Genomic DNA, 57,671 nt, shown 5'->3' with positions numbered 1-57,671 from the left:
GCGTACTTGGGCTGGCAAGCTATCAGGTTATCTGGGACATCATCGACGGCGCACCACAGGGCAGCACTTTTATTGTCGATGCGTGGTTTGGTTTTCAGCCCCAGGAAGTCTTGCAGGATTATCTGCAACGGGCGGGCGTCACGCAGGTCGTGGAAATCTGGTGCCAGATTGATGCTGAACTGGCTGCCAGACGTTTTGCCTCACGACTGGGCGAACGTTTACCGGGACATGTCGGGGCAGAATATATTCCCGAATTAAAAATTCTCGCAGGAAATGCACGGCCAATAACATCAGGACCAGTTTATTCTGTTGATCAGAATGTTATTGGACAAAACAAGCCTGTAAATATTGTTGATATTCATCAGTGGATAATCAATTCATTCGACACACAAATTCAATGAAAGCTGACCAGAGGAAATATTCGTTTACCGAAAAAGTAAGTTAATTCTGATATCAGGACGTTGTTAAACCTCTGCTATCATTCATTCTTTCAGGTCGCCTGAAATTATTATCTTTCATTGATGGCTAACAGGACTGGATAGATCACAGTTTTTATTTTAATTAAATATCATACTGAGAAAATACCCTACTCTTATGAAGAGGCATTATGTTAAGCGACTGGATTAATGAAAATAACACGCAAATCATCAGTAAAATAGAAGACTGGAAAAGTGCAGTGGCATTCGCCGTGCAACCGTTAATTGATTCGGGCGCAGCGGAAAACCGTTATCTTCAGGCTATATATGATATGCACCGGGAAATCGGGCCTTATTATGTTTTGGGCGAAGGTATTGCGATGCCACACGCCCGGCCAGAAGAGGGGGTTAACCATACGGCACTGTCCCTGGTGATTGTTTCAGAAGGCGTTGAGTTTGGCAGTGAAGATAACGATCCGGTTTACGTCATCTTCGCGCTGGCCGCTGTGGACAGCCATTCGCACATAGAAATGATTGCCAGCCTTTCCCATCTGTTCTGTGATGACGAGGCGGCAGAGCGGTTAAAACGCAGTAAAAACAGACAGGAAGCATTAGATATCATCCGGCAGTTTTAAACGTGAAGTGAAAAGAGATAAACATAACCCTTTATGAACACCTACAAAGAACGTAAGGAAAAATGATGAAAAAGCTATCAATCCTGGCGGTATGCGGTGCGGGTCTGGGCAGCAGTTTTGCCTGTGAAATGAGTATCGAAGCAGCGTTAAAAGATTTGGGTGTGGAAGCCGATTTATCACATTGTGATATTTCCAGTGCCACGTCATCGAGAGCCGACATTATTATGACCGGCGAAAACTTCAGATCGCAATTCCAGCATTACACAATCAACGCCAACATTATTTATCTGAAGCGTCTGGTTGATAAAAATGAAATAAAGACCAAGCTGACTCCTATCCTTCAGGAAATGGGACATCTGGCCATTTAATAAATTATTATTTAAAGTAAAAACACTTATAAATCGACAGAACAATTACCGTGAACTCTACAGGGGACGCTTATGTCTTTCCTTCACTTTATTGTCAATGATGTATTAGGCCAGGCATCAATATTAATATCACTGATCGCCATGATTGGCCTGATCGCATTAAAGAAAAGCACCGGGCAAGTTATTACCGGTACATTAAAAACGCTTCTGGGTTTTTTGGTTCTGCTTTCGGGTGCCAGCATAATTGTTAATACCCTGACCTTTCTGGGTGAAATATTCCAGAAAGGATTTCATATGCGCGGGATTGTTACCGACGTCGGTTCTATTGCCGGTATCGCACAGCAAACTCTCGGGCGTGAAACGGCATTAATTATGGTACTGGCGTTTATCGTCAATATCCTGATTGCCCGCCTGACCCGTTTCAAATATATCTTCCTCACCGGACAGGCGTCGCTGTGGATGGCCACGGTCTGTTCCGTCATCGGCTACATGGGCGGTCTGCGCGGTACCGAGCTTATCCTGACCGGCGGGATTATTGCCGGTGTAATGGCCGTCGGGATGCCGGTGCTGGCTCAGCCGATTGTGCGCAAAATTACCGGCTCCGATGACATTGCCCTCGGCCATTTCTGCACTATCGGCTATATCGTGCAGGCCGGTGTGGCGAAACTTACCGGCGATGTCAGTAAAAGCACCGAAGACTTCGAGCTGCCGCAATCCTTCTCTTTCCTGCAAGACACCTATCTGTCGATGATGGTGGTGATGATCCCGATTTACCTGATCCCGGCAATTGCAGCAGGCCCGGAAGTCATCGCGCCTTATGCCAACAGCGTTAACTATCTGGTCTATTCGTTCCTGCAATCCATTCAGTTTGTGGTCGGCGTTTACGTGCTGCTGTCAGGTGTCCGCCTGCTGCTGGCTGAAATCGTCCCGGCTTTCCGCGGTATCGCCCTGCGTATTGTGCCGAACGCCATTCCTGCGCTCGACTGTCCGGTGCTTTTCCCCTATGCCCCGAACGCGGTCATTATCGGCTTTATCTCGACCACCATCGGTTCGGTGATCGGCATGTTCTTGTTCCCGAGCCTCGGACTGGCGATGATCCTACCGGGCATGCTGACCAACTTCTTCGCGGGCGGCACGGCGGGCATCTTCGGTAACGCCGTCGGCGGGCGTCGCGGCGCGATTATCGGCGGGATTTTCCACGGCCTGTTTATCACTCTGCTGCCGGCGTTGCTGCTGCCACTGTTGGGTAAGTTTGGCTTCTCGAACGTAACATTCAGTGACTCTGATGTCATCAGCGTCGGGCTGGTATTTGGTCATATCCTTAACTTCTTCCATTAAGTGAGCCGGAGGTCATGATTATGGACACTCGTATTGAGCAAATTTTAGCGCAGCAACTGCCCCCTCAGGAGTCGGCGAAAGCGCTTAACGAGCTGGGAAAACAGTATCAGGCGCAGCAGGATCTGGATGCCGCAATTGCCTGCTGGGAGGAAAGCATGGCCTGTTACGGCAAACCGGGATTTGCACAGGCGCAACTGATGAAAGCGTATAACGCGCGACGTCGCCAGTGTTCTGAAGCCGGGGACGGCAAAGGGCTGGAGCGGTATTCAGAAAAAATTGATGCGCTGATGCAACAAAGCAAAGATGCTATCCGTTACGGATTTTAAGCCACGGTAAATCCGGATAATCTGTTCAGTTAACCCCTTAAGAAGCCGCCGCGGATAACGCCGCGGCGTCTTTATTTTTTCCTATGGGTTAACCCCCTTCACCAGCACCGGTTGTTCGCGATAATCCGCCGGGAAATGTTGTTTCAAATCTTTAATTTTCGGCAAGTCATTCACCACGATGTACGGATAATCCGGGTTATCGTTTAAGAAGTTCTGGTGATAAGCCTCAGCCGGATAAAAGTGTGCACTGCTTTCCACTTTCGTCACCAGCGGTTCGCTGTAACTGTGGCTGGCGTTGAGCTGGGCAATGTACGCTTTTGCTACTTCCGCCTGCGCCTGATTAAGCGGGAAAACCGCCGAACGATACTGACTGCCGGTGTCCGGCCCCTGACGGTTTAGCTCCGTCGGGTTATGTCCCACTGAGAAGAAAATATGCAGCAGTTCACCGTAACTCACCTGCGTCGGGTCAAACGTGACTTTGACGGATTCTGCGTGGCCGGTATCGCCGTTGCTCACCTGCTCATAGCTGGCCGTTTGCGCCTCGCCGCCTGCATATCCCGACACCGCACTGGTGACGCCTTTCACATGCTGGAATACGCCCTGAATACCCCAGAAACAGCCACCGGCAAACAAAGCCGTTTCGCTGTGCGACGTTCCCGCAGGCTCATCTTTTATCGGTGCGGGGATGACCACCGCCGGTTCTGCTCCACCGCCCCACGACCAGGCATTATTTTGAAAGGCAAAAGCCGAAGCCAGCACCAGTCCGGCTATCAGGCTGTAATTACGCAAGCTGCGCACTTTTTTAGATGCATTTTTCATTGTGAATGTCCTGACTGATTAAGCTTTGGGGGTGAACGTCATCGCCAGCCCGTTCATGCAATAACGCAGGCCGGTCGGCTGCGGGCCGTCATCAAACACATGTCCCAAATGCCCGCCGCAGCGGCGACAATGCACTTCATCACGCACCATGCCAAACGAGGTATCCCGGCTGGTCAGCGCGGCATTGGGTAACGGCTTCCAGAAACTCGGCCAGCCTGTATGGCTGTCGAATTTTGTGGCCGATGAAAAGAGAGGAAGAGTGCAGCCCGCGCAGGCAAATTCACCCACACGATGCTCATTATTTAACGGGCTGGAATAAGGATGTTCGGTGCCCGCCTCGCGCAGAATATGGTACTGATCATCGTTGAGCTTCTGATGCCACTGCTCATCGGTCAGGGTAAATTCAAATTTTTCGGCTTTGGCCTGCGCATCCGCTTTGCGTGGGAAAAACGTCGGGAGCAGCCCTATCACCGCGACCGCGGAAACCGCACTGCTGCCCAGTAGGAAATTGCGTCTGTTAATCATTATTGTCACCGATCCGGTTACTGTCGATGGCATCAGACTACAAGGGGATGGATTACGGAATCCTCGCGGAGAGTTAACAGTTTTGTGATAAATCGATTTGCAGTTGCACTGCGGGCTGGGAGGGCGGTCAGATCGCGGTAGTGGAGGGCTCCGCGCAGCGGTGGAATATTGCAGCTATCACTGTGTTACAAGAAACATACCCAGTGAGCGCATCTGGCAGTAAAAAAGCGAAGGCGAGCAGAGGGGAAAAGCCTTTCCCCTCTGCTCGGTTCGGCTCGGCGCCAAAGGCCAGGTGATCACAGTTATTAAGAAACCGAAACTGTCACCTTTCTGTTCTAAATAGCCGCCCCGTTGCAGCGGCCATCTGCAACCCGATTACAATATCGCCCGCGCAGACGGATCTGCCGATTCCCGCACAAACACCGGGATTTCACTCATCGGCGCGGCGACCGTAACCGCCCTTCCACCTTCATACCGTTCCCCGTTGAGCGCCACCCACCTTTCCCCCGCCGGTAGCCAAACTTTGCGTTCACGCAGACCCGCGTACAGCACCGGCGCGACAAGAATGTCGGCGCCGAGCATGTATTGATCTTCCACCTGCCAGCTTTCGGCCTGATCCGGATACTGGTAGAACATGGTGCGCATTGCCGGATCGCCGTTCTCGTGGGCTTGCTGCATCACGCGGCTGATGTAAGGACGCAGTTTTTCACGCAGGAACAGGCCGCTTTTCATCAGCTCGTAATTCTCTTCGCCGTAGCTCCACACTTCATTCGGCGCGCCGCTGTTGCACTGCGCAATACCGTCGCGCCACGGTTCTGACGGCTGTATTTGCGGCTCGCGGTAACCGTGCAGACGCATCACCGGACAGAATACGCCCCACTGGAACCAGCGGATCAGCAGTTCCTGAAACGCAGGGTCATTGACGTTACCGCCCTGGAACCCGCCGATATCCGTCGTCCACCACGGAATGCCTGCCAGCCCCATGTTCAGGCCTGCGGCAATCTGATTACGCAGCGCGTGGAAGGAAGAATGGATGTCGCCAGACCACGCCAGTACGCCATATCGCTGACTCCCTGCCCAGGCACAGCGCACCAGATTGACGATTTCATGCTCGCCTTCCTGTTGCAGGCCGTCGTAAAACCCTTGTGCAAATTTCTGCGGGTAGATATTGCCGACTTCCAGCACAGGCCCGAGATGATAGCGATAATTATCAAAATCATAGGCGCGGTATTCTGGCTCGGCTTCGTCGAGCCAGAAAGTGCGGATCCCCAGATCGTAATAATTTTGCTTCACCTTTTCCCAGACAAACTGACGTGCGCCGGGATGGGTGGCATCGAAGAACGTACAGTTGCCGAGGAAATCCAGATTCACCGACACACCGCGATCGGTGTTGACCAGATAACCTTTGGATTTCATCTCTTTGTAGTTGTCCGTGCGGCTGTCTACCGTCGGCCAGACCGACACCATTGTTTCGATGCCAAGTGATTTAAGCTCCGCGACCATCGCTTTCGGATCCGGCCAGTCCACCGGATCAAAGCACCAGGTGCCCTGATTCGGCCAGTGGAAGAAGTCGATGACAATCACCGAAATCGGCAGGTGGCGGCGCTTGTATTCCCGTGCGACTTCCAGCACTTCCTGCTGCGTGCGGTAACGCAGTTTGCACTGCCAGAAACCGGTGGCGTACTCCGGCATTTGCGGTGCGGTGCCGGTCGCGCGACCGTACTGATGCATGATGTCAGCGGGCGTATCACCTACGGTTATCCAGTAATCCATCTGCTCGGTGACCTGCGCTTCCCAGCGGGTGATATTCTTGCCGAACGTCGCTTCGCCAATCGCCGGATTGTTCCACAGCATGCCGTAGCCAAGGCTCGAGAGCATAAAGGGTACGCTGGCCTGGGAGTTGCGCTGCGCCAGTTCCAGCGTGCAGCCTTTCAGATCCAGACAGCTTTGCTGATATTGCCCCATGCCGTAGATTTTCTCGTCGGGGCGTGATTCAAAACGCACGGTCAGCTGATGCTTGCCGCCCGGAATGGCCTTGAATTCGCGGGCATCCATCTTCAGCGCGCTGATGTATTTGTCCTGACTCTTCTCCGTCGCGCCGATACCGACCGTCGAACGCTGACGCCAGAACTCCTCGAGGATCAGCTCACCTCGCTGGTTATAAAACGCCAGCTGCCCTTTGATATTCACCGTCGCCGTAATGTTGCCGTTGCGGATACTCAGCGTTTCGGTGCCGCGGCTGATGTCGGTTTGCGGCTGACTGTCCGCTGGCAGCAGCGCCCACAGATGATCATTGAGCTCAGGCCGGCAGGTGGCGCGAACGCGCAGGCTGTTTTCACCCCAGGATTCAATCACCAGCGTTTGCTGATCGAAATGCCAGAGGATACGGTTTTTTTCGGCGATTAATTCGCTCATGCGGACTCCTGTGTATGCAAGGTGGCCTGAGGGACAGGCTCGTGTTCCCGTGAAATTTTGGACTGGTTAATCTGTTTCATGGTGGCGTCATTAAGTTTGTACCAGCGCATCGACAGCGCGCTGAACATCGAGAGCACGCCCGGCACCAGTGAGAACAGCGCGATAATGGACAGCATCGCGGCGGTATTTTGCTGCGCGGCGTGCGGCACATAACCGCTCATGCCGAGTGTCCAGCCGACCACCGCCCCGCTCACCGCCATCCCCATTTTGAGGATCGCCAGCAAGGTCGAGAACACGGTGCCGTCCATGCGTTTGCCCTGTTTGTATTCGCCGTAATCCACCACGTCGGACATCATCACCCACATCAGCGTAGTCGTGACCTGATAGAACGTGGACACCAGCAACGTCATGCCGACCAGCAGGGAAATCCACGCCGGAACGAAGAAGATCGCCATGCTCAGCGCACCGGTCAGAATGGCGCACAGCGTGAATGCCGCCAGTTTGCTGCGTTTGCGGGTAAGCGGTTTGACCAGCAAACTGCCGAGGCTTTTGCCAATAATGTGTGCCGCCAGCAGCCACATAAAGTAGCTGGCGTTACCGAGATAATAGGTGACGTAATACATCATCGCGCCGAGACGCACGACACCAAACGAGATGTTGAAGAAGATCAGCGCCGCGACCACGCGCCATTGATCGTTACGCACTAAATCGCGCAGATCGGAGAGGAAATTCTCGTGCGTTGGCGGTGCGCTGATACGTTCTTTCGTATTGAGAAAACACAGCAGGAACATCACCACGGCAATCGACGCCATTACAGCCATCGCGCCGAAATAGCCGTCGAGTTTATTGCCGCCGCCCATCATTTCTGCCAGCGGCATCATCAGGAACGTGGACATCGCGCCGCCAAGCGTGGCGAGGAAAAAGCGGTAGGATTGCAGCGAAATACGCTGGGTGTTATCCGGCGTGATGATAGCCCCCATAGAGCAGTAAGGAATATTGATCGCGGTATACATCAGCATCATCACGCAATAGGTGACGCTGGCGTAGACCATTTTGCCACCCAGCGAGAGCGATTCCGGCACCGCGTAAACCAGTAAACAACTGGCACCAAATGGCAGCGCGAGCCAGAGAATATAGGGGCGGAACTTGCCAAAACGGGTCTGCGTGCGGTCGGCAATCAGCCCCATTGCAGGGTCAACAATCGCATCCGCCACACGAGCGACCAGAAACATTGTCCCGACGAACACCGCCGGTAATCCCACGACATCGGTGTAATAAAACGTCAAAAATATAATCACGTTATCCAGGCCAATATGGCTCGCCATATCCCCCAGACCGTAGCTGATTTTTTCTTTTACGGATAACTTCGCCGTCATTTTTCGTCCTGCCTTTTGTAGGGTTAAACACAAAAAAGTCAGTCCGTCCGTGGCCCGAGGACTTGTTATAGAATGGTTAAAAGGCAGTCACAATTGCGAGATGTTATAAATTTCTTATGTTTTTTGATTAATGTGATACCGGTAACATGGATAAGAACAAAAAAAAATGAGGCGGTCCGGAGACCCCCTCATTTTTGTTTTCGTACCCGGCGCTATTCGTGATGAACAGCGCCACTGCCCGTCAGGCGTGGGTCACTGGCTTCTGCTCAGTTTTGGTCTGCGCATTTTCCAGCATTCTGCGCACCGGAATGATCAGCACGAACAGCACTGCGGCGCAGATAAGCAACGCGATAGAACAACGTGCGAAGAGATCAGGCAGCATGTCCAGCTGATCGGCTTTCACGTGACCGCCGATAAGACCCGCCGCCAGATTACCCAGCGCACTGGCGCAGAACCACAGCCCCATCATCTGACCGCGCATTCTTTCCGGCGCCAGCAGCGTCATGGTCGCAAGCCCTATCGGGCTCAGACACAGCTCACCGAGCGTCAGCATCAGAATACTGCCCACCAGCCAGAATGGCGAAACGCCTGCGCCACCGCTGCTCAGCACGTTTTGCGCTGCCATCATCATCAGGCCAAAGCCTGCCGCAGCGCACAAAATACCGATGATGAACTTGGTGATGCTGCTCGGACGAATGTTCTTACGTGCCATCATCGGCCATGCCCAGCTGAATACCGGGGCCAGCAGAATGATAAACAGCGCATTGATGGACTGGAACCAGACCGCCGGGATTTCGAAATCGCCGATCATACGGTTGGTGTAGTCATTCGCAAACAAGTTGAACGAGGTAGGTTTCTGCTCAAACGCAGACCAGAAGAACGCAGCGGAAACCAGCAGGATAAAGCAAACCAGCAGTCTGGCGCGCTCTTTGCGGTTAAGCCCGGCGAACAGGAACAGATAGATAAAGTACAGCGCCACGGAAGCCGCAATCACGTAAACCAGCACGCTGGCGACAGCGACCGGATTAATGACGATCACGCCCTGCGCAATCAGTGTCACGACGACCGCCACACCCACTGCCAGTACCAGCAGCCAAGCGCCGACGCCGTTTTTCTTCGCGACAGGATTATTCCAGGTTGAATCCAGACCGACTTCGCTGTCATAACGTTTCATCGCCGGAACGGCATACACGCGGAAGATAATCAGCGCCACCAGCATCCCGATACCCCCGATGCCAAAGCCCCAGTGCCAGCCGTGCGTTTTTATCAGCCAGCCGGAAATCAGCGGCGCGATAAAGGAACCCATATTGATGCCCATATAAAACAGTGAGAAACCACCGTCACGGCGCGCATCGCCTTTCTTATACAGCGTCCCCACCATGACCGAAATACAGGTCTTGAACAGGCCGGAACCCAGCACGATAAACATCAGGCCGATGAAAAACAGGTTGTCGCCCATGAAAGCCGACAAAGCAATCGACAGGTGACCCAGCGCAATCAGGATCGAGCCGTACCAGACTGCCCGCTGTTGACCCAGCCAGTTATCGGCCAGCCATCCACCCGGCAACGCCGCCAGATACATACAACCGGCAAAGATACCGACGATGGCCGATGCGTTTTCACGCGCCAGCCCCATGCCGCCGTCATACACCGTCGCCGCCATGAACAGGATCAGTAAGGGACGAATACCGTAAAACGAGAACCGCTCCCACATTTCTGTAAAGAACAGAGAACCCAGCGGATAAGGATGACCGAAGAACGTCCGGCTCTCGTTTTTGTGATCAGAGGAATGCATAAACTCTCCAAAAGGTGTGTCGTAGTGTTTGTAAAAACTCAATGCCTGGCGGTTATGATTTCGCCGCTCTTTAACATTCAGAAATTATTACTTGCCATTGGAAACTAGTTTTGTCTGGCGAGAACTGCAGAACTTTTAGAGGAAAAGTCGACAACTGTCTACCTTTACAGAGTTTATGATGGCAAAAATGCGGGATTGTTTTGGATAAAAAAGGCGAGGTTTTCGAGCAAAGAGAGGTATTAACTGATTGATTTCAGGAATTATCTTAGAGATTACAGAAGCCAATTTTTAGCGAGAAATTTATGTTCAGCTGAATTTGCGGAAAAACGGCTTCTGAAACATTTTACTCCCCCTTTTAAGAGGGAGGAGAAAACAACATTACTCCGCAAGCAGTGGCGGGATCGACGGCACCATCGGCGCATTATCAATATCCGCCTGCGTCATACGGAACGCCTCGGGATAATGTTCGCTGCTGGTGCGTCGCAAAGGTTCGGTGGAACGCCAGGTGTATAAACAATGCTGACACTGATGCACGGTCCAGACGCCTTTTACCGGCGACACGGCCATCAGTTCAATATGCTCATCGGCACAACGTGGACAAATCATAATCACTCCTTAATAGAGTCGGTAAATGCTCAGGCTTTGCGCTCAGCCAGCATGGAATTGAGTCTGGCGACCCAGTCTTTGGTTTCCGGTAAATCGCGTACCGGCTGGCTGTAATGACCGCGGTTATCCGGTGCGACCGGCGTGGTGGCGTCAATGATCAGTTTGTCAGTGATCCCCGCCGGCGATGACCCCGGATCCAGTTCCAGCACGGACATATTCGGCAGCTGAACCAGGTCGCCCGCCGGATTCACCTTGGCGGAGAGCGCCCACATCACCTGCGGCAGGTTAAACGGATCCACATCCTCATCGACCATAATCACCATTTTCACGTAGCCCAGACCGTGCGGTGTGGTCATTGCGCGAAGCCCCACGGCACGGGCAAAACCGCCGTACCGTTTTTTGGTGGAGATAATTGCCAGCAGACCGTGGGTGTACATGGCGTTGACCGCCTGTACTTCCGGGAATTCGGCTTTGAGTTGCTGATACAGCGGCACGCAGGTGGCAGGTCCCATCAGGTAGTCGATTTCAGTCCACGGCATGCCGAGATACAGCGATTCAAAAATGGGATGATTGCGGTAAGACACTTTATTGATATGCACCACGGTCATGTTGCGGCCACCGGAATAGTGCCCGGTGAATTCGCCGAACGGCCCTTCGATTTCGCGTTTACGCCCTTCAATCACTCCTTCGAGGATCACTTCTGAACCCCAGGGCACGTCGAAACCGGTCAGCGGTGCGGTGGCAATCGGATACGGCGCCTGACGCAGTGCGCCCGCCATTTCATATTCAGACTGGTCATATTTCAGCGGCGTCGCGCCCATCAGCGTGATAATCGGGTCATTACCCAGCGTGATGACTATCGGTAAATCTTCGCCGCGTTCTTCCGCTTTATGTAAGTGCAGCGCAATGTCATGCATCGGCACCGGTTGCAGCCCGAGCTTACGTTTGCCCTTCACTTCCATACGATAAATGCCGACATTCTGTTTATCGAAACTGTCGGGATCCGTCGGGTCGCGGGATACCACGCAGGCTTTATCGAGATAGAAACCGCCGTCGCCGTCGTTAAGGCGAAACAGCGGCAGAATGTCGAACAGATTAATGTCTTCGCCGTCGACGGTATTTTCTGCCCATGCCGGATTTTCACGGCGCTCAGGTTTTATTGGAAACGTATCCCAGCGGCGGATATATTCGGCAATCTGTTCATTGGTCGACGTGGAAGGCGGTAATCCCATCGCAATGGCGTGATTGGGCCAGGACCCGAGGGTATTTAAGGCGATACGCGCGTCGGTGAATCCTTCCACATTGTCAAAATACAGGGCGGGTGCGCCCTCGCCGATCCGGCCTGTGGCGTTCGCGGCTGCGGCCAGATCCGGCTCCGCTTTCACCTGTTCGGTGATTTTCAGCAGCTGTCCGTTCTCATCCAGTGCGTGCATAAAGCTGCGCAGATCATCAAAAGCCATCTCGATTCTCCTTTACGTAGTGCGGGGTAGATTTAACACGTTTTAGAAACTAATTAGTGACGCCGTCACTCCTTGCCGATAACCCTGCCCATCGCTTAGCACGATGATATTCAAGGCCAAACTGGTCGAGTACGCGGGTGACAATGTGGTCTGTCACGTCCTGAATAGTCTCAGGATGGTTGTAGTAAGCCGGCATCGGCGGCACGATGGCGGCCCCCATGCGGGACAGTGCCAGCAGGTTTTCAAGGTGAACGGTGCTGAGCGGGGTTTCACGCGGAACCAGCACCAGCTTGCGGTTTTCTTTGAGCACCACATCCGCCGCCCGCCCGACCAGACCTTCGGCGTATCCGGCGCGGATCCCCGCCAGCGTTTTCATGCTGCACGGGATGATGATCATGCCGTCCGTTTTGAATGAACCCGAAGAAATCGTGGCCCCCTGATCGGCGCAATTGTGCGTGAAATCGGCCATCTCACAGACCTCTCGCGCGGTGTACGGCGTTTCAAGCTCAATCGTGGTTTTCGCCCATTTCGACATCACCAGGTGCGTTTCCACGCCTTCCATCTCCCGCAGTGCCTGCAACAGCGTCACTGCCAGCGGAGCGCCCGTCGCGCCCGTCATTGCGATAATCAGTTTCATTCCGGCCTCACACAGATGATGATTTTTGAGTATATTGTTCGTATACGAATGATTTTTACCTTATACTCCTTTTCAAATCACCGCAATGGTCTGTCGCATTCATTCCTCAGAGGTTGCTAAAATAGCCGCAGACCAATAAGAACAGCGGAAACTGATGATGAGCACACAATTGAGACAGGAAGCCTTTCATATAATGCGTAAGGTATTCCAGCAGCACACTGCACGCTGGCAGCAATGCATCCCGGAACTGACCAAACCGCAATACGCCGTGATGCGCTCGGTTGCTGAAAATCCGGGAATTGAGCAGGTGCAGCTGACCGGTGTGGCGATCAGCAGTAAGGCCACACTGGCAGAAATGCTTTCACGGCTGGAATCTCGCGGGTTGTTAGTCCGTCAGGCTGATCCGGCGGATAAGCGTCGTCGTTTTATTACGCTGACCGCAGAGGGCAATGCCGTTCTGGCGAATACTCAGCCGGTCAGTCAGCAGGTGGATACCGAGTTTTTAGCAAGATTATCTCCTGACGATCAGCAGCATCTGGTGCGTTTGCTCAGGCAAATGCTGGAAACTGAGAGTTGAAAGTTAAGGAGTTACGGGAGTTTTTATGATTGAAGAAGTCGTGTTGCTGGATGTGCAAAATCGGCCATCTGGAACCATGGATAAAACGCTGGTACATTCCGGCCATACTCCGCTGCATCTGGCCTTTTCCTGCTACATCCGCAATGAACGTGGCGAGATCCTGCTGACGCGCCGTGCTCTGTGTAAAGTCGCGTGGCCGGGCGTCTGGACCAATTCGGTATGCGGACATCCGTTGCCCGGCGAAACGTTTCAGGCGGCTGTTTCGCGCCGTTGCCAGTACGAGCTCGGCCTGCCGGTGGAAAATATCACCCCGCTGATTGATGAGTTTCAGTATTACGCCACCGATGCTTCCGGCATTGTCGAAAACGAATTCTGCCCGATTTTTGCCGCCTTCACCCGCCAGCCCCCGGCTCCGCGGGAGTCTGAAGTGATGGATTACCAATGGGTGAAACCGGAAGATTTACTGAGCAGTGTGCGTACCACGCCGTGGGCATTCAGCCCGTGGATGGTGTTACAGCTCGGTCAGATTACGCAGAAAAACCTCAGTCTGCTGGGGTGAGCGTAAACGCACAAAGGCCAGCCGGGGTCACTGAGTAAGGCCTCATACTGGCGGCGGTTTTTACTGTACGTTTTCAGCGTCCACAGGATGATCGAATCCCGGCTGAAAAAGCTTTTGCGAAACGTCTCGCAATTCCCCGTTCCCGCCCAGATTTCCTGCCTGCCCCACGCCCGCGTGGCCGCCCGTTTCACTGCCTGACACACCGTGCGTCCGAACGAATAATCCACCCACACGATCAGATCAATATTGCGCCATTTTACCGGCTGCGTGCGTTTGTAATTGCCGTCAATTACCCAGCTGTCGCTGGCCGCCAATCTCTCTTCAAGGCGGGCAAAGAATATTTCGTCTGGCGTACCCTGCCAGTCAGTCCGCCAGAAAAGTGCATCCAGCTCGATATAAGGGATATTCAGTTTCTCAGATATGCCCCGCGCCAGCGTCGATTTGCCGCTGCCGCTGGTACCGATGACGTTAATTTTCACCGAAAATCTCCTGTCTGCCGCCGCAGAATTCGCCAGATAGCGCAAAAAAAGGGCGACTATTCTGCCGCAGATGAAAGCGGTTGTACAGATGCAGAAATACTGATGCAAAGGCTGCCAAATAAATCACCTTCTTAACCATAACTCACGGAACTAACTCATCCCGTGAATGTATTGGCAGCATAAAGAAATGAGCTTTTCGTGCTTTTTAATCCATTGCTAGCAACATTATCTGAGATTTTTCACATCCATACCTGTACATATTTGCAATCATTGTATAACTTTCTTCTACCCCTGCTTCATCATTAGTCCGTCTTTTAGGGCAGTTTAGGCCTGGCCTTTGGAAGAAAAAATTGGATTTCCCTTCTTCCAAAGGTTTTTTTTACGGCTGAATTTTATTTTTGTATAAAATAATCACGGGATGAACAGGGACGGTGATTGTGAAGAAACGCTTCACAATATTCTCTTTTCTGACTGGCAATAGGCACTTTTCCGGCGATGCAATTCGCGGAGAAGTTTGAGGAGGTCTACATGCAACTCGAAGCAGAACAAACAGTTACAGAAATCAGTGATTATTTCAAAGTCCGTGAGACCCCAACATTGAGCGAAGTCGAGATCCTCGGCACCATCGTTTCAGGGCTATTAAACAACCGGTATCCGGTCAGTAATAAAGCGATTATTGAAGGGCTGCTGCGCCGGCTGGAGCAGGAGTCTAACGTCAGCAACCAGCAGGGTTGCCGCAATTTGCTGGAGCTGGTGTTGCTCTCCACGCAGGATGACGTGATTTAACATCACCACCGGCCTGTTACGTAAAATGTTAACAGGCCGGAAAAGTGTCCTAACGTATTACAGTGATTTTAACGTCGCGGCAATCACGTCTTTTACCGGCGTTGTCGGACGACCAATCAGTTTGCTCAATGTATGAGAGTCATCAAACAGACCGCCCTTCTCTGCGCCCGCATCAGAATCTGCCAGCATATTCGCCAGACCTTCCGGTAAACCCGCACCCAGCAGCGCTTTCGCAAATTCCGCTTCCGGCAGATTCACGTAATCGACTTTTTTGCCGGACTGACGTGCAATTTCGGCTGAGAATTCCGCCAGGGTATAAGAGTCGTCCCCCGCCAGTTCGTAGATTTTTCCGCCCTGATTATCGAGCACCAGAACGGCCGCTGCCGCTTCGGCGTAATCCTGACGCGCTGCGGAAGCAATTTTTCCTTCGCCGACGGAGCCAATAAAGGCGTTATGCGCCAGCGCCGGAGCAATGCTCGCGGCATAGTTTTCGGTATACCAGCCGTTACGCAGCAGAACGAAAGGAACGCCGGATTCCCTTAACGCTTTTTCGGTCGCACGGTGCTCGGTGCCCAGACCCAGCGGAGATTTATCCGCATGTAGCAGGCTGGTGTAAGCCAGAAGTTTCACGCCCGCACGCTTCGCTGCCGCGATCACCGCATTGTGCTGCGCCTCGCGCTGGCCGACTTCACTGGAGGAAATCAGCAGCAGTTTTTCTGCGCCTTTAAACGCTGCATCGAGCGTCTCAGGCTGGCTGTAATCCGCCTGGCGAACCTGAACACCTAGATCCGCCAGATCTTTGGCTTTTTCAGGGCTGCGTACTGCGGCAATAATCTGATTTGCGGGCACTTTTTTCAGAAGTGCGGCAATAACAAGGCGGCCTAACTGGCCGGTAGCACCGGTAACTGCGATCATATTTATTCTCCTGAACGATTCGACACAATGTTCATATTCTGGGTTTATGTTCTGCAAGACGCGAAATTCGTCGCCGTGAAGACATCCTATGCGATACACTTACTTTTCGTAAGTACGCACCAAAAGGTAAGTATGAAAATAATTCCGTCAGACCCGTTTGAATCACGCCTGCCGCTGTCAGAGCAAATCCGTCAGGGGAAAGTCCTTGATCCAAATTGCCCTTCCCGCGAGATTTTGCGCCACGTCACCAGCCGCTGGGGTTTATTGATCCTGATTGCCCTGTGCGACGAAACGCTGCGCTTTAGCGAACTGCGCCGTAAAGTCGGTGGCATCAGCGAAAAGATGCTGGCGCAGACCTTACAGGCGTTAGAAGAAGATGGCTTTGTTGACCGGCATTCATTTCCGGTGGTGCCGCCGCACGTTGAGTATAGTCTCTCGCCTCTCGGACTTGAGATGAAGGACCAGGTTGCCGGGCTGGCCGACTGGCTGGAGTTTAATCTGCACCGCATTCTCAGGCAGCGTGAACTGCGCGTGGTCGGCGAAGAATAACCCTCAAAAAATTTAACAAGAACGCAAAAATTCTCACCTATCATTGATTCAACCTGCCGACTAACATCATTTCATTGATTCGATAAATGCTTTCATTTAAATCAGCTGAGGTGATGTATGTCCCCGTCCCATAACCAACACGTTACGCTCGTCATCACGCATAAAATTGCCCCGGCCAGCGAGGCGCAGTACGAAGCCTGGCTGAACAAAATCATGCCGCAGGCGAGCACGTTCCCCGGACATCTGGGCGTCAACGTCATCCGTCCAAGCCGCAGCGGTGACCCGTATACCATTCTGGTGCGCTTCGACACGCTGGAAAATCTCAACGCCTGGCACAGTTCCGAACTGCGTAAACAGCTGGTGGCAGAAGTCAGCCCGCTGCTGTTACAGGACGACAGCACCGAAGTGCGCCCCGGCGCAGAATTCTGGTTCACTCCGCCGAGTGCGACCGTTCGTCCGCCTGCCCGCTGGAAACAATACCTGCTGACCTTGCTGGTGATTTACCCTTCGACCCACATTGTGCCCTGGTTCTGGGGGCAGTTTTTGCCACAGCTTAAAGGCACGGAAGGCGGTCATTTACTCAATGATGCCTCCGTCGTTGCGCTGGTGGTTTTCCTCTGGATGCCCATCATTACCCGAGTTTTCCATTCATGGCTGACGCGCACTTCCGCGCAATGACAGGAGCTTTTCCAATGACAAGTTTTGCTTCCCTGATCCTGATTAATGGCAAATTTCACACCGTTGACCGGGAGAAACCCCTGGCGAACGCGGTGGCGATTAAAGACGGCAAATTTCTTGCTGTCGGTACCGAAAATGAAGTGATGCAGTTTGCGGATGCCTCCACTCAGGTGGTGGATTTACACGGTCACACGGCGGTTCCCGGTCTCAACGATTCGCACCTGCATCTCATCCGCGGCGGGCTGAATTACAATCTGGAACTGCGCTGGGAAGGCGTGCCGTCTCTGGCCGATGCGTTGCGGATGCTGAGAGAACAGGCGCTGCGCACGCCCAGCCCGCAATGGGTACGCGTGGTCGGTGGCTGGACGGAATTCCAGTTTGCCGAACGCCGGATGCCAACGCTTGAAGAAATCAATCAGGCAGCACCCGACACGCCAGTGTTTATCCTGCATTTGTACGACCGCGCCCTGCTTAACCGCGCCGCGCTGAAGGTGGTCGGTTACACCAAAGACACGCCGAACCCGCCGGGCGGCGAAATCCAGCGCGACAGCAACGGCAATCCGACCGGTATGCTGATCGCCAAACCGAACGCGATGATCCTGTATTCGACGCTGGCAAAAGGCCCGAAATTGCCGCTGGAGCAGCAGGTGAATTCCACCCGCCAGTTTATGCGTGAACTGAACCGTCTCGGCCTGACCAGCGCGATTGATGCGGGCGGCGGCTTCCAGAACTACCCTGAGGATTATCAGATTATTGATGAGCTGCATCAGAAAAATCAGCTAACCGTGCGCATCGCCTACAACCTGTTTACCCAGCGGCCACAGCATGAGCTGGAAGATTTTGAACTGTGGACCGATATGCTCAAACCGGGACAAGGCACCGACTTCTACCGCCACAACGGCGCGGGCGAAATGCTGGTGTTCTCCGCCGCTGACTTTGAAGACTTCCTGCAACCGCGGCCGGACCTACCGCCGGGTACCGAGGTCGAGCTGGAGCGCGTGGTGCGTCATCTGGTGGAGCACCGCTGGCCGTTCCGCCTGCATGCCACTTATGATGAGTCGATCAGCCGTATGCTCGATGTCTTCGAAAAGGTGAATAAAGACATTCCGTTCAATGGATTGCACTGGTTCTTTGACCATGCGGAAACCATTACCGAGCGTAATATCGAACGCGTGAAAGCGCTGGGCGGTGGCATTGCGGTTCAGCATCGCATGGCGTTTCAGGGGGAATATTTCGCAGACCGTTACGGTATCGAAGCCACTAAACATACGCCGCCGGTGGCGAAAATGCTCTCCGCCGGACTGCCGGTCGGGCTAGGCACCGATGCCACCCGCGTGGCCAGTTACAACCCGTGGACCGCGCTATACTGGCTGGTTTCTGGCCGCACCGTCGGTGGTATGGCGATGTATGACGATGATGCGCGCATTGACCGCGAAACTGCGCTGATGCTGTGGACGCAGGGCAGCTCCTGGTTCTCCAGTGAACAGGGAAAAAAGGGGCAGATCAAAGCCGGACAGCTGGCAGATCTGGCGGTGCTTTCTGAAGATTTCTTCAGCGTGCAGGAAGAACGCATCAAGGGTATTGAATCGGTGATGACCGTGGTGGACGGCAAAGTGGTTTACGCGGCAGGCAGTTTCTCACCACTCGCCCCGCCGGCAATCCCGGTTCTGCCGGACTGGTCACCGGTCACCAAAGTGCCGGGCCACTACCGCTCTGCCCCGCCAGAAGGTGCGGCGCGCGTCGGGCTGGTTCGTCAGGCACATCAGTGCGCCGGTCCGTGTGGCGTGCATAAACACAGCCATGACATCGCCCGGGGGGCCGATGTTCCGGTCTCCAACGACAACGCCTTCTGGGGCGCGCTGGGATGTTCGTGCTTCTCGTTCTGATCCGTTCGCAATAATATACCCAAGGCCTGCATTGCAGGCCTTGATGCTTAAATTAAGAAATGAATTCAACGCCGTGTTAGAGAAAATACTTCTTCGACAAAGACATGAAATCGGTAAATGTTAAACACTGGCTTAAATGATCGATAACGTCGTTATCAAGAATATTCGTTAGGTAGTCATAAATGATCATACTATCCACAAAAGCATCCTCACTAATGGCCAGCATAAACACCAACTTCACTCTTTTCCCCTCATCCCACTCAATACCTTGAGGGAATATTGCCACCGTGACCATTGTGCTTAAGGCCACCAGCCCCAAAGGATGAGGGATGGCAATTTTGTCATCCAGTAATGTAGATGCCCTCTCTTCTCTTTCCATGACCGAGCTTAAATAATGCGGATTTACCCTCCCCTTTAATTCTAACTGCGATGCCAGAAAGCGGATGATTGACGACTTCGTCGGGTTGGGGTTATCGAACACAAAAAAGTGTTCTGCAGAAAAATAATTCACCGTTGCGGCGGGGGGAATGGTTTCATCATTTAAAAAATATTTCATATTCTCCAGTTGCCACCTTTCTGGCAAAGGAGGCAGACTGATCACTCGTTTATTTTTTTCCTCAATGTCCACAAAACTGATGACAATGTCATTTTCAACATTGCCCATCGCTTTGTATTGCTCAAGCGAAATACACTTTGCAATAACAATGTGCGGGTACATCCTGACTATTTTCTGGCAAACCATCCTGGTCGACGCTTCACCCTGTTCGTTGACGATTAAAGCAGTGATCCTCCTCCCCTCGTCTTTCAACTGCGTCTCTTCGAGGATGGCACCGATATGCATGACGAGATAGCCAATCTCATCATCACTGATCGTGTTCGAAAAAAAGAGCGGTTCTACCTCACTGAAAGCAGCGAGCGTCAACTCATACATCAGCGGATAGTGACGTTTGATTTGGTCGATCAGCGGGTTAATCATGGTGATGCCATGATTAACCCGTAGACGCATGGCTTTAATGTGTCGGAGCAAATTTTGACGCGACATCTCGTTATAACGAACATCGAAACACCAGGACGCACTGATGTACGTTAAAAAATGGTTCATTACCGCGTGCTCAGCGTCGTACAGTGAACCCTCAGAAGCACTCTCGTTCGACACGGCACAAAATGCGGTGAGATTCATCGCCATAAAATCGATTTCACTTTGCAGTAAAACCGTCACTTGCCCCGCCAGCAGCAGGTATAGTATGTCCGATGCCACGGTTTTTATCCTGGGCGCACAGTCGGTAAATTCATAATCGAGCAACCAACTTCCCCGGATAATACGCTCGCAAGCAATAGCACAAATCAAGCTGAAAAAGCGTAAATTGACATCACTGATCACGACATCATGTTTAACAAAGTAGTCAGTGAGCGCCACTTTAATAGTGGAAAGAGGCGTTAACGAACCAAAGACATCCTGATAATCCTCGTCGACGTCTTTAGAACCGAGCAAGTGGTCGTATATGCACCGACGAACCGCTATTTCACTCCCCGCGAGGGTAAATTTATCGGCGCCTTCAGTCACAATACTCAGCGCATAGGATGCAACATGCCGTTTAAGCAAAGTAATGTCATTTCGTAAACTATAGATGCTGATAAACCATGTTGCCTCGAGTTCCTCCAGTGAGATTTCCGCCTCCTGGCGCAAAAGGGCAGACAGTAATGTCCTGCGACGTTCGACGGTTGACCGTTTTTCTTTCCAGGGCCTTTGCGACAACTCAAGCAACGTGTTGTGCCCGGCCTGATTGTCCACACGAATTGAGTACCCTTTTTTTCGATCGTAGATGAGGCTGTTACCATCAGCCAGCACCTGGAGGGTTGCGGAGGTTTCACTGCTGTTAAGCATCAACCCCTTCCCACCTTGCGTGTCTGTCTTCCAGTCCTGCCCCTTCAGGCGGACATGCAGTATCTGATTCGACGCATTCTTCCCCGTAAGCGCATAGCGTTCCGGCTCCCCATTCACCCTGGGCACCTCACTCCAGACCTGGAAACCGCAGTGATTATCGAGATAAGTGATACGTACTTGCGCGAGCAACATGCCATCCTTCAATCGCCCTGCCCGCATATTCTCTGTCACCCGTATATACAGTTGCGGGGCCGTTGCCTGCACCACGGACGCCCACATCAGGGCACAGGCGAGCAACGTGACTCTACTGGTGGTACGAAACCGTTTCATTGCCTGTTCCTTCTCTGCAGACCGCCGTCATACGATAGACCCCGCCTGGACCGACCTGCGCCGGCAAACGGAGTGGCGCGTGGCAGGCGTGTCCCGTCCATCTCACGTTGAGTTCCCCCTGCCCCGATAAGCCCGTCAGATAGGCCTCTCCTGCGTTACCCACCACGCCGCTTCCGCCAGCCTCTCCCTGAAGGGAAGCCAGTGCGCCAAAGGGTATCGGGCGTCCATCCGTCTGTTTCAGGGTAATCAATGCCCGCGCTCCGCGTCGCGTAGCAAAGCGGGCGGGTATGACGGCCCCGGCAGTGGGCACCACCTTCACATCCGTGGTGGTGATATCCACGCCCAATTGCAGCGTCAGGGGGTTCACGCTGACCGTATTTTCCTGATAAGGCATCAGGTATGCCTGCGTGGTGTAACCCCGAAAATCTGTTCGTACGCCGGAGAATCCGCCGACACCCACACCTGCCGCACCCGGTGCTTCAACAAGGGCGACCGTGTCACCCAGCGGCTGACTGAGCGTCAGCCCGTGACGGTGGATAACCATACCGCCATCGAGCTCGGCCCCCATCTGGCGGTAACTGCTCCCGTAGCTGTAGTTACCTGAAAGCTGCCCGTAGGCTCCACTCCAGGCGAGGTTGATTGCCCCGTTATCCCGATCACCTGTGGTATCCGGCCGGTACTGCTGGCTGACGTCCCAGTGAAGCTGGCGGTCCAGCACATTCCCGCTGAGATCGACTGAATGGGTATCAGAACCTGAAGACGGATGAGTCAAGCGGTAAGAGACCGCGGTGTCACCGCCCATCCAGCGACGCAGCGGTACGCTCAACCACAGGCTGGTGACGCGGTCAGTTTTGCCCTCCTTTAATGAGTGAACATAGCGGCTCTGCGACCAGTTCAGGGAAAGTGTCATATCCCCGATGGGTACGGAATAACCCGCATTCACCGTGGTGTCGGATCCTGAACGTTTACGATAGCTTTCTCTGTACCCGCTAAAATTGAGATACCCCCAGCGCCCCAGCCCCTGACTCACTGTCAATCCGGTTCGACTTTTTCGCCGGGTATTATTCGATCCCCAGCCCTGCTGATTGTCATCCCGCCAGGTGTCCAGGACGTCCGACAGAGTGTTGTATCCGTCCTGGTCGTATCGATAGTCCGTCAGCGTCATCGTGGTATCGGTTGTTACTAATTGCTTGCTGTAGCGCATCCTTACCGAGCGCCCCCGTTCATTTTGCTGCTGCCAGCGCTGCCCCTGACTTTCCGTCACGTCGACCGATACCGCTCCCCAGTCGCCAAACGCCACGCCCATTCCCAGAGAGGCAGACTGAAAGTGCTCCGCAGCCTGTGCGCCACCGTAAGCCGTGAGATCCCAGGGCAGGCCGTACATCACGGTGGCTTGCATCACCTGGGCGTCATTCACACTGCGATCGGACGACCGGTACTGCCCGGCCATCAGCCCATAGCGCAGGTAACCGGCTTTCACCGCGATTGCCGGGGTTTGAAACGGCACAATAAACACCTGTGGTTGCCCGTCCGTCTCCCACACCGTCACTTGCAGTTCGCCTCCGGAACCGGTCGGACTGAGATCGGTCAGCGCAAAGGGACCTGGGGCGACCACCCGGTTATAGATGGTGTAACCGTTCTGCTTCACTTCCACGCGGGCTTGTGTCCGGGCCACTCCATGGACCACCGGGGCATACATGTACTGGCTCGAGGGCACCATGTTGTCATCCGACGCGAGCATCACGCCACGAAACGGCACGCTGTCAAAGATATCCGCTGCCGTGTAACGGTCTCCGAACGTCAGGCGGCTGCGAATACCATTAAGTCCCCGTTCTGCATACGTGCTGATGGTTTGCCAGCGTCCCGGCTGGACGCCGGTGCGCTGCCATGTTGTGGTGTTTCTCAGCCGCCATGGACCGAAGTTGGCGCCAGGGGACAGCTGTAAGTAATGATCTTCTTCTACCTCTCCTGCCACTCCCCGGGACTCTAGTCGGGTCGTGCTGGCCTGGTAATTAAGCAGCAAAGCGGGCACGCCGTCGTTCCAAAGGGCCTCCGGAGCTATCCCCGACAGCACCGGCCGGAGGTAAATCTGAGGAATACTCAGTTGCAATGTCTGCGTATTGAAGTTCAGCTCCGCTCGGGCTCCGGGGATAGCATCGAGAAGGAAGCAGTGCCCCCCTTCTCGCTCACCTGACGGGAAACCTTCGACCTTGACGCCATAGGCGGAAAGTTGCGCCCTGCTCAGGCAGGGCTTCAATTGAGAATGACCCGCTGGTGTAAGCACTTGGGTAAACATGACATCCCGATTGTCCACCCGATCGCCGTTGAGCATGATATCTACGGTGTATGTCCCTGGCAGTTGCCCACCCTGTTCAAACAGAGAAAGATCGGTTTGCTGCTCCTTACTGTCTACCAGTGAAGGGTTGAACCGATATAATCCTGCTCGCCCCTGAGGAACACTCACTATCGCCAGAAGACTGAGGGATAACATGTGATATTTGCGTCCCACCGCTTATCCTTAATGTGTGTCAGTCTGTGGAGCCTTTAGGGGGAAAAGTGAATTATTGTAAGGCGGCAGAAAACTCACGGCTTTCTCCTCCATAATCAGTCACCAGCGTCCAACGCACCGGGCCCTCGGTCGGATGTTCGGGGAGCTTTAGTCCGAGATGGCCCATCGGCGGCACATACCCAGGTGCGCCGATCGATGTTGTCCCTAGCCGGACAGATTTTAAGTTCATAAAGAAAGGGGTTGGGTTATTGACCGTCAACGTGGTGCCGGACCGATGCCATGTCAGGGACATCGCCTTATCGACGGGGTCACCTTTTAAAGACGCTGGGCGGACCAGCAATTTTAGACAGGAGGTAACCCGAAGTTGTGTTAACAGCGTGGCCTGCTTTGCGGGGGCGGCCTTGATGACCTTGTCATCTTGTGCCCAAACGGCGTTGGGTTCAGGGGGAATGCCGGTAAGACACAGCCAGTTCAGCGACTCCTTATCTGACGGCCTGAGATCTCCAATACTCACCACCTTCAGGCGGTTCTGTTGGTGACCGTCAAGACGAAACAAGGGCGGTGTAACGATAAAGGGTGCCTTGTTTTTTTTGTCCGCCTGCCATACCGCTGATTGCACTAGCATGGGATAAGACTGGGGGTTAATCACTGTCAGAGTGGCGCCAGCAGATCCCGGGGTATAAATCACACGCGTTGCCCCGGTCTCCACTGAAAAGGTTTGTAACTCCTGCTCTAACGTCACTTCGCTAGCTTGTGCAAAGGTCGCTAACAGGACCGCTCCTGCGGTCAACACTCGCCATGTCATCTGCTCTGTCCTTATTCGTCTCGACCGGTAGGGAGTTTGCCAACCTATCCAGATCTCACCTCAAGTTCAGATGGCGTAAACGCCACATTTTAAATATCGAGAAGCCCCGCAAGCCCCAAACGCATTAAATAGTGTGTCAGGCTGTCTTTTCAGGGCTGTAATACGCGAAACCGGTATGTCCAGAAAAGAGGCTTCCCACACGATATGATGATCATAAATAGCTATCAATAATAGATATCTAATTGATATTAACTATCATATGTAGCCATCTCTATCGGTGAAAAACGCGGAAAAATGATACGTCTTGATTTACATCAAATGCTTAAATTAAATATCTTCATGCGCCCTGTAATGGGTCAACAATAGCGTGCGACGCCCTCATCGGGAGTGATGCTCACCCGAGGGTGATATCTGTACGCAGCACAATTTTAACTCGTCGTGCTATATCCCCGGGTTATTCATAACGGCGATATATTTGTAATAGTCACAGAAAGAGGAATACAGAATAATCTGTGGATTCAAAGCGTGGTTAGCGAAAATTCCTATCCGAGGTTATTATTAGTTGTTTTTTTTCAGCGATAACATTTTTTAGACACAAGTCTTCTATCACTGTAACGAAGAGGCAATAGAATGAGAATATCTACATAACCAGACATCATAAATAACCTGGCAGTGATTGAGGTCAAACCTTCTAAAATTATCTGACGGAGCGAAAGGCTGCGCCAAATTTTCACGCTTAACGCCAGGAAAATTAAACTATGCGCGTGAGAACATTTCATAATGTAACATTATCTATTATGTGAACCACCTCATATTATTTAAATGTAAAACCGGCCTATATTTCATTTTTTCACAAGGAAGTAAGACGACATGAGAAAATTACACGCAGTGTTAACCTCCCTACTCCTCATTTCAGGCAGTGCTTTGGCACAAATCCACGACAATCAGAAAGGTGAGGTGGATGTCTATTTTGTGCGACATGGACAGACGATATTTAATCAATATGATCGCGTACAGGGATGGTCTGATACTCCCCTCACAACTGAAGGCACAGAAGTGGCACGCGCATTCGGCGTGGGGTCCCGAGCCATCGATTTTACTCAGTATTACTCAAGCGATCTCGGGAGGCAGCGTGAAACACTGGCGTTAATTATGCAGGCGCACCACAGTAAGCAGATGCCCACCGAATTAGAGGATCTCCGCGAAGTATTTTTTGGCGGCTTTGAAGGATTATCTAATGAAACAATGAATAGCGCAGCAGGTCAGGCGTTAGGATTCCATACCCATGATGAAATGACCTTGCTTCGCCAACAAGGGAAAATGCCACTTACCCAACTGGCCGACGCGATTCATAAGGCCGATGAGAAACAAGATGCGGAGACGGCACTTCAGGTAAGAAATCGGATGCAAAGAGCCCTGTATTACATGGTAGCAAATGCGCTGGTTCATCATGACAGAAATATCCTTGCTGTTTCATCGGGTATGTCAATCGGTATTATGATTTCAGATATGACAGACAGCCCTTTAAAAAATAAAGGCATGGGGAATGCCGCAGTCGTAAAAATTGAATATCGTGATGGTCAGTATAACGTCAAGAATATCGGTGATATGCATTTTGTTAATGATGGGATGAAAGTCATTAAAAATGACAGGCAATAGAGCCTCACTTTTAAAGCAGGTTATTTCGGCCACACCCAGTGAACATTGGCAGTAAAGCTATTCCTCGAGTAAGAAGGTTCGATTATTCTATCTGGGATCAGGCGAAAGCAATACCAATCCGATAAACGTATAGCGAAAAACTATATGTTTATCGCGAGCCACAAAATATATAATATCGTATCCGTACATATTAAGGTCAGAAGAAGTTCTGATCGTGTTGACTATTTCTTGCCTCCTGACCTTATTGTTCCGCCCTGCGAAATGTCTGAAGTCGCATTTGTAAATGGATTGATATAGTCGTTCGGTAATTTTCTCCCTGTTAGATTCAAGGCCATGGTCACGGTAGCTTAACCTTCAACATACTCCCTCCATCCCTTCATTTGTTCGTCCCGAGGACATTCTTATCACCTGAAACAGACGTCTCCCGAGGTCCGTCGTTTTTTGTTTGTTTTTGTTTTGACCGAAGCGAATAGATTTCAGTCACATTCTTAAAAGCCATCGCGCGCTTATTCTTATTTCGCCGTTCAGGAGGTTTCAATGTTTTTACAAGAAAGACGACAGCAGATCCTCGCCTGGTTGAATCAACATGAAAGCATCACTGTCAACTGGCTGGCACACACCCTCAATGTCACCAAAGAGACTGTCCGCTCAGATCTCAACGCCCTCGCGCAACAAGGTCTGGTGCAGCGATGTCATGGTGGCGCCCTGATTGTGCGCCGCAATATGCAAGCACCATTAATCAGTGAAATGAGTGAGAGTTTCGACGTGCTTCTGCAACGGATGAAAAACCCGCGTACGCAGCGTCCGACTCGATATAAGGGAGAGAAAATGGCAGGTAAGGTTTGTATTCTCGGATCTTTTAATGTGGATATCGTCGCTAAAGTGGCACGTTTTCCAAAGGGAGGTGAATCGCTGATGGCCCTAGGAAGTACGTTGGGGCCGGGCGGGAAAGGGGCAAATCAGGCGATGGCGGCCAGCCACGCAGGGGCCATCGTCCACTTTGTGTCGAAAGTCGGCACGGATCAGTTCAGTCAGTTTGCCTTTGATCACTTATCAGCCTCAGACATTCATTCGTTCAAACTGTATCAGACAGACGAAGAGCCGACCGGCAGCGCCATCATTTATGTCTCCCAGGAAGATGGTGAAAACATGATTGCGATTTACTCGGGGGCAAACAAAACGATTACCGACGCGGAGATTGCGGAGCTTACGCCGGAACTGGCGCAATCTGACGTGCTGCTGGTACAGCTAGAAAACAACATTTCCGCTACGCTGAACGTCCTCAAGCTTGCGCAAACGTTGGGCGTTCGGGTGATCATGAACCCTGCGCCATTTTCCCGTGACGTACTGTCTTGTATGAACTTTATCGACATCCTTACCCCCAACGAAACCGAAGCCTCGTTACTTTCAGGGATTGAAATCACAGACCTGGCCAGCGCGAAAGACGCTGCGCTGGCCATTGTTCAGCTCGGTGCCCAATGCGTGATCATCACCATGGGCTCCCAGGGTGCATTACTTTATGACCAACGCCAGTTTCAGCATATTTCGGCTTTCCCGGCGCTCAGCGTCGATACCACCGGCGCCGGGGATGCGTTTAATGGTGCGTTAGCCGCGGCGCTTGCCGATGGGCAAAGCATCGCTCAAGCCGCGACATACGCCTCAGCCTTTGCCTCATTGGCGGTTGAACGCGAAGGCGCATCCAATATGCCCGATCGTGAGCAGGTCCTGACGCGTCTGGCTCAGCGAAGAATCTAACATTTACTACCGCGGCCAGAGCCGGGGAGAGGAGAATAAATGAAACCGATAGAAGGCATTGTGCCTGTGATGTTAACCCCTTTCACGCCAGACAATCAGATTGATTATCCCGGACTGACCCACTTAATTAACTGGTATCTGGCGAAAGGTGTCGATGCGCTGTTTGCGGTGTGCCAGTCAAGTGAAATGCAATTTCTGACGTTGGATGAGCGCGTTGCCGTGGCTGAATTTGTCGTCAAAGAGGTTGCAGGTCGCATCCCGGTGATCGCATCAGGCCACATTAGTGATGATCTGGCGTGCCAAAAAGAAGAACTCTTAGCCATGTCGCAAACGGGCATTGATGCGTTGGTGTTGGTGACGAATCATTTGGATCCAGAAAACCAAGGCAGTGAGGTTTTTTATTCCACCCTCAATACCCTACTTGAGACATTACCCTCGGACCTCCCTCTCGGATTATATGAATGTCCCGCCCCCTATCGTCGTTTGCTGACCGATGAAGAATTCCGTGTTTGCGCTCAGAGCGGGCGTTTTGTGGTGCTCAAAGACGTCAGTTGTGACTTGGCCACAGTATCGCGTCGCGTCGCGATCGCAGCAAACTCCCCCCTTAACGTGATCAATGCCAATGCCGCGATTGCGTGGCCAGCAATGTTAGCCGGGGCAAAAGGGTTCAGTGGTGTATTCACCAATTTTCATCCCGAGCTTTACTGCTGGCTTTACCGCCACGGAGCCGGCCAGCCCGAGAAAGCACAGGAATTGTCGCTGTTTCTGTCCCTCAGCGCCGTCACTGAAACGCTGGGATACCCGAAAAACGCAAAAATCTATCATCAGCATCTTGGCACTTTTAAGAGCGAATTCTGCCGAGCGAATAAAGATGACGTCCTGGAAAAATTCTGGGGACTCAGTGTGCTTTTGGCGCAAATCCACCAGGGCAGCGAGCTTTGGGGCAAAAGGATCGTAGAGTAATTCACTGAAATGGGGTGGCGGACACTGCCCCATGACGTGCCTTCCTATGTCCACTCGCTAACGATATACGCAATAACGATGATTATTTAGATCGCTTCACTCCGGCGAGGGAAACGTGTGCCCTGCATTCCCTGAGTGAGCGGTTTCTGTGGGGGTGAAATGTCTCCCACTCACTCTTTGAACATCGTGTTTACGCCGAATAGGCATCGCGCTGATTTCAAGAACGCGATCATATCGCGGTGACGCAAAGCGGCCATCAAACCCTATTACCGTCAGTTTGAGCAAGGAGCTTCTTTATGAGTACCTCTCCAGTCGTTGTGAAAGCCACAGCGGGCGCTATCCCGAGCCCGCACATCAGTCGATTACGCTGGGTCATCATCCTGGTTTTATTGCTGGCGGCCATTGTAAATTATCTGGATCGCGCCAACCTGAGCATCGCCAACACCACCATTGCCGCAGAATTTGGATTCTCTAAAACAGAAATGGGCCTGCTTTTATCGGCCTTTTTATGGCCTTACGCGCTGGCAAATTTACCGGCCGGCTGGCTGGTGGATAAATTTGGTCCTAAACGCATGTTCTCAGCCGCGCTCTGTTTGTGGTCGGGTTTCAGCGTGCTGGCGGCCTTTGTAAACAGTTACAGCTTTTTCTATGGGCTGCGCATGATGCTCGGCATTTCCGAATCGCCGTTTTTCACATCAGGCATAAAGATTATCCACAGCTGGTTTGGGGAAAATGAACGGGGTTTGCCCAGTGCCATCATTAACACGGGTTCGCAGATTGCCAATGCCATAGCGCCCCCCATTTTGACGATTCTTCTGATCACCTTAGGCTGGCGGGGGATGTTTGTCGCCATTGGTGTAATGGGCGTGCCGCTGTTATTCGCGTGGTGGAAGTTTTATCGGGATCCTGATGCGCGTGAATACGCACTGTTGCATGCAGGCCATGCGTCGATCCCACAAAGAGGTGAAAATTCGAAATCCAGTTGGGGAGCTTTGTTCCGCTACCCGGCGACCTGGGCCATGGTGATTGGGAACTTCTCCATTATGTTCACGATTTGGGTCTATCTGACCTGGCTGCCGAGCTACCTGGAAACCTCACTGGGATTTAGCCTCAAAGCGACCGGGTGGATCGCCTCTATTCCTTTCCTCGCCGGTATTCTTGGCGTCCTGGTGGGCGGACTCATTTCCGACACGTTAGTGAAGCGCGGATTTGCGGCTATCACCTCACGAAAAATCCCCATTGTGCTGGGAGCCTTGCTGGCAGCCTGTTTTGTTGCGCCTATTCCGTTTGTTTCCAGCACGCCTGTCGCGATTGGCCTTCTTGCCTTGGGATACTTCTTCTCCCAGATGCCACAGGGTGTTCTCTGGACATTAGCCAGCGATATTGCGCCAAAAGACCAGGTGGCCTCCCTCGGTGCGATCCAAAATTTCGGTGGTTTCCTCGGTGCCGCACTCGCACCGATTATGACCGGTATCATCCTCGATATGACGGGAAAATTTACGAATGTGTTTTTACTCGGCGCGGCTCTGCTCTTCATGGGTGCCCTGAGTTACGGTCTGTTTGTCCGACGTAAAATCACCGTTTAAACCCCTAGCTGCGTGCAGGGGCATACCTGGCCCGCCCATCCAAAACATTCCAAAGTGGAATGTTTTGGATTCTTTTTATTCATTTATAGAATGATAGGGAAAGTGATAAGCTTTCTGCAACTTCTTTCCAGAACACGTCATCATTTTTATGATAAATACATGTAAAACCTGTATTCAGGTTGTTTTTTATATTCTTTTATTTTTACTCTCCGTATTTATCGTGGAGACATTATCGATACCCTTGCCAGCGAATATTGTCGGTATGGTGATTTTATTTGTCGCGATGCTTACGAAGGTGATCCCCGTACGCTATGTGAGACGGGGTTCATCTTTACTGCTTTCAGAAATGCTGCTGTTCTTTATTCCTGCCGTCGTCGCCATTATCAATTATTTCGACATTCTTGAGAATGAGGGAATCCGAATTCTAGTGGTTATCGTCCTTAGCACCACGATTGTATTATCGGCTACGGCTTATATTGTAGATAAAGTCTTTAAATATGAATTACGGAAAAGAGAAAAATGCTAGGACATATTCAGAAAGTGCAGCTACTCTGCCTGGTTGTCACATTTGTGATTTATATTTTAAATAAAAAGCTCTATCAAAAATGGCATACGTTACTCTTTATGCCTTTGGTTTTTACGCCCGCAATACTGGTAATTTTCGTATTGACCATAAAAATTTCCTGGGCTGACTATTCTGCTGAGTCTTACTGGCTGGTGTGGTTGCTGGGGCCGGCGACCATCGCTTTTGCGGTCCCTGTTTATGAAAATATGGCGATGATCCGCCTGCATTGGAAATCCATTGCCGCAGGCGTTGTGACGGCCTTGGTCCTGGCTGTCACCAGCTCGGTATGGTTGGCGCGTTTATTTTATCTGCCGGACCTGGTGCAACGCAGTTTGGCGGTACGTTCAGTGACGACACCCTTTGCACTTGCTGCGGTGAAGTCGTTCGGCGGCGAGCCTAATCTGGCTGCCTTTTTTGTGGTATTGACGGGTGTCGTGGGCGTGGCCGTGGGTGACGCGATTTTTCTGCTGCTATCTATTCGGCATGCTGCCGCAAGGGGTGCAGGTCTGGGCGGGGCATCGCATGGGGCGGGCACCGCGAGATCTTATGAAATGGGAAAAGAAGAAGGGGTGGTAGCAAGTCTGGTGATGATGTTTTCCGGTGTCTGCCTGGTAGTGTTCGCCCCCCTCTTTTTACGATTACTGTTCTGATAGGAATTCACACTAAACCGATGAGGCTATGGATATGGTTGACTTCGAAACATTAAAAAACAATGCATACTGGCTCGAAAAGAAAGGGTTATTTCGCAGGGCGATCCGCGCATGGCAGACCATTGCCACCACCCAGAGATTTGAAGATTGGCAACGCAATATCGCCTGGAACTCACTAAGGCGCTTATCCTATTTCCCTGAAAAAGACAAACCGCAGTCACCCCTCCCCCAGAAACCTTTAGATAGACATAGATATTAAGTCACCCTTCATAAAGAATAGGGTTACTTTTAAGATAACAATAGTAAAAGTATTTATTTAATCATTTCCCCTCAGCTTGCTGTTAAATAAATGGGCATGCTTTGCGATGGGGAACTTTTTCACAGGGGGTTAAACATACTCCCTGTCACATTTGCATTACTTTTATCGCCTCACACCGTATGAGCATGTCCTTTTAAACATTATTTCCCTCGTATGAGCATAGAAATAATAAAAGCGCCCCCGACACCAGCAGTAATGATGCCGACCGGGAGTTCCTGATTTTGTATGAGACTGCGACTCAGGATATCTCCCCCGGTTAACAAGATTGCCCCAAATAAACCGCATATCGGGATGACAATACTGTGCCTCACGCCGACAACGCGTCGCGCCAGATGAGGCACCATAAGGCCAACAAATCCAATCACCCCCGTCAGGGAGACGAGAAACGCCGTTGAGATCGCGCAGCAAATGAATGTCTCCGTTCTTAAACGCGAGACGTTCACGCCCATAGAACGCGCGGTTTGTTCGCCCGCGAGCAGGCTATCGAGCGAACGCCAGCGACATGCCGTAAAGACCCCGAGCATGAGCAGACTTAAACACGGGATAAAGAGGTTATCCCATCTCGCCAGACCCAGACCGCCAAGGGACCAAAATAAAGCGGAACTTGCGGCACGCTGATCGCCAGAGAAAATCAGATAGCTCGTCAGTGCGCTGAAGAGGAATGAAACGGCAAGGCCGCACACAATGAGCTGTTCGGCGCGCCGTATCCGGCTCACTCGATACATTATCATGACCGCCAGAGCGGAAAGTATGCCCCCCGAGAAGGCTGATATCGGCAGCGTCATGTCCCCCAGCACGTCGCCGAAGCGGGTGATGACGAGAACCGCTCCGGCGGAGGCACCTGACGAGAGACCGAAAAGAAACGGATCGGCGAGTTCATTGCGTGCCGTCGTTTGAAGTAATGCACCGGTGATGGCCAAACCGGCGCCGGTCAATATGGCCAGTAAAGCCCGGGGCAAGCGCAAATCCATGACTATCGTATCGAGCATGCCTGGCAGATGACTGCCACGCAGTATTGCGTAAACCTCATGCCATGACAGCGCGACACTTCCGAGCCCAAGGCTCAAAAACAGCAGCCCCATCAGGATTAACGAGAAAAGCGGAACAATCAGCGCAAGCCGCTTTGCCACGCTGCTCATGGATGCTCCGGGGCGTAAAGCGCGTGAGCGAGCTTTTGTACAGCAGGGATATTGGCAGGACCGGGTGTCAGCTCAGCGTACTGTAATTTAAGATAACGATGTTGTCTCACAGCCGTCGTTTGCTTCATGAGCGGGTGATGCTCCAGAAACTCTCGCAGCGAGGGTGCACCTGCACCGTTCTGATAGTCCAGGAGGATAATCAAATCAGGATCTGTCGTCGCGACGGTCTCCCAGGACGTGCTTGTCCATCCGGAGGGAAGCATATCCATCACGTTTCGGCCACCCGCCGCTTCGATGATGGCCGTCGGCATCGCGTATTTGCCACTGGTGAAAGGTTTATCTTCCCCAGAGTCATACACGAACACTTTCAACGCAGGGCTGCCCGCAGGTTTCGCAGGTAGCGCCGCCAGTTGTTGCTTCCAGTTATTGACCAGCGCGCGGGCTTCTTCTTGTTTATCAAACAGGGTACCCAGCGTCAGTTCATCCTGATAAAGCAGGTCCATACTGACTTTCTGGGGACGTACGCCGGCCTGTATGCAGCTTTCACTGAGTACGAGGGTTTTAATGCCAAAAGGGGCTAATTTTTCTGGCGTCACGTCCCCGCCGATTTTCATGCCGTAATTCCAGCCGGCAAAAAAGAAATCGGGTTCGGCGGCGACTAATGTTTCCAGCGAAGGGTATTTTGGCGCCAGTTCCGGAAGGGTACCCATGGCTTTGCGGAATGCCGGCGTCAGCTTGTACCAGCCGGTGATACCGGTTAGCCCGACAATTTTATCCTGCAAGTGCAGTGCAAAGGCCATTTCGGCCATATTGATATCATTGATCACCGCGCGCTGAGGGGCGTGGGTGAAAGTGACCGGTTTTCCGCAGTTATCAATGATTATGGGGTATGACGTCGCGCTGACCGAAAAGCCTGCTGAAAGAAAGATAATGAGTAACCCTATTCGTTTCATTGTTGACCTCTATCCTTAAGAACCGCTCGGCACTTCAAAAACGCGCAACATTTTCCCTTCGTGGGGATGCGCGACACGGAAACTGTGCATGCCGAATACCGGGAAAATGACTTGGTTTTGCAAGGAGGACTCGGGAATATCATCACTCACCTGCTTTCCTTCGTTGAGCACCAGGATCCGGTCGGCGAATGCTTCCGCTGCGGTTAAATCATGCAATACCGCAATCACTGCGATATTTTTGCTTTTGACCAGCGAAAGCAGCGCTGTCCGGCCCGGCGGGTCAAGATGGTTGGTAGGTTCGTCCAAAAGTAAGATTGAGGGCGATTGTGCCAGCGCTCTGCCGAGGGCAGCACGTTGCCGCTGTCCACCGGATACCTCCCCCATCAGGCGGTGTTTGTACGCGGTGAGACCCATGTCCTTTATCACCTGCGCCACAATATGGGCGCCGTCCGAAGACGCGTATTGGCCGAAATAAGGCAAACGGCCGAGTGAGACATATTCTTCAACGGACAGACGAAAATCGGGGATGTCACTTTGTGAAAGAAACGCGATTTCTCTGGCACAGTCGAGAGCAGACCGCGTATTCAGAGGCTGGCCCCTGAGTAAAATGGTGCCGCTGTCAGGACGCTTTTCGCGAATGAGTGCCTGGAGAAGGCTGGTTTTTCCGCTTCCGTTTGGCCCAATCACCGCCATTTTCTCTCCCGCCCTCAGGCTGAAAGTTATATTATCCAGTATCAGGTTATGCTCAGGCGAGAGAAGGCTGAGGCCTTCCACCTCCAGCACAAATTCATCAGTCTTCATATCCTTCACTGCTCTCCTTTCCCCGTAATACCGGCCCTCTCTGCCAGGGTCCTTTACCGCCACCTGCAACACTGACCGTACCTCAACTGCACCGTCTGCCTGGGAGAACGGCAACTTCGTCGGTAGTCCCCCCCCCTTTTTCGCCGCATCGCGAGAAATGCAGACGCCAAAAAACCTGACGCTGTGTTCACGCTTCTCTTAATACAGTTATCATTTGCCACAAGTTAATGCAAATGATTATCATTACTATTTGATAAAATCCAAAGCAGTCCTCGACAACATGGGGGTTGCGCTCAGCGAAGAAGATGCTTGTGCACAGTTAGGCAGATGGCGGTTCAGTGGCGGGAGGTTTGATGGCCGTTCTGACCTGTTTTTTGCATGTACTGCACAGAGAACGGCGCCTGACGGTCTGCGGGATCACCGACTTATGCATCAATACCGCGTAGGTATCACGCCATGTCTTTCGGTGAGTGAGCTGTATCGCCAACATACGTTGGCAGCCCCAGATAGGCTGTATCCGGTAAACGCAGGGGCTTGTAAGAGGTTCCTCAGTGACGTCACAACAGCTAAGGATTACTGGCTCATAGGATTACCGGATTACCGGATTACAGAATCAATAATATAATCTTCTTATATCGTTCATAAACACATGCAGCTACTGACTACTCTGCGGAAAAATCTTTTTCTCATTCCGGCTTGGTCACGGTATAGGTTCCGTGTTCAGCATGGTAGGCCTCGCCGTAGCCTTCGTCCTTCCATATTTTAATGGCATATTTCTCCCATTCTTTTGAAAGTGCATCCAATTCATGTGAGAACTTGAAGTAGCTGTCCGAACCTTCATGCTGGGGAGTGGCATGATGCTGTTGGATGTGCTCTCTGAACTTTTGCGGATTATCAATAATCGGACAGGGTTGCATGAGGTTATCATTGAAGGGGATCTGTTTTTTATAGCCCTCGAAGAAGGGGCTCTTAAGGATATCCACGATGGATTTTTCGCGGACATTATCCACTGAATAGGGCTGAAATACGCAGGGTTCAACGCCTCCCTTGGCATTAATGTGGAGGTAGTTGGCTCCCCCTGACATGCACCCATTGACTAAGAATCCGTGGTTCCAGAAATCGGCCAAAAAGGCTAAACGTCCGGATTGACGGAGCGCTTCTAGAAAATGAAAACGTTCATACCGTTGCTGGGCTGTCGGGACAAGGTCAAACGCGGCATCTCGCCCCATTGGCATATATTGAAATACCCAGGAATAGCTAATCCCCAGGTCGTTGATCATAAAGTCCCAAAAATCATGGCTGATAATTTGATCATGATTCTTGGAGGTCGCCATGATAGACGCCCCGCATAAAACGCCTCTTCGGTTGAGCCGCTCATACGCCGTGATGATTTTTTGATATGTCCCTTCTCCCCGCCTCCAGTCTGTCATGAGCTCATCCCCTTCAATCGATATGGTGACCGCCACATTCCCAAGTTTGGCCAGTTTATCGACGCGAGATTCCGTTAACAGCGTACCGTTCGTGAAGACCATGAAATAACAGTCACTGAATTTTTCAAACACCTTCATTAAGGGTTTATAAACAAAGGGTTCGCCACCCGTGAAGGTAAAAAAGCGAACGCCAAGGTCATAGAGCTGCTGAACGATATTGAATATCTCCTCTTCCGTGTAATGATATCTGTTGCCATATAATGCGGAGTAACATCCTTTACACTCCAGATTGCACTCATAGGTAGGGGAGATTAATATTAAAAAGGGAATGTGTGTTTCAAACTCCTCGCCTGCCGCATCACGCAAGGCCGTGCCTTCGACAATGTGATTAAAAATAAGATTTGAAATGAGCTTATTGCGTGAAGCGGGATTTAATTTTTTGATTGCCTGGATCCAGCCTTTAACCATGGGATCGTGGTCATGGCACATTTTAGCTAATGAAAGTAAATCCTCTTTACTGTCCTTTGAAATCCTTGCTCCGAGACGAAATATTTTTTCCAGCCCTGACTCATCCAGATGATGAAGTATTGTTGACAAGGCCACTGGCAATGCTTTTTTAGTTAAGGTGCCTAATATCATTATCATTCCTATAAGTGATAACACTCAATTAATATGCGTAAAACCCTAATAATTAAATCATGGGAATATGCCTTTAATAAATGCGCAAGGCTCTTATTACACTCACAGCGTTTTATAAATAAGTCATGTGAATTAAAAATATATCAACTGCAAATCAGATAGTTATTTGACGCTCCAAGCCTGTTTTAATATGGACGCTTATCCTATTAGCACTGAGGAGAGCAATCGCAATCATCCTGTTAAGATAAACTCACAAACAGAGCTCATCGTATATCCGTTTTATATTCATGATGGCGAAACTTAGATTTACCCTGAAAAAACTCATCTCAATATCTTGGTGTGAAACAGCAAGCCACTTTTAAAGTGCGCTCCAATCAACATTTAAATTTCGGCTATCTTTCTTTCGCCACACTCATGACGCCGAAACCTCTCAATCCTTCCATAGTCGGAGAATGACCATCTGAAAAATAGTCTTCAATACAAAGTAGTATTGTTCATAAAAGGGCGGAGTTCATTACTATTTCAAGACAAACTGCATCGATGACATGACTCATCGCCTTTAGGTATTCTGACTCATTTCATTCACCTGTCCCAAATAGCTATTATTATTTTTCGCACTATTTTCAAGCTTGGAAATTGCGAGTCTGGTAGTGTCTTAAAGTCACCCACGCCTTTATTTTCTCTGATATGATTTCTGTGTAGCAGGGGCTTGCATACCGCCTGATACGGTAAAGCGGCGGTAACGGGGCGTTACCGCCGTTTTCACCCTCCCCCCTGAGTTTCACTTCTTCTGACTCGCCAGTGCCCCTTTGAGTAAGGCAAAGGCTTTAAGACCAAAATGCTGTTCAAAGGCTTTACGTCCCTGAGAAGTGACTCTCAACGTCCGAGTCGCGGGCTGTCGGCTTAACCATTGGCGGTTTAGAAACATTTGCATCAGCTTCGCGCCCACTGTGCCTGAAATATGAGGCTGTCGTTCTGTCCAGTCGAGACACGTTTGCACAGAACGTTGCCTTCCTTCGCACATGCCAGTGCTATCCCCTGCATTTCAAACCAAGTTACCCCGGCGTCAGTGACGTAATAATGCAAGTTCCCGGCTTTTTCGAGCAGATTGCGGTCAACCATGGCCTGAGTAATAGCAATACCAGTCTGACCCGCAAGATGAGCATAACAGCACCGCGCAAAGCGAAGTTCTTTGGCAGCCGGACTGGGGGTTGTCTGCCATTAAGAAGCGACAGGGCCGACGGAGGCCAAATTTTCAAGCAACTGGGCTATGTGAGGGCCGGCAAGACGAAAATACCGATACCTGCCCGCCGCTTCCACACTAATCAGAACGCCATCGCGTAATTTCGCAAGATCTAAACTGAGGGTCTGGGCTATCACCCCTGCCGCCTCCGCCTAGACACAACGGGTAAATCATTTCGGGGGTAACTTGTCTCCCTCTGCTGAACGATATCTTTAATTGATAATGGTTGCCGCTTGGAAAACGAATAACATCTTAAAATAAGCCTGCTTTTTGTGCAGGATGTGCACCACACGTGGTGGTAACACATGGTTTCATTTGGTATTTTAACGTGTCAGAGAAGAAAGCAAATAAAAAGCACTGTTTCAAAAACGGGCGATTGGTGCGATTACTTAATATAGGAATCCAACACTTTCAGCACGACCTCAAGATCTTCTTCTCGTTTCTTTTCCTCAACTTCATGAACAATATGTTCTGTCAGATGCCCCTTAATTACCTCCCGCATTAATCCATTCACTGCCCCACGTATTGCTGCGATCTGTTGTAATACGGCGGCACACTCATGAGGTTCATCCAGCATTTTTTTCAACCCCACCACCTGCCCCTGAATCTTGTTTGTGCGGGCTATGATTTTTTGTTTATCACGGATCGTATGCGACATCCTGAAACCTCATTGAACAAAAAAACTCTCTCTGAAGTGTAGCATCATCATTTTACTGGGGGGTAGTATATACTACTGGGGGGGAGTATAATTCCAATCGCCACTTCTTACTAAGAATTATTATCATGAATGAATTTACAATCCTTATGCAGCAAGGACACACCTGGTTCTTCATTCCCAGTGCAATTTTACTCGGTGCTCTTCATGGGTTGGAGCCCGGGCACTCTAAAACCATGATGGCGGCCTTTATTATCGCTATCAGGGGCACTATCCGGCAGGCTGTCATGCTTGGACTGGCAGCAACCCTTTCACATACCGCGATCGTGTGGTTGATTGCATTCGGCGGAATGTATTTGAGCAATAAGTTCACCGCCGAATCTGCCGAACCCTGGTTACAGTTGGTTTCCGCAGTCATCATCCTCAGCACTGCTATCTGGATGTTCTGGCGGACCTGGAAAGGTGAAAAAAACTGGCTGGAAGGGATGCAGGAAAGTGAAAAACACCTTCATCATGACGAGTCACGTCTGATAGATACCGGTCACGGTAAAGTTGAGTTATCCATCTTTGAAGAAGATGAGTCCCCACATTGGCGGTTACGTACGCTCAGTGGCACAAAATGGGCAGCCCGCGAGGTTTCGTTAGTCACAATCCGAGAGGCAACTACGTTTTTACAGCTTTTTGAATTTATTGATAAAGGTGAATATTTAGAATCCAGATTGCCGATCCCAGAACCTCATAACTTTCGAGTTCGTCTTTCGTTAGGCCATCGGGGCAATGTCCATGATTATGATGTTGTCTACCATGAACACGAACATGATCACTCTTCTCTGGCAGGCCTGAATATAGATTCTAATGAATTTCAGGATGCTCATGAGCTGGCACATGCAAAGGACATCAATCGGCGCTTTACCAAAAATAAAGTCACGAACGGACAGATCCTGTTATTCGGCCTGACTGGAGGGCTTATTCCTTGTCCTGCTGCAATTACCGTATTATTAATCTGCATCCAGCTTAAAGCTTTAACTTTAGGAGCAACACTGGTTGTTTGCTTCAGCATTGGGCTTGCACTGACGCTGGTCACTGTCGGTGTTGGTGCTGCGTTGAGTGTCCGCCAGGTCGCAAAGCGCTGGGGTGGTTTTAAGAACATTGGAAGAAAAATACCTTATTTTTCAAGTGCTCTTATTGGATGCGTAGGGATTTATATGGGGATTCATGGGTATCTTGGCATCTTTGGCTAAGTAATCCACTGTTGCCATAGGTGAAACAAAGGAGAGCAACTTAACATCAGGGATGCGCCACTTTCCCTCTGAGAATGGTCTGCCGTGTGGTATTGAACTCCCTCGCCCAGTTTTGTCATAAATCCAGTCCAGCCAGCGTTCCAGATAGAACATGCCGGTCTGTGATTTTTGATCATGTTTGCCACTTTTGTGTCTCGACAATTACCGTTTGGTTTTCGTCAAAAATTGCGCGAAATAATTTATGTTGAAAGTCGGCACGAGCGCTGGCTACCAGAAAGCGAATATATAAAACCCGGGACATGACCCGGGCGGATAACTTCGATAACATTGAAGTGTTCTACAACCGAACCCGACGTCACAGTCATCTTGGTGGCGTCAGCCCTGAGGCCTTCGAAAAGGCCTCACCGTGAGGACAGAAAATCTCTACCGGAACGGGGTACTCCACTTGAGTTTTCTTTAACATTATTGATTCACATTCAGAACCACCATATTCCAACTCAATGACGGCAATGAAACTTGTTTGTTTATCCTTCCCTCGTCCGAAAGGGGGAGTATTTTAGGGATCACATTGTCGGGTTGTTCGAAAGTATTGCATGCATCCAGCTCATCTCCGTACAAGGCAACGTGACGTTCTATAGAGGTAACCCCGAAATCCTCTAAGTTGAAGGTGACATCAAATGCCTTTTCGGGATCCGTATTAAGCGCAAAGAAGGCAATTTGCTGTGTTTCTTCATTAAAAACGGCCGCGCTTTGAACCGTTTTCGACGTGCCGTGGACGGTATCAATTACCGGTACTCGCGCAAAATACCGTAACGCAACCCCTCGACCAAACTGGCTCACCATCTGGAAAGGCCAGAAAATTGTTTGTTTGATCGCTTCGCCACCGGGTTTCGTTAAAATGGGTGCTATGACGTTGACGAGCTGTGCCAGTGATGCCATTTTGACCCGATCGCAATGATTAATCAGCGAGCACATCAACCCCCCAAAAACGAGTGCATCAAGGAACGTGTAACGCTGCTCGAGAATGGGTGGCGCGACTTTATACAGACGCTTGTGATCTGTGAAATAGTCTTGCCAAGGTTCTCCATCAATCGACCAGATGTTCCACTCATCAAATGAAATCATCATCGTTTTCTTGGAGCGCAGTTTGGCTTTCACATAATCGGCGGTGGCGACAATGGTATGGATAAAGTTATCCATTTGCACAAAGGAAGCCAAAAAGTCTTGAGGGTTTGCGGTGCGGTTTTCAAAATAGTGATGACAGGAAAGGTAGTCGACCTGCTCGTATAACCCTTCGAGCACAATACGGTCCCACTCCGGGAAAGTGTGTTGCAAAGAGCTTGAACTCCCGCAGGCGACCAGTTTGATATCGCGGTCAACCCAGCGAAGGATCTTTGCTGTTTCACGTGCTTTTTTCACATAATCTTCAGCATCGAGATGGCAGGTCTGCCAGGCACCATCCATTTCATTGCCAAGACACCAAAGCTTGAAACCATAGGGTTTGTGGCGGCCATGTTGTTGGCGCAAATTGCTTAACGTCGTCCCTTCTTTGACATTGCAATACTCGATGAAGTACCCCGCCTCCTGAGGTGTCCCCGTTCCCAGATTGACCGCAATCATGGGCGTTATACTATTTTTCTCCGCCCATTCAGCGAACTCATGAATACCAAATTGATTCGTTTCCTTCGTTAACCAGGCATAGTCTAACCGCACAGGTCGCTGATCTTGAGGTCCGATACCATCTCGCCAGTGATAGCCAGAAACGAAATTGCCACCAGGATAGCGTACCGTCGAGATATTGAGCTCTTTGATCAGTTTGGCTACATCTTCGCGATATCCCTTTTCATCCGAAGATTTATGGCCAGGCTCATAAATCCCCGAATAGACTGCCCTCCCCATGTGCTCTATGAATGATCCATAGAGCGCAGGGTCCACGGCATCGATATAATTCTCTTTCTGAAATAGAAATTTAAGGTGTGTCATGGCATGTCTGCCCTATTTAATGTTGAAGAAAAAGATCGCGCTCGATAGTGTCCATCTGACTGGCGTTTAATTTATAAAACATATGGACATTCACCACGCTGATCACATACGCCACGGCAGGTATCCAGACCATCAATGCATAGATGCCATGAATGGCCTGCGGAGTTTGGGTGGCTGCATCGGCCTGGTATCCCGTCAGTGAAAGCACACCGCCCACAATAGCCCCGCCCACGGCCAAAGCGACTTTCAGGGTAAACAAGTTGCCAGATGCGCAAATGCCGCTGTAGCGCATGCCCATTTTCCAGTCGCCGTAATCATCCACATCGCCAATCCACGTCCAAAGAATGGGGCAACCAATTTGATGGACAACAGACAGGATAAAGAAATACACGAATACCGCGGTGATATTGCTGGCGGGGATAAAGTAAAACCCAAGCGTTATTAGCATCGCCAAAAATTTGGTGATCTTATAAACGGCGACTTTATCCCACCGCACAGTAAAATAGGGTGTGAGGAATGTCCCCACCATGCCGGATACCACAGAAAGTGCTAAAAAAAAGGTCGTCTGCATGTCATCGAGGTGCATGACGTATTTACCGAAGTAAATACAAGCTGCGCCGCGAACAAAGGAGGGAATACAATCAAGAAACATAGCCACCATGCAAACGATCCATTGATCGTTTTTCAATCCTTCCCGTAGCATGGTCGATAATTTCGTCTCACTGTAGTCATGCGGAATAATGCGTTCCTTTGTCGTGAGTGCACAAAAGAAGAATAGGACGACTGAAATCGCCGCAAATACGGTGATCACCCAAAAAAATCCTACTTGTTTATTCCCGTGACCAAAATAAGCCACAAGTGGGAGCAGCGTCAGGGTGCAAAATAAACTTGCAATGCCTGAGCCCAGAAAGCGAAATTGCTGACATGACACCCGTTCTTGTGAGTTTGTAGAAATGACACCACCCAGTGAGCAGTAAGGCATATTCACACCGGAATACAGCAGCGACAAGACGAGGTAGGTAATAAAAGCATACACGACCTTGCTCGTGCCCTCGAAGGCGGGTGTGTAGAACATGAGCATGCAGCTTAAGGCAAAGGGGATCGCGCACCCAATGATCCAGGGACGAAACCGTCCCCAGCGGGTGATTTTCTTGTCCATGTATGCGCCATACAGCGGGTCAAAAATCGCATCGAATATTCTTACCACCAAAAAGATGGCCGCGACGATACCGGGGGCGAGACCGAAAATGTCGGTATAAAAAAAGGAAAGAAACATGGTTATGGGGTTAAACAACATATTACAGGCGGCATCGCCTGATGCAAACCCCACTTTTTCAAAGAAACTTAATCGCTCCGTGCTGCTTCTCGCGTTAGCGCTGACAATGGTATTTACGCTCATGGCGCCCTCACTATTTTTTGTTATAAAACCCCACTTTATTTAAAAGGGCTGTTATTAATTTGCAGAGCATCAGAGGATTAAATATTTGGCAGATTAGTCCATGAATTTAACCAGTTAAAACTAGGCGTTTCTTTGCTAAGGGGAATGGCGTTATCGCTGTTATCCAGGGACCGTTTTGGACCGGATTATTTATTAAACGGGTTTGTCTGTTTCTGCCAGGTGTGAGTGTTCATTTTCAACCTTTCACGACATTCGCATGACCTTATTCAAATCACAGAAATAAGCCGGGGATAACATCTGGCCATAAGGGAGACAATGACCATACTTACTCTGCGGGGTTACATCGCCGTAACGTCTCCCGTCAAAAAGACTGTTCCTGGACACATTTCGCGACTTTCTTTCTATTACTCAGACCTCTGCTATATTTCGTTAAGGCATCAGAAAAAACATTTGATTAACAATATTGTCACCTGAAGGTGCCATCACCTTCTTCAGTCGGGATCACCTCATCACCCAGGGATTTTCAATGTCTGGCAACTTGATCACCTTCATAACACAGACGTTACAAACAGTGCCCGGTCTGGCCATTTTTCTGGCATTAACATTGGGCTATGCCATCGGGCAAATTCGTCTGGGGCCGATCCAGCTCGGCGGTGTATGCGGAACACTGATTGCCGCATTATTCATTGGTCAGCTGAATATTCCCGTCGATGCTGACATCAAAAACATCTTCTTCATGCTGTTCATCTTTGCGCTGGGTTACAGCGGAGGCCCGCAATTCTTCGCCAATCTGAATGCCAAAAATATCCAGCTAGGCCTTTTTTGTCTGATTGAGGTCGTGGTGGTGCTCGGGCTGGTTCTGACCGCCACCGTCGTGATGCATCTGGATCCGGGCACGGCAGCGGGTATGATGGCCGGTGCGGCGACCGAATCTGCGGTAGTCGGTACCGCAACCGATGCGATTTCCCGCCTTAACCTCCCTGCCAGCGAAATCATTCGTCTGCAAGGCAACGTCGTCACCGCCTATTCCATCACCTACATCTGCGGTCTTATCACCATTGTCATTGTCACCAGTCAGATTTTCCCGCTGATTATGCGCACCAATCTGCGCGAAGACGCCGAGAAACTGTGGAGGGAAATGGGTGGCCAGGTCGATGCGGAAGGCATCTCCGCATTGCCTACGGTGGTCGGGCGCGTTTACCGGCTTCAGGCCGGAGCAGGCAAAAGTGTTGACGACCTCCAGCAACGCCTGGGTCAGGGAAGCAGCATTGTGCGCGTACAGCGCAACGGCCGCACGCTGGCGCTTTCCCCTTCCCTCCGGCTTCGCAGGAACGATCAGGTTTTGCTGGTGGGATATCGCGGAACGGTCATTGAAATGTCCAGGATCCTGGGCAGCGAAGTCGCCGATACCAATTCCCTCACGGCCGCCCTCGACACTTACCATGTGATCCTACTCGAACCGACGATGGCTAACCGCGAACTGCGCGACCTGGAATTGCCGACAGGCGTGCATGTGGCTGCCGTTTTGCGTGGCGACGCGATGTTACCCGCGCTTCCCGCCACCCGTTTGCAGGTTCACGACGTGTTGCAAATTTATGATGCTAATCCCGGCCGCGCCACGCTGGCGGCACCGGTGCTGAGCAAAATCGGCAAAATGATGCCCGATAAGCTGGCCAGTAATCTGGCGATCGTCGGGCTGGTGATTGCGCTGGGCACCTGGCTTGGCAGTTTCAAACTGAACATTGGCGGCATTGATTTCTCCGCGGGTACCGGCGGCGGCGTGTTGATCGTCGGATTAGTGATGGGCTGGTATCACGCCCGCCGCGCCGATCTGCATTCGGTCAATGGTGATGCCCTGACGCTGCTCAAAGACCTTGGCCTTGCCGGATTTATCGCCGGTGTCGGGTTGTCATCCGGCCCGCAGGCGCTCTCTCTCATCATGCAATACGGCATCACGCTGCCCCTGCTCGGCGTGGCTATCGCGATTATTCCGGCGTCCGTCTCACTGGTCGTCGGCCATTTTTGGCTTAAGCTCCGCGCGCCTGTGTTACTGGGTGCGATCGCCGGACAACAGTGCAGCACGCCTGCACTGAGCGCCATACAAAATGCGTGTGGAAATTCCACACCGCTGCTGGGTTACACCATTACTTACGCGATTTCCAACGTTGTGCTGCCCCTGATGGGGCCGTTAATTGTCGGGCTGGCCAGTTCGCTTCAGCCTCTTTAGTCGTTCATTTTTATTATCCCTGTAACTGAGGTACGCACATGAACTGGTTACACGAATTGTTCCAAAAATCCCCCGAGATTGCGTTGTTTTTCTCCATCGCGGCGGGCTATTACATTGGCAAAATCAAGTTTGGTAAGTTTCAGCTGGGTGGGGTCGCGGGTTCGCTGCTGGTGGCGGTATTAGTCAGTCAGGTGGGTGTCGAAATTGATAACGGGGTGAAATCGGTCATGTTTGCCCTGTTTATCTACGCGGTGGGTTATGAAAGCGGACCGGATTTCTTCCGGTCTTTGGGCAAGCAATCCATCAAAGAGATCATTCTGGCGGCGGTGCTGGCCATCACCGGTTTGCTCACCGTGGTGGTGCTCGCGAAATGGTTTGATCTGGACAAAGGTCTGGCCGCGGGCGTTGCCGCCGGTGCGCTGACGCAGTCCGCCATCATTGGTACCGCGGGTGATGCCATTGCCAAACTCGGGCTGGCTCCCGAGGAAGTCACACGGCTGCAAGGCAACGTGGCGATTGGTTACGCTGTCACGTATGTCTTCGGGTCATTCGGCGCGATTTTGGTTTGTGTGAACTTACTGCCGAAATTCATGGGCCGCACCATCAAAGAAGATGCGCTGAAAGCGGAAAACGCCCTGCAGACCGGGGTTCGTGTTTACGGGCCGGGTCAGGAAGCGGCTGCCCCGGATCTCGTTGGCCGTATTTTCAAACTGCCTGCCAATACGACGGATACCGTGCAGGTTCTCGAACACACCACCGATATCCCGCTCACCATTGAGCGCGTGAAACGCGGCAAGCAAATCATGGAACCGACTCCGGATATGCCGCTGCAACCTGACGATATCGTGCTGGTCGTGGGACGTCGCTCTGCCATCGTCGCGGTCGCCGGGCGTCTGGGCAAAGAATTGCAGGACGAAGAAGGCATGGAACTGACCATGCAGAAGCGGGATGTGGTCATCACCAATAAAGCGCTCGATAAACGCACCTTTGGCGATATCCGCGAGGCTGTGGCGAAAGATGTGCGTCACGGTGTGTACGTGTCGCAGATTTCCCGTCAGGGCAAAGCGCTGCCTCTGGAACCTGAAACCCTGCTGATGCTCGGTGACGTGGTGACAGTGTTTGGTGCTGAAAATGATGTGAAACGCGTGGTGGATAAAGCCGGTCATGCCATCGTGCCGAGTGCCAAAACGGACTTCGTTTATATGGGCGCAGGTCTGGTGGTTGGTCTGCTGGTCGGCATGCTTACCGCAAAAATCGGCTCTATCCCTCTGACGCTGGGCAGCGGCGGCGGTGCGTTGTTATCCGGCCTGCTGTTTGGCTGGTTCCGTTCCCGTCGTCAGTCATTCGGTTACATGCCCTCCGGGGCGGTTCAAATATTGAAAGATTTAGGTCTGGCGGCGTTTGTCGTGGTCGTCGGTATTTCTTCCGGCCTGCAGGCGGTGCAAACCGTTGAAAGCCAGGGGCTTAAGATCCTCATTATTGGCGTTGTCGTCACCATCCTGCCGTTAGTGCTGACCATGCTGTTTGGTCGCTATGTGTTGCGCTACAACAACACCGCGATTTTTGCCGGTGCGCTCAGCGGTACACGCAGCGCCAATCCGGCATTTGGTGAGGTACTGGATAAAGCCGAGAACACCATTCCCACCGTTCCGTTTGCCATCACCTACGCACTGGCCAACGTATTTTTAACCCTGCTGGGGCCGCTGGTCGTGGCATTTGTATAACCAGGTACTGTTCTGCGAATCGTCAGTCCCGGTCGAACCGGGCTGGCAAATTACGTTCTTAATGATACAGCAAGGAGTAGTGACATGAATTTTGACGACCCCGAGAAGCTGGCGCTGTTAAGCCCGTTTGAACTGAAAGATGCGCTGATGCATCAGGCGGTGCAGAGCAATCAGTTAATGTTGAATGCAGGCCGCGGAAACCCCAACTTTCTTGCAACCACCCCGCGCCATGGTTTTTTCCAGTTTGGCTTATTTGCGATGACCGAAGCCGAACGCTCGTACATGTATATGGATCATGTCGGCGGATTCCCTAAACGCGAAGGCATTGAGGCAAGATTCGAATTATTTGCCAAACAGCATGAAACGAATCCCGGCGTGCGCTTTATTGAAGCCGCCGTCTCCTACGTGCGCGACCAGATGGGGCTGGATGCCGGTGATTTCATTTACGAGATGTGCGAAGCGATTCTGGGCTGTAACTACCCGGTGCCTGACCGCATGTTGAAGATGACGGAGGTCATTGTCGGCAAGTACATCCACAATGAAATGGTCGGTAACTATCCGTTTGTCGGCAAATTCGATATGTACGCGTTGGAAGGCGGCACCGCGGCGATGACATACCTGTTCGCCAGCCTGAAGGCCAACCACGTCATCAACGAAGGCGATACCATTGCCCTCGGTATGCCGATCTTTACGCCTTACATCGAAATTCCGGAACTCAGTGATTACAACCTGAAGACCATCCACATCGATGCACCGCAATCCAATAAGTGGCAGTACACCACTGCTGAACTGGACAAATTACTCGATCCGAAAGTCAAAGCATTCTTCCTTGTGAACCCGAGCAACCCGCCGGCGGTGAGAATTGATGATGAGACGTTGCGTTATATCGCGGAAATCGTGAAAAAACGTCCAGACCTGATCATCCTCACTGATGACGTTTACGCCACCTTTGCCGACAACTTTGTCTCTCTGTTTGCGATCTGTCCATACAACACCATTCTGGTGTATTCGTTCTCCAAATACTTTGGGGCAACGGGCTGGCGTATGGGCGTGGTGGCGACGCATGAAGACAACATCATTGATAATATTATCGCCAATTTGCCCGCGGCCAAGAAAAAGCAATTGGATCACCGTTACTCCTCCATTACCACGGAACCACGCAAACTCAAGTTCATCGACAGGCTGGTTGCCGACAGCCGTACCGTAGCGCTGAACCATACCGCCGGTCTTTCCACGCCGGTGCAGGCACAGATGACGTTATTCTCACTGTTTTGTCTGATGGATGAGCCGGGTGCTTACAAAGCCGAAATGAAGCGTATCGTACTGCGCCGCCAGGAAGCATTGTATCGCGAGCTGGGGCTGCCTATGCCGCAGGATCAAAACTCGGTGCGCTACTACCACCTGCTGGACATGGAAGAACTGGCGACCCAGATGTACGGTGCCGACTTTGTGAAGTGGATGATGGCAAGGCTAAAACCGAATCAGGCGCTGTTCAGGCTTGCCGAGGAAACCGGCGTTATCTTGCTGCCGGGCAAAGGATTTGGTACGCCGCACCCGTCATGGCGTGTGTCGCTGGCCAACCTCAATGAGTATGACTATGCCAACATCGGTAAAGCGATTCGCAGATTGTCTCGTGAGTATTACGATAAATTCATCGAGGCGACCAGTGCCAAAGAACCGGCACCTGCGGTCAAAGCCGTGAAGGTTGTGGCGGCTGCAAAACCTAAAGCCAAGAAAAAACCTTCGTAAACAGTCTGAGCGTCACCACTGGCAGCGGTTCGGTTGCGCTGCTGCCAGTTCTCCCCCTAAAGCGACGTATTCTTTATTTTTCTACGCAAAGCCTTTCGAATTAAATTCTCTCTGATAAATCCTCTCCAATTGTGTGCATATATACGTTTTGTTTAATATTCCCCTGATAGTATCCCGGTACAATTAATAATAAATCCAGTGAGGACGCGTATGTTAAACGATGAACCCCCGTCGGGTATTCCGACCACTCCCTGATTATCCTCAGCACCGGTCAGTGTCTGTAAGGATAATCAGAGCCACAAGCCCGATAAATGACGGGCGAAGATTATCTTTATTTCGATGCTGTTATATCGAGGTGCTTTATGCTGTTGAAAAAATTTATTTCCCCAATGTTCCTGAAGACGATAAGCTCTTCATCTCTTAGCGATACGCTCGCCACTGCAGGCATGACAGCCCCGGCTATTCGGCCGCCGCGCACCCTTCCGTTGTTCCTGACTCTAAAGCATTACTTTTCAACCCATTACCAACGTGCGGTTAAAGCACACATCGATAGCCTTCTCCCCTGAGAGGGTGACACGCATTAGGGTAACAACGTCTAAATTGTTACCCTAATGGATACTTTTTTAAATTGAATACGGTGTAAAAATAACTCCATTGCTATGGAGGGGTTAATTGCGCCCTATTCTCTCTGCTCATCGATTTTTATCGATATAAAAATTCCAACTGAGAATTAACATTATGCAGAAGAACAATCCTATTATGGGCCGGAAAAAATTCGGCCTGGATGATGTGATTATCATCTCAATACTGTGTCTGTTAGCGGGGTTATTCATTTATGGCTGGCAAGGTATGCATACGCCTTTTGATGGGAGTACGATGCCGGCAATTACTCAAGATTATAAAGACTTACCTTATTACACCTTACGTACCACCCTGCGTCTGGTGATTGGATTAGTGTTCTCATTACTTTTTACGGTGGTATTCGCTGTACTTGCTGCAAAATATGCAGCGATGCGCCGCGTTATTTTGCCCTTCGTCAACTTCATGGAATCCGTTCCTCTCCTTGGGTTTTTAACCTTCACCACCGCCTTCTTCCTGGGTCTGTATCCGCACAGCGTGATGGGTCTTGAAGGGCTCGCCATCTTTGCCGTCTTTACCGGGCAGGCGTGGAATATGATGCTGACGATGTATCAGACGCTGCGCGTTGTCCCCAACGAACTCACCGAAGTCTCCTGCGCGTTTCAGTGCAACCCCTGGCAGCGATTCTGGCGACTGGGATTTCTCTATTCCTTCCCTGGGTTGCTCTGGAACACCATGGTGTCTCAGTCTGCGGCATGGTTTGCACTGATTGCCTCCGAGATGCTGACGATTGGCGACAATAACGTCAATCTACCCGGTATCGGATCGTGGTTGGGTCATGCCATTGATGCGGGGAGTATCCACGGGGTGCTGTGGGGCGTTCTGGCCCTGGTGGTGAACATCGTGCTGTTTGATCAGTTACTTTTCCGCCCGCTGGTGCGCTATGCCAGCCAGTTTAAGTACGAGGATATCACCTATGCGGAACGGCCGACCTCCTGGTTTTATAATTGCCTGGAGCGTTCGCTTACGGGTCAACAGCTCGGCAAACTGGGCGCCTCATTCAGTCGGTTTTGGCTGTTTACCTTGCCGAAAGCGTGGTACCTGCTGGGGTTGAATCGACTCTTTAATTTTCTGGGGGTACTCAACTGGCTGTGGGCAAGCCTGTGGTATCTGGCGATTGCTGTCGCCTGCTTGTATTACGGTCATCTTTTGTGGGGTTATCTGCCCTTCCAGTACCTCTCACAGCTCCCTGAATGGATGGGACTGACGGCGGCCCGGGTGATCATCGCCATGCTGTTAAGCATTGTGATCTTCACGCCGCTGGGCGTTTGGATTGGCCTGCGGCCAAAGTGGGTGCGTTTTTTCCAGCCTATCATTCAGATCATGGCAGCGATCCCTTCGAATGTTTTCTATCCGATAGTCACCATCATTCTGATCACCTGGCACCAAAGTCTCAATGCCTGGACGGTGCCAATGATCATGCTGGGCACGCAATGGTACGTTTTGTTTAACGTGATTGCCGGGGCGTCTGTTATCCCAAGTCAGATGGTGGATGTGAGCCGGGTTTTTGGTGTGAAAGGGTGGATGTGGTGGAGCAAGTATATTTTGCCTGCCGTTTTCCCGTACATCGTGACAGGCATCATTTCAGCCGCCGGCGGGGCCTGGAACGCGGCCATTGCCGCTGAAGTGCTCAATTGGGGTGACGTCACCCTGAAAACGGAGGGGTTGGGCGCATTCATTTCCACCACCACCGATGCCGGATTGAATCCTGAGGCTGCGCTGGGCTGTATTGCGATGTGCTTTATGGTTGCCCTGTGCGTGATTTTTATCTGGCAGCCACTTTATCGCTTTGCAGAAACGCGGTTCAAATTTGACTAACTCGCTCAGAAACCTATTAAAGCCGAGAATATGACATGAACAATACTCGTACTGTTTTAGAAATTAAAAACGTGTCCAAATCTTTTCAGAAAGGACATAAGCATACGCAATGCGTACTGGATAATATCAATCTGGACGTCAGAGAAAATGAAATCGTTGCCTTGCTGGGAAGGTCTGGCTCAGGGAAATCCACCTTACTGCGGATGATTGCCGGGTTGGTCGACAGCAGCTTTGGCTCCATTGTGTGTAATGACCAGCCGGTGACCGGCCCCTGCCCGGATACCAGCATGGTCTTTCAGACGTTTGCGCTCTTCCCTTGGCTCACTGTGTTTGGGAATGTCTCCTTTGGCCTGCCGGCATTAGGGTTGCCGGCCAATGAGGTGAACCGCAGAACGGTCGATATGATCGACCTGATTGGTCTGTCGGGTTATGCGGAGGCCTATCCGAAGGAGCTATCCGGAGGAATGCGCCAAAGGATAGGGTTTGCGCGGGCGCTGGCGGTAGAACCGCAGCTGTTGTTGCTTGACGAACCCTTCTCGGCACTCGACATTTATACCGGCCATAAGCTGCGTCAGGATCTGCTGGAGCTGTGGGAAAAACATTACATCAAAACGAAATCGATGATTCTGGTGACCCACGATATTGAAGAGGCCGTAATGCTATGCAACCGCGTGCTGTTATTGACGGGGTCACCCGGCACCCTCACAGATGAATTCAGTATCGATATTCCCCGCAAGATCCGCACGCAGGAAAATACCAAAGCATTGGTGGATACCATTAGCGAAACATTGAACCGCAAGATCGCCCTCACTACACCGCGGCTTTAATGCAACGGACACGCCGATAGGTCTCTATCCGTCAGACTGACCCTGCTCGTATGTCCCTCTATTCCCTCATTATGAAGGGATAGAGGGACATACCGCGATGTGTTTCCCCTTTTTTTCGAACCTGCCCCCCTCTTCATGACAATATTACCGAGTGCCCAAGAGAAATGCATTTTGAACGCGCACTCATGTCGCAAGATTGCATTCTTGCAGACGCTTACCAGAGCAGAGTGGCATTTCTTCCCACTCTGCGAAGTGTTGTATGAGCAGTTTCCGCCGAAATAATTTGCGCCCGTGCTTCAGCCTCTTGTTGAGTTATCCTCCTTTTTACACTTGCGCGATATCCCTCCCTATTTCTTTTGAAAGATAAGGTTCTCGCATCCCCACCTCTTTCTGGCGGACACGCTGTCAAGGCAGCAAGCTATACTTAAAAAACGTATAACGGAGGATCTGATATGTGCGGACGTTTCACTCAGTACGAGCCCCGCTCGCATTACATCGACGTCCTGGCACCTGACAAAACGTTCGCCAGCGGCATTGATGATATCCCGCTCGGCCGTTACAACGTCACGCCGGGTACGCGCGTTCTCCTGCTCAATCAGCGAGATGATAAAATCTATCTCGATCCCGTGAAGTGGGGTTACCAGCCGGGTTGGGCGAAGGAGTCAAAGCGGCCACCGATGATCAACGCCAGGGTAGAAACCGTCGCAACGAGCCGGATGTTTAAACCGCTCTTCGAACAGGGCCGCGCGCTTGTCATGGCAGACGGGTGGTATGAATGGAAAAAAGATGCGAACGACTCAAAGATCAAGCAACCCTATTTCATCCACCACGCATCGCATACACCGCTGTTCTTCGCTGCAATAAGCCGGTTTCACCCTGATGCGCCAGAAACGCCGGAGGAAGATGGCTTTGTTATCGTGACAGCCGCGAGCGATGAGGGGTTGGTCGATATCCACGACCGGCGCCCGCTCGTTCTTGACCGTGCACAAGCGTTAGAATGGCTGGATGGCAATACGTTACCTGAGAGGGCACTTGAGATTGCAGAAAAGGAGTCGTTGCCCCCAGCACAATTTACGTGGCAGCCGGTCACGAAGAAGGTAGGCAACATCAGGAACAACGGGGCTGACTTAATCGAACAGATCAGTGATCCATTGCTTTAAACTTTGACGCGCATCAGGTCGCTGAAGCGGGTGGTGTAGGCCGGTGAAAGCATCTGCCGTTTCATCTCCCATGACTTTTGTATGCCCTGTCCGGCGAACCACACCCGCCCTTTTCCGCTGTGGTTGATCCCATCAAGCACGGCCATAAGCTGTTCACTGTTTGACCGCGGCTTGTACTCATCAAATAAGCCGAGTTGCGCCACACCCTGGCTGTAAAAGTCGCCTAGCATGACCCCGCACTTTTGAAACCGATGACCCTCCTGCCAGATGGCATCAAGGCATTTCGTCGCGGCAGCCACGATATCCCGGCTGTCCTGCGAAGGGATCTGGATCTTGGTGCCCGCCGTCTTTCCGTAGTACACCTCATTGACGGCGAACGGACTGGTTTTAATAAACGCTGAGATATGACGACAGAACTGCCGCTCGCCGCGGAGTTTTTCTGCTGCACGCATAGCATGGCTGCATATGGCTTCGCGCATCAGGTCATATTCTGTGACCCGATCACCAAATGACCGGGAACAGACGATTTGCTGCTTGGTCGGTGCGAATTCCTCGAGCTCGAAGCAGGGTTCACCGCGCAGCTCCCTTACCGTTCGCTCGAGCACGATACTGAAATGTTTTCGGATGAGGGGCGTCGGCGCATCCGCCAATTGAAGCGCCGTATTGATGCCCATTGCGTTGAGTTTTTTCGCTATTCGTCTGCCGACACCCCATACCTCCGAGACGTCGACCAACGCCATGAGTTTTCGCTGCCGGATGAGCGGTGAGAGATCAACAACGCCGCCGGTCTTCGTCCATGTTTTGGCGGCATGATTTGCCAGCTTCGCCAGGGTCTTCGTTGGTCCGATACCGACCCCAACCGTCAGGCCTGTCCACAGCAAGACTTTCGCCCGCACCTCCCGCCCAAAGTCCTCCAGGTTCTGGCAGTTGCTGACCCCTTGAAGATTCATGAAGGCTTCGTCAATGGAGTAGACCTCCACCGCAGGAGACATTTCTTCCAGCACGGTCATAACCCGCGAACTCATGTCGGCGTACAGCGCGTAGTTACTGCTGAACGTTACAATATTGTGACGCTCGAACAGGTCACGCATTTTAAAAAAGGGCGCGCCCATCACGATACCCGCCTTCTTGGCTTCCCTGTTGCGGGCAATGACACAGCCGTCGTTGTTGCTGAGCACCACGACAGGTCGTCCTTTGAGATCGGGTCGGAACACCGTCTCGCAACTGGCGTAGAAGCTGTTGACATCGGCGAGGGCAAACATTACTGAAACCCGTTGATGCTGAACGTGACGACCCCGAACACTTCCAGTTCATCGCCGCCATCATGCAGCACGATGGGTGGGAAATCCGGGTTCATGGGGATCAGTTGAAAGACCGGATGCGTACAAAGGCGTTTGACCGTGTACTCACCGGCCAGTGAAGCGATGATGATGTCTCCATGCTTAGCTTGCAGACTGCGATCCACGACAAGCAGCGAACCTTCATAGATACCGGCATCGACCATACTCATCCCGGTCGCCATCACGAAATAGGTGGCGGCAGGGTGATTGATACACAGCTCATTTAAATCAATCCCTTTCTCGATGTAGTCCTGTGCAGGGGACGGAAAGCCCGCGTGAACCTTGTCCTGGAACAAAGGGATAAGCAGCTTTCGCGGGTCGGAAATGGGGTAAAATACGTTCATCATGCACACTCACAATAACTGGTTATGCATACAGTATAATCATGAGTCTCACCGTCTGAAAAGTCCGGGTTAGGATATTTCTGTTATACCGCTGATCGGCAAAGAAAGAATGTTTCGGGCGATACTCCGGTTTTTGACGTTGTCCTTTCGGCAAATACGCCAGGGAGGTGATATCAGGCAGGAGGTGAGAATGGCTTCTCATCGGCTTGCCAGAAGGCCTCCAGCATCGAAAAACGTTGTCCAACGTTTCGTCTCCGCTGCCCTGCAGTCAGGATATTACAGCAGTGTTCACCCAGGTGTTTCTCCCCCTTCCCCTCCCCGATGTGCGCCTACATTTTTCGGTTACCGGGGTTTTCCCCGCTTCAAAAGCAGGCGCTTCTCGCCGTAGTCCTTCGGGATTATCATGAAAATAAACGTTGATAACGATAATCATTCTCACTAATATCGTTTAATGTTTAGTCATGGAGGGTTAACAATGGTCAAGAAAACCATCTCAACGCGTTCTTTTGCCTTCGGGGAATTAATTAGGCAAGCCAGAGCGATGAACATCGTGGAAGATGCCTGTAAACCGACATCTCCTTCATCAGAGTATGTGCCGGTATCCTGTGGCCCTGCGCTAATACTGATACGTATCGAAAAGGGAGACAAATAATGTTTCCGACACTGTCATCCTCCATTTCTTATTTAAGCGAGTGGGAAGACATTATTGATGAGGGAAATGTAGCCTACGAATGTCTGCAAAATGAAGAGGCGTTGGCGCTTTATCAAAAAGCGCTCGTATTGGCACAGGACATGGTGGCCAGAAAATTATGGTTAATCGATTCAGAGACTGTCGGGTATGTGATGCTGAAAATATTTGAATCCTCCCTCGCTGCGCTTATCGTGACACATAATAATCTTGCAAATCTCTATATTCGCCTCGGTGACATGGAGATGGCAAAAGTGTCACTGCTTCGCTCGCATACCGCTATGTTCCAGCTCCTCACGGAGGGATCACTTAATGAGGAGATGCTCAGTATTGCTGAACGTCATTACCAAAGACTTCAGGAGGATATGATTATTTTCCTGCGTGAGAATCCTTCCAGTAGCGAGAATGCCCCCTCACTTTCTTTTCCGCCACCGCCGATGTTTCATTAATTCCCCCAGAATGATGAACATCACAACATCCCACAATAAAAGGAGTTTTTATGAAAAAATTAACGGCATCCATGATTGCCATGTTAGCGAAACAACTTCCGATCCAGGCGACAACCAGCAAGGGAGGCATCCCGGATATTGGCCCTAAGCGTTCTCTACGTAAATATGATGAAAGCACGTTGATCTACAATGAAAATACGTGCGGTCAAACCTTGCAAAATATTATCGACGGTTCAAAAATGGCAGTGGCGATTATTAACAGAGAAAGGCTCGATGGATATCGATTTGTGGGTAGCCCCGAGATATTTTGTGAGGGCGAACCCTATATAGATTCCCTTGAGTTTGCCAAGAGAAACGGTATGGCCCCGCCTAAATTTGCCATTCTTATCCATCTTGAAAACATCTACTCCCTGAGTTCGGGTAATACTGCAGGGAAAGAATTGTAATTGCCCAATATAATACCTCTGGCACCTGGGGAACATAGCTCTGTAGACGCATAAAATAGATAATAACGTGCTGCTCCCCTTTATTATGCAACGTCACCTCCCTCTCTTTATTATCGCGTCGATAATTGAGGGCGATCTCACTTTGCTTACACGGACAGCAACACAGTCAATCTCCACTTAACGCATTGGATCAGCGTGAGCGGTCAACGCTGTCAGCCAGGCACCGGGGAGACTTTGGGGAATACTTCAAAGTATTCATTCGATCCGTAAAGCGGCAATACCAAAAACATCAGTGCGGCGCCTCCGCTTTCATAATTTACGGCCAGATCCCCCTGACGGGTAAGAAAAATGGTGTGATTCCACCACTGACACCCGACACTCATGTCCGGCGTGCAATTTTTAGCATTTGCCCCGTAAACCCTCGCCCAGTCTGAACTGACCCCATAAAGTCGGACGGGGATATAAGGGGTGCTAATCAGGGGTTTTCTGTAATTCAACATACGCTTTCAGTGTTTCAATTGTTGCTCCGCCAGCGCTACAGGCAAAGTAGGAACGTGACCAGAGCACTCCGGCATTACTTTGCTTGCAAAGATGGGTATTTAAAAT

At 51.2% G+C, this 57,671-nt stretch carries 50 protein-coding genes and 3 pseudogenes (1 of these 53 running past the window's edge); 29 read left to right on the top strand and 24 right to left on the bottom strand.

Features of this window, described 5'->3' with window-relative positions; translation table 11 throughout:
• From D5398_RS21975 to D5398_RS21955, 5 genes are all read left to right on the top strand, one after another.
• Positions 1 to 401, top strand: partial view of a P-loop nucleotide/nucleoside kinase family protein gene (locus tag D5398_RS21975; RefSeq protein WP_120509528.1) — the 3' portion only. 196 nt of this gene lie to the left of the window's left edge; 401 of the gene's 597 nt are visible here — the last part of the coding sequence; the start codon falls outside the window, past its left edge; its stop codon occupies positions 399 to 401.
• Between the two features lie 206 nt (positions 402 to 607).
• Positions 608 to 1,051, top strand: a complete 444-nt coding sequence (locus D5398_RS21970; RefSeq protein WP_113876465.1) for a PTS sugar transporter subunit IIA — start codon at positions 608 to 610, stop codon at positions 1,049 to 1,051.
• Positions 1,052 to 1,116: 65 nt separating this feature from the next.
• Positions 1,117 to 1,419: a PTS sugar transporter subunit IIB gene (locus D5398_RS21965; protein WP_113876466.1), complete on the top strand. Its 303-nt coding sequence runs from the start codon at positions 1,117 to 1,119 to the stop codon at positions 1,417 to 1,419.
• 72 nt (positions 1,420 to 1,491) lie between these two features.
• Positions 1,492 to 2,757, top strand: a complete 1,266-nt coding sequence (locus tag D5398_RS21960; RefSeq protein WP_113876467.1) for a PTS sugar transporter subunit IIC — start codon at positions 1,492 to 1,494, stop codon at positions 2,755 to 2,757.
• Between the two features lie 20 nt (positions 2,758 to 2,777).
• Entirely contained in the window at positions 2,778 to 3,083 is a 306-nt protein-coding gene (locus D5398_RS21955) for a hypothetical protein (RefSeq protein ID WP_120509558.1), read from the top strand.
• Positions 3,084 to 3,164: 81 nt separating this feature from the next.
• Here the strand turns inward: D5398_RS21955 and msrA are convergent, their stop codons facing one another.
• From msrA to D5398_RS21915, 8 genes are all read right to left on the bottom strand, one after another.
• Complete coding sequence (gene msrA, locus D5398_RS21950) at positions 3,165 to 3,902, bottom strand: peptide-methionine (S)-S-oxide reductase MsrA (RefSeq protein ID WP_119824131.1); 738 nt, start codon at positions 3,900 to 3,902, stop codon at positions 3,165 to 3,167.
• 18 nt (positions 3,903 to 3,920) lie between these two features.
• Positions 3,921 to 4,427, bottom strand: a complete 507-nt coding sequence (msrB, locus tag D5398_RS21945) for a peptide-methionine (R)-S-oxide reductase MsrB (protein WP_120509527.1) — start codon at positions 4,425 to 4,427, stop codon at positions 3,921 to 3,923.
• Positions 4,428 to 4,802: 375 nt separating this feature from the next.
• On the bottom strand, positions 4,803 to 6,842 hold the full coding sequence (locus D5398_RS21940) for a glycoside hydrolase family 31 protein (protein WP_120509526.1): 2,040 nt from the start codon (positions 6,840 to 6,842) through the stop codon (positions 4,803 to 4,805).
• Positions 6,839 to 8,218: a glycoside-pentoside-hexuronide (GPH):cation symporter gene (locus tag D5398_RS21935; RefSeq protein WP_120509525.1), complete on the bottom strand. Its 1,380-nt coding sequence runs from the start codon at positions 8,216 to 8,218 to the stop codon at positions 6,839 to 6,841. Before D5398_RS21935 ends, D5398_RS21940 begins: the two co-directional genes overlap by 4 nt.
• A gap of 241 nt (positions 8,219 to 8,459) precedes the next feature.
• Positions 8,460 to 10,013, bottom strand: a complete 1,554-nt coding sequence (locus D5398_RS21930; RefSeq protein ID WP_120509524.1) for a peptide MFS transporter — start codon at positions 10,011 to 10,013, stop codon at positions 8,460 to 8,462.
• A gap of 378 nt (positions 10,014 to 10,391) precedes the next feature.
• On the bottom strand, positions 10,392 to 10,619 hold the full coding sequence (locus tag D5398_RS21925; protein ID WP_120509523.1) for a non-oxidative hydroxyarylic acid decarboxylases subunit D: 228 nt from the start codon (positions 10,617 to 10,619) through the stop codon (positions 10,392 to 10,394).
• Positions 10,620 to 10,648: 29 nt separating this feature from the next.
• Positions 10,649 to 12,079: a non-oxidative hydroxyarylic acid decarboxylases subunit C gene (locus D5398_RS21920; protein ID WP_120509522.1), complete on the bottom strand. Its 1,431-nt coding sequence runs from the start codon at positions 12,077 to 12,079 to the stop codon at positions 10,649 to 10,651.
• A gap of 49 nt (positions 12,080 to 12,128) precedes the next feature.
• On the bottom strand, positions 12,129 to 12,716 hold the full coding sequence (locus tag D5398_RS21915; RefSeq protein WP_120509521.1) for a non-oxidative hydroxyarylic acid decarboxylases subunit B: 588 nt from the start codon (positions 12,714 to 12,716) through the stop codon (positions 12,129 to 12,131).
• A 157-nt stretch (positions 12,717 to 12,873) separates the two neighbouring features.
• On the opposite strand from D5398_RS21915, the gene D5398_RS21910 reads away from it, so the two are divergent.
• Both D5398_RS21910 and idi read left to right on the top strand, forming a co-directional pair.
• Positions 12,874 to 13,293: a MarR family winged helix-turn-helix transcriptional regulator gene (locus tag D5398_RS21910; RefSeq protein ID WP_120509520.1), complete on the top strand. Its 420-nt coding sequence runs from the start codon at positions 12,874 to 12,876 to the stop codon at positions 13,291 to 13,293.
• 25 nt (positions 13,294 to 13,318) lie between these two features.
• The gene (gene idi / locus D5398_RS21905) at positions 13,319 to 13,852 is read left to right on the top strand and encodes an isopentenyl-diphosphate Delta-isomerase (protein ID WP_120509519.1); all 534 of its coding nucleotides are present in this window, start codon (positions 13,319 to 13,321) and stop codon (positions 13,850 to 13,852) included.
• Here the strand turns inward: idi and D5398_RS21900 are convergent.
• Positions 13,805 to 14,331: pseudogene (locus D5398_RS21900) on the bottom strand (shikimate kinase). The gene idi and the pseudogene D5398_RS21900 overlap by 48 nt on opposite strands.
• A 528-nt stretch (positions 14,332 to 14,859) precedes the next feature.
• On the opposite strand from D5398_RS21900, the gene D5398_RS21895 reads away from it, so the two are divergent.
• A complete protein-coding gene (locus D5398_RS21895) occupies positions 14,860 to 15,117 on the top strand; it encodes a biofilm/acid-resistance regulator YmgB/AriR (protein WP_120509518.1) in 258 nt (85 codons plus the stop codon).
• 57 nt (positions 15,118 to 15,174) lie between these two features.
• Here the strand turns inward: D5398_RS21895 and D5398_RS21890 are convergent, their stop codons facing one another.
• Positions 15,175 to 16,032, bottom strand: coding sequence for an SDR family oxidoreductase (locus D5398_RS21890; RefSeq protein WP_120509517.1), 858 nt, complete (start codon positions 16,030 to 16,032; stop codon positions 15,175 to 15,177).
• Positions 16,033 to 16,164: 132 nt separating this feature from the next.
• Here D5398_RS21890 and D5398_RS21885 point away from each other — a divergent pair, with 132 nt between their 5' ends.
• The 3 genes from D5398_RS21885 to D5398_RS21875 all read left to right on the top strand — a co-directional run bounded on the left by D5398_RS21885 (position 16,165) and on the right by D5398_RS21875 (position 19,145).
• On the top strand, positions 16,165 to 16,581 hold the full coding sequence (locus D5398_RS21885; protein ID WP_120509516.1) for a winged helix-turn-helix transcriptional regulator: 417 nt from the start codon (positions 16,165 to 16,167) through the stop codon (positions 16,579 to 16,581).
• 117 nt (positions 16,582 to 16,698) lie between these two features.
• On the top strand, positions 16,699 to 17,259 hold the full coding sequence (locus D5398_RS21880) for an antibiotic biosynthesis monooxygenase (RefSeq protein ID WP_120509515.1): 561 nt from the start codon (positions 16,699 to 16,701) through the stop codon (positions 17,257 to 17,259).
• Positions 17,260 to 17,273: 14 nt separating this feature from the next.
• Entirely contained in the window at positions 17,274 to 19,145 is a 1,872-nt protein-coding gene (locus tag D5398_RS21875; protein WP_120509514.1) for an amidohydrolase, read from the top strand.
• A gap of 76 nt (positions 19,146 to 19,221) precedes the next feature.
• Here the strand turns inward: D5398_RS21875 and afaD are convergent, their stop codons facing one another.
• From afaD to D5398_RS21860, 3 genes are all read right to left on the bottom strand, one after another.
• The gene (afaD, locus tag D5398_RS21870; RefSeq protein WP_120509513.1) at positions 19,222 to 21,360 is read right to left on the bottom strand and encodes an AfaD family invasin; all 2,139 of its coding nucleotides are present in this window, start codon (positions 21,358 to 21,360) and stop codon (positions 19,222 to 19,224) included.
• A complete protein-coding gene (locus D5398_RS21865) occupies positions 21,335 to 23,851 on the bottom strand; it encodes a fimbria/pilus outer membrane usher protein (protein ID WP_120509512.1) in 2,517 nt (838 codons plus the stop codon). The genes afaD and D5398_RS21865 overlap by 26 nt, the downstream gene beginning before the upstream one ends.
• Positions 23,852 to 23,921: 70 nt before the next feature.
• A complete protein-coding gene (locus D5398_RS21860) occupies positions 23,922 to 24,674 on the bottom strand; it encodes a fimbria/pilus periplasmic chaperone (protein WP_120509511.1) in 753 nt (250 codons plus the stop codon).
• Between the two features lie 870 nt (positions 24,675 to 25,544).
• Between D5398_RS21860 and D5398_RS21855 the strand changes: the two genes are divergently transcribed.
• From D5398_RS21855 to D5398_RS21825, 7 genes are all read left to right on the top strand, one after another.
• Positions 25,545 to 26,333: a histidine phosphatase family protein gene (locus D5398_RS21855; RefSeq protein WP_120509510.1), complete on the top strand. Its 789-nt coding sequence runs from the start codon at positions 25,545 to 25,547 to the stop codon at positions 26,331 to 26,333.
• A 537-nt stretch (positions 26,334 to 26,870) separates the two neighbouring features.
• Entirely contained in the window at positions 26,871 to 28,088 is a 1,218-nt protein-coding gene (gene rbsK / locus D5398_RS21850) for a ribokinase (protein WP_119824074.1), read from the top strand.
• Positions 28,089 to 28,127: 39 nt separating this feature from the next.
• On the top strand, positions 28,128 to 29,051 hold the full coding sequence (locus tag D5398_RS21845) for a dihydrodipicolinate synthase family protein (protein ID WP_119824072.1): 924 nt from the start codon (positions 28,128 to 28,130) through the stop codon (positions 29,049 to 29,051).
• A 296-nt stretch (positions 29,052 to 29,347) separates the two neighbouring features.
• Positions 29,348 to 30,637 (top strand): MFS transporter, encoded by a 1,290-nt coding sequence (locus D5398_RS21840; RefSeq protein WP_120509509.1) that lies wholly within the window; start codon positions 29,348 to 29,350, stop codon positions 30,635 to 30,637.
• A 148-nt stretch (positions 30,638 to 30,785) separates the two neighbouring features.
• Positions 30,786 to 31,163 (top strand): CidA/LrgA family protein, encoded by a 378-nt coding sequence (locus D5398_RS21835; protein WP_120509508.1) that lies wholly within the window; start codon positions 30,786 to 30,788, stop codon positions 31,161 to 31,163.
• A 5-nt stretch (positions 31,164 to 31,168) separates the two neighbouring features.
• Positions 31,169 to 31,852: an LrgB family protein gene (locus tag D5398_RS21830; RefSeq protein WP_415838495.1), complete on the top strand. Its 684-nt coding sequence runs from the start codon at positions 31,169 to 31,171 to the stop codon at positions 31,850 to 31,852.
• 34 nt (positions 31,853 to 31,886) lie between these two features.
• A complete protein-coding gene (locus tag D5398_RS21825) occupies positions 31,887 to 32,111 on the top strand; it encodes a hypothetical protein (protein ID WP_119824065.1) in 225 nt (74 codons plus the stop codon).
• 200 nt (positions 32,112 to 32,311) lie between these two features.
• Here D5398_RS21825 and D5398_RS21820 read toward each other — a convergent pair whose 3' ends face one another.
• The 4 genes from D5398_RS21820 to D5398_RS21805 form a co-directional block, all read right to left on the bottom strand.
• Positions 32,312 to 33,310 carry a FecCD family ABC transporter permease gene (locus tag D5398_RS21820; RefSeq protein ID WP_120509507.1) on the bottom strand — a complete coding sequence of 333 codons (999 nt, stop codon included), beginning with the start codon at positions 33,308 to 33,310 and terminating at the stop codon, positions 32,312 to 32,314.
• Positions 33,307 to 34,263, bottom strand: a complete 957-nt coding sequence (locus tag D5398_RS21815) for an ABC transporter substrate-binding protein (protein WP_120509506.1) — start codon at positions 34,261 to 34,263, stop codon at positions 33,307 to 33,309. The genes D5398_RS21820 and D5398_RS21815 overlap by 4 nt, the downstream gene beginning before the upstream one ends.
• 15 nt (positions 34,264 to 34,278) lie before the next feature.
• On the bottom strand, positions 34,279 to 35,064 hold the full coding sequence (locus D5398_RS21810; protein ID WP_415838493.1) for an ABC transporter ATP-binding protein: 786 nt from the start codon (positions 35,062 to 35,064) through the stop codon (positions 34,279 to 34,281).
• Between the two features lie 686 nt (positions 35,065 to 35,750).
• Positions 35,751 to 37,133 carry a radical SAM protein gene (locus D5398_RS21805; protein WP_120509505.1) on the bottom strand — a complete coding sequence of 461 codons (1,383 nt, stop codon included), beginning with the start codon at positions 37,131 to 37,133 and terminating at the stop codon, positions 35,751 to 35,753.
• 1,080 nt (positions 37,134 to 38,213) lie between these two features.
• On the opposite strand from D5398_RS21805, the gene D5398_RS21795 reads away from it, so the two are divergent.
• The gene (locus D5398_RS21795) at positions 38,214 to 38,477 is read left to right on the top strand and encodes a hypothetical protein (protein WP_120509503.1); all 264 of its coding nucleotides are present in this window, start codon (positions 38,214 to 38,216) and stop codon (positions 38,475 to 38,477) included.
• 284 nt (positions 38,478 to 38,761) lie between these two features.
• Here D5398_RS21795 and rcnR read toward each other — a convergent pair whose 3' ends face one another.
• On the bottom strand, positions 38,762 to 39,034 hold the full coding sequence (gene rcnR / locus D5398_RS21790) for a Ni(II)/Co(II)-binding transcriptional repressor RcnR (RefSeq protein WP_120509502.1): 273 nt from the start codon (positions 39,032 to 39,034) through the stop codon (positions 38,762 to 38,764).
• Positions 39,035 to 39,159: 125 nt separating this feature from the next.
• Between rcnR and D5398_RS21785 the strand changes: the two genes are divergently transcribed.
• Positions 39,160 to 40,272 carry a nickel/cobalt efflux protein RcnA gene (locus tag D5398_RS21785; protein WP_120509501.1) on the top strand — a complete coding sequence of 371 codons (1,113 nt, stop codon included), beginning with the start codon at positions 39,160 to 39,162 and terminating at the stop codon, positions 40,270 to 40,272.
• A 107-nt stretch (positions 40,273 to 40,379) separates the two neighbouring features.
• Here the strand turns inward: D5398_RS21785 and D5398_RS21780 are convergent.
• Positions 40,380 to 40,543 (bottom strand): annotated as a pseudogene (locus tag D5398_RS21780) (RNA-guided endonuclease TnpB family protein); the annotation flags it as partial.
• A 1-nt stretch (position 40,544) separates the two neighbouring features.
• On the opposite strand from D5398_RS21780, the pseudogene D5398_RS21775 reads away from it, so the two are divergent.
• A pseudogene (locus D5398_RS21775) lies at positions 40,545 to 40,682 on the top strand (IS3 family transposase); the annotation flags it as partial.
• 52 nt (positions 40,683 to 40,734) lie between these two features.
• Here D5398_RS21775 and arfA read toward each other — a convergent pair.
• Both arfA and D5398_RS21765 read right to left on the bottom strand, forming a co-directional pair.
• Complete coding sequence (gene arfA, locus D5398_RS21770; protein ID WP_120509500.1) at positions 40,735 to 42,255, bottom strand: arabinosylfuranosidase ArfA; 1,521 nt, start codon at positions 42,253 to 42,255, stop codon at positions 40,735 to 40,737.
• 16 nt (positions 42,256 to 42,271) lie between these two features.
• Complete coding sequence (locus D5398_RS21765) at positions 42,272 to 43,654, bottom strand: glycoside-pentoside-hexuronide (GPH):cation symporter (protein WP_120509499.1); 1,383 nt, start codon at positions 43,652 to 43,654, stop codon at positions 42,272 to 42,274.
• 526 nt (positions 43,655 to 44,180) lie between these two features.
• Here D5398_RS21765 and aspT (D5398_RS21760) point away from each other — a divergent pair.
• From aspT (D5398_RS21760) to D5398_RS21735, 6 genes are all read left to right on the top strand, one after another.
• Entirely contained in the window at positions 44,181 to 45,881 is a 1,701-nt protein-coding gene (aspT, locus tag D5398_RS21760; RefSeq protein ID WP_120509498.1) for an aspartate-alanine antiporter, read from the top strand.
• 38 nt (positions 45,882 to 45,919) lie between these two features.
• Entirely contained in the window at positions 45,920 to 47,605 is a 1,686-nt protein-coding gene (gene aspT, locus D5398_RS21755; RefSeq protein ID WP_120509497.1) for an aspartate-alanine antiporter, read from the top strand.
• Between the two features lie 84 nt (positions 47,606 to 47,689).
• Positions 47,690 to 49,354 carry a bifunctional aspartate transaminase/aspartate 4-decarboxylase gene (locus D5398_RS21750; protein ID WP_120509496.1) on the top strand — a complete coding sequence of 555 codons (1,665 nt, stop codon included), beginning with the start codon at positions 47,690 to 47,692 and terminating at the stop codon, positions 49,352 to 49,354.
• Between the two features lie 738 nt (positions 49,355 to 50,092).
• Positions 50,093 to 51,811 carry an ABC transporter permease gene (locus D5398_RS21745; RefSeq protein WP_120509495.1) on the top strand — a complete coding sequence of 573 codons (1,719 nt, stop codon included), beginning with the start codon at positions 50,093 to 50,095 and terminating at the stop codon, positions 51,809 to 51,811.
• A gap of 35 nt (positions 51,812 to 51,846) precedes the next feature.
• Positions 51,847 to 52,638 (top strand): ABC transporter ATP-binding protein, encoded by a 792-nt coding sequence (locus D5398_RS21740; RefSeq protein ID WP_120509494.1) that lies wholly within the window; start codon positions 51,847 to 51,849, stop codon positions 52,636 to 52,638.
• Positions 52,639 to 53,090: 452 nt separating this feature from the next.
• The gene (locus D5398_RS21735; RefSeq protein WP_120509493.1) at positions 53,091 to 53,798 is read left to right on the top strand and encodes an SOS response-associated peptidase family protein; all 708 of its coding nucleotides are present in this window, start codon (positions 53,091 to 53,093) and stop codon (positions 53,796 to 53,798) included.
• Here D5398_RS21735 and umuC read toward each other — a convergent pair.
• Positions 53,795 to 55,060 (bottom strand): translesion error-prone DNA polymerase V subunit UmuC, encoded by a 1,266-nt coding sequence (gene umuC / locus D5398_RS21730; RefSeq protein WP_120509492.1) that lies wholly within the window; start codon positions 55,058 to 55,060, stop codon positions 53,795 to 53,797. The genes D5398_RS21735 and umuC overlap by 4 nt on opposite strands.
• Positions 55,060 to 55,482: a translesion error-prone DNA polymerase V autoproteolytic subunit gene (umuD, locus tag D5398_RS21725; protein WP_120509491.1), complete on the bottom strand. Its 423-nt coding sequence runs from the start codon at positions 55,480 to 55,482 to the stop codon at positions 55,060 to 55,062. The genes umuC and umuD overlap by 1 nt, the downstream gene beginning before the upstream one ends.
• Positions 55,483 to 56,133: 651 nt before the next feature.
• On the opposite strand from umuD, the gene D5398_RS21720 reads away from it, so the two are divergent.
• Together D5398_RS21720 and D5398_RS21715 are read left to right on the top strand one after the other, a co-directional pair.
• The gene (locus D5398_RS21720; RefSeq protein ID WP_120509490.1) at positions 56,134 to 56,619 is read left to right on the top strand and encodes a hypothetical protein; all 486 of its coding nucleotides are present in this window, start codon (positions 56,134 to 56,136) and stop codon (positions 56,617 to 56,619) included.
• Between the two features lie 50 nt (positions 56,620 to 56,669).
• Entirely contained in the window at positions 56,670 to 57,065 is a 396-nt protein-coding gene (locus tag D5398_RS21715) for a pyridoxamine 5'-phosphate oxidase family protein (protein WP_120509489.1), read from the top strand.
• Positions 57,066 to 57,536: 471 nt separating this feature from the next.
• Here D5398_RS21715 and D5398_RS21710 read toward each other — a convergent pair.
• On the bottom strand, positions 57,537 to 57,671 hold a 135-nt coding region (locus D5398_RS21710; protein WP_208646051.1), incomplete at its 5' end, for a transposase.

This window comes from Rahnella bruchi (genome assembly GCF_003614975.1).
In the GTDB taxonomy this organism is placed as follows: domain Bacteria; phylum Pseudomonadota; class Gammaproteobacteria; order Enterobacterales; family Enterobacteriaceae; genus Rahnella; species Rahnella bruchi.
This window is presented reverse-complemented; position numbering and strand designations above follow the sequence as displayed.

Coding starts and splice junctions, on each gene's coding strand:
- D5398_RS21840 (WP_120509509.1), top strand. CDS start 29,348: ATGAGTACCTCTCCAGTCGTTGTGAAAGCCACAGCGGGCGCTATCCCG.
- umuD (WP_120509491.1), bottom strand. CDS start 55,482: ATGAACGTATTTTACCCCATTTCCGACCCGCGAAAGCTGCTTATCCCT.
- D5398_RS21955 (WP_120509558.1), top strand. CDS start 2,778: ATGGACACTCGTATTGAGCAAATTTTAGCGCAGCAACTGCCCCCTCAG.
- D5398_RS21855 (WP_120509510.1), top strand. CDS start 25,545: ATGAGAAAATTACACGCAGTGTTAACCTCCCTACTCCTCATTTCAGGC.
- D5398_RS21885 (WP_120509516.1), top strand. CDS start 16,165: ATGAAAATAATTCCGTCAGACCCGTTTGAATCACGCCTGCCGCTGTCA.
- D5398_RS21940 (WP_120509526.1), bottom strand. CDS start 6,842: ATGAGCGAATTAATCGCCGAAAAAAACCGTATCCTCTGGCATTTCGAT.
- rcnR (WP_120509502.1), bottom strand. CDS start 39,034: ATGTCGCATACGATCCGTGATAAACAAAAAATCATAGCCCGCACAAAC.
- D5398_RS21930 (WP_120509524.1), bottom strand. CDS start 10,013: ATGCATTCCTCTGATCACAAAAACGAGAGCCGGACGTTCTTCGGTCAT.
- aspT (WP_120509497.1), top strand. CDS start 45,920: ATGAACTGGTTACACGAATTGTTCCAAAAATCCCCCGAGATTGCGTTG.
- D5398_RS21740 (WP_120509494.1), top strand. CDS start 51,847: ATGAACAATACTCGTACTGTTTTAGAAATTAAAAACGTGTCCAAATCT.
- D5398_RS21965 (WP_113876466.1), top strand. CDS start 1,117: ATGAAAAAGCTATCAATCCTGGCGGTATGCGGTGCGGGTCTGGGCAGC.
- D5398_RS21890 (WP_120509517.1), bottom strand. CDS start 16,032: ATGATCGCAGTTACCGGTGCTACCGGCCAGTTAGGCCGCCTTGTTATT.
- D5398_RS21880 (WP_120509515.1), top strand. CDS start 16,699: ATGTCCCCGTCCCATAACCAACACGTTACGCTCGTCATCACGCATAAA.
- D5398_RS21810 (WP_415838493.1), bottom strand. CDS start 35,064: ATGAAGACTGATGAATTTGTGCTGGAGGTGGAAGGCCTCAGCCTTCTC.
- D5398_RS21920 (WP_120509522.1), bottom strand. CDS start 12,079: ATGGCTTTTGATGATCTGCGCAGCTTTATGCACGCACTGGATGAGAAC.
- afaD (WP_120509513.1), bottom strand. CDS start 21,360: ATGAAACGGTTTCGTACCACCAGTAGAGTCACGTTGCTCGCCTGTGCC.
- D5398_RS21960 (WP_113876467.1), top strand. CDS start 1,492: ATGTCTTTCCTTCACTTTATTGTCAATGATGTATTAGGCCAGGCATCA.
- D5398_RS21765 (WP_120509499.1), bottom strand. CDS start 43,654: ATGAGCGTAAATACCATTGTCAGCGCTAACGCGAGAAGCAGCACGGAG.
- D5398_RS21835 (WP_120509508.1), top strand. CDS start 30,786: ATGATAAATACATGTAAAACCTGTATTCAGGTTGTTTTTTATATTCTT.
- D5398_RS21735 (WP_120509493.1), top strand. CDS start 53,091: ATGTGCGGACGTTTCACTCAGTACGAGCCCCGCTCGCATTACATCGAC.
- D5398_RS21820 (WP_120509507.1), bottom strand. CDS start 33,310: ATGAGCAGCGTGGCAAAGCGGCTTGCGCTGATTGTTCCGCTTTTCTCG.
- D5398_RS21720 (WP_120509490.1), top strand. CDS start 56,134: ATGTTTCCGACACTGTCATCCTCCATTTCTTATTTAAGCGAGTGGGAA.
- umuC (WP_120509492.1), bottom strand. CDS start 55,060: ATGTTTGCCCTCGCCGATGTCAACAGCTTCTACGCCAGTTGCGAGACG.
- D5398_RS21815 (WP_120509506.1), bottom strand. CDS start 34,263: ATGAAACGAATAGGGTTACTCATTATCTTTCTTTCAGCAGGCTTTTCG.
- D5398_RS21825 (WP_119824065.1), top strand. CDS start 31,887: ATGGTTGACTTCGAAACATTAAAAAACAATGCATACTGGCTCGAAAAG.
- D5398_RS21745 (WP_120509495.1), top strand. CDS start 50,093: ATGCAGAAGAACAATCCTATTATGGGCCGGAAAAAATTCGGCCTGGAT.
- D5398_RS21860 (WP_120509511.1), bottom strand. CDS start 24,674: ATGACATGGCGAGTGTTGACCGCAGGAGCGGTCCTGTTAGCGACCTTT.
- D5398_RS21915 (WP_120509521.1), bottom strand. CDS start 12,716: ATGAAACTGATTATCGCAATGACGGGCGCGACGGGCGCTCCGCTGGCA.
- msrB (WP_120509527.1), bottom strand. CDS start 4,427: ATGATTAACAGACGCAATTTCCTACTGGGCAGCAGTGCGGTTTCCGCG.
- D5398_RS21865 (WP_120509512.1), bottom strand. CDS start 23,851: ATGTTATCCCTCAGTCTTCTGGCGATAGTGAGTGTTCCTCAGGGGCGA.
- D5398_RS21750 (WP_120509496.1), top strand. CDS start 47,690: ATGAATTTTGACGACCCCGAGAAGCTGGCGCTGTTAAGCCCGTTTGAA.
- arfA (WP_120509500.1), bottom strand. CDS start 42,255: ATGACACACCTTAAATTTCTATTTCAGAAAGAGAATTATATCGATGCC.
- D5398_RS21895 (WP_120509518.1), top strand. CDS start 14,860: ATGCAACTCGAAGCAGAACAAACAGTTACAGAAATCAGTGATTATTTC.
- D5398_RS21875 (WP_120509514.1), top strand. CDS start 17,274: ATGACAAGTTTTGCTTCCCTGATCCTGATTAATGGCAAATTTCACACC.
- aspT (WP_120509498.1), top strand. CDS start 44,181: ATGTCTGGCAACTTGATCACCTTCATAACACAGACGTTACAAACAGTG.
- D5398_RS21910 (WP_120509520.1), top strand. CDS start 12,874: ATGAGCACACAATTGAGACAGGAAGCCTTTCATATAATGCGTAAGGTA.
- D5398_RS21785 (WP_120509501.1), top strand. CDS start 39,160: ATGAATGAATTTACAATCCTTATGCAGCAAGGACACACCTGGTTCTTC.
- D5398_RS21845 (WP_119824072.1), top strand. CDS start 28,128: ATGAAACCGATAGAAGGCATTGTGCCTGTGATGTTAACCCCTTTCACG.
- D5398_RS21935 (WP_120509525.1), bottom strand. CDS start 8,218: ATGACGGCGAAGTTATCCGTAAAAGAAAAAATCAGCTACGGTCTGGGG.
- rbsK (WP_119824074.1), top strand. CDS start 26,871: ATGTTTTTACAAGAAAGACGACAGCAGATCCTCGCCTGGTTGAATCAA.
- D5398_RS21925 (WP_120509523.1), bottom strand. CDS start 10,619: ATGATTTGTCCACGTTGTGCCGATGAGCATATTGAACTGATGGCCGTG.
- D5398_RS21805 (WP_120509505.1), bottom strand. CDS start 37,133: ATGATATTAGGCACCTTAACTAAAAAAGCATTGCCAGTGGCCTTGTCA.
- D5398_RS21715 (WP_120509489.1), top strand. CDS start 56,670: ATGAAAAAATTAACGGCATCCATGATTGCCATGTTAGCGAAACAACTT.
- idi (WP_120509519.1), top strand. CDS start 13,319: ATGATTGAAGAAGTCGTGTTGCTGGATGTGCAAAATCGGCCATCTGGA.
- D5398_RS21970 (WP_113876465.1), top strand. CDS start 608: ATGTTAAGCGACTGGATTAATGAAAATAACACGCAAATCATCAGTAAA.
- D5398_RS21795 (WP_120509503.1), top strand. CDS start 38,214: ATGCAAGTTCCCGGCTTTTTCGAGCAGATTGCGGTCAACCATGGCCTG.
- msrA (WP_119824131.1), bottom strand. CDS start 3,902: ATGAAAAATGCATCTAAAAAAGTGCGCAGCTTGCGTAATTACAGCCTG.